Source organism: Sporosarcina sp. P18a (assembly GCF_002743135.1).
Classification (GTDB): Bacteria; Bacillota; Bacilli; order Bacillales_A; family Planococcaceae; genus Sporosarcina.
On the sequence record NZ_PDYQ01000001.1, the window covers coordinates 1 to 57,671 of the forward strand.

Consider the following 57,671-nt stretch of genomic DNA (forward strand, 5'->3'; position numbering starts at 1 on the left):
CGCAGGTTCAAATCCTGTCCCCGCAACCAAGGTCCCGTGGTGTAGCGGTTAACATGCCTGCCTGTCACGCAGGAGATCGCGGGTTCGATTCCCGTCGGGACCGCCATTTTATACTTACGCTTCAAAAAGCGTCTTTCTGGAAATAACAAATGTGGCTCAGTAGCTCAGTTGGTAGAGCAAAGGACTGAAAATCCTTGTGTCGGCGGTTCGATTCCGTCCTGAGCCACCATAAATGCGGGTATAGTTTAGTGGTAAAACCTCAGCCTTCCAAGCTGATGATGGGAGTTCGATTCTCCCTACCCGCTCCAATTAGGGGCCTATAGCTCAGCTGGTTAGAGCGCACGCCTGATAAGCGTGAGGTCGGTGGTTCGAGTCCACTTAGGCCCACCATTCCGCAGTAGCTCAGTGGTAGAGCAATCGGCTGTTAACCGATCGGTCGTAAGTTCGAGTCTTACCTGCGGAGCCATTTTTATGGGGAAGTACTCAAGTGGCTCAAGAGGCGCCCCTGCTAAGGGTGTAGATCGCGAAAGCGGTGCGAGGGTTCGAATCCCTCCTTCTCCGCCATAATTTTGGCCCCTTGGTCAAGCGGTTAAGACACCGCCCTTTCACGGCGGTATCACGGGTTCGAATCCCGTAGGGGTCATACATAAAAAAGGTATTGCACAATTGTGCAATACCTTTTTTCTATTTTCCAACATAAGTTATATAGAAGGCCGCTGAGAGTAATATAGGGGGCAAATAGTGTAGAGTTGTGCCGTCAATCTATGCGATGCTATTTATCTCCAACTGACAATCGATACTATCTAAATTCTAGTGAACTTATGGAACGAAAGCGCGTGCAAAATGAGTAAGTCCTACAAGAAGCGCTTGTAGGACTTACTCATTTTTGAATTACTTATCTTTCTGCGAATCAATGTAGCTATCACGTTCATGATAAGGAATGTCACCTAAAGGTGATTCGATACCTTCTTCATCCAACTCCTCTTCATACTCTATTACTTCTTCATTTCGTACAAAGCCAGCAGGTTCACCTGTAATATCGGACACGGCAAACTCTTCATATGCTTCTACGCTGTCTTCATTTTCTTCATCGTACAGATCTCCGTAGTCACGATTTTTATTACCTGAGAAGTCTGAAGGTGTTTCAGATGTTCCGGATTGCGCAATTTCTTGAAAGCTATCTTCGTAATCAATTGCGTCTCCATCTCTTCGTGCCGCAAATGAATTAGGATCTGCCATGATTAATAGATCTTCCTCAACCGGACGATCGGTCGGAACATCTTTTCTCGCGTCATCAATACATACAGTAGTGTAAGGGATTGCTTCTAGGCGCTCCAATTGTATTTCCTTGCCACAGACCTCACAAATGCCATACGTGCCCCCCTGGATAGCTTGTAGCGCGTTCTGAACTTTCTCTAGTTCGCCTTCTGCGTGTGTGTGGAGTGCCATGTCCTTTTCGCGCTCATATAATTCTGTTCCCATGTCAGCAGGGTGATTATCGTACATGGATAATTCGCCTACATCTTCTTGTGCATTTTTTACAATTTCCGTCTCGTTTTCGGTTTCAGTCAAACGTTCTTCCATAGCTCGTAATTCTTTTTCCAGTTGTTGAATTTGTTTAGTTGTTAACAATATAGTCACGACCCTTTCTATGTGGCTTTCCGAGTTGAACAATGAAGTCTGAGAAAGCTGTCTTATTTCAGTCTTTCCCTTTTTACAAGCTGAAGTAAACCTTTACAACAAAAAACGTCCACCTTTTTTAAGTGTGGACGTTGTGGATACAGTTTATTCAGATGAAGTGAGCGATGAGAATGCCGATACCGAGAAGTAGGCCGAACAGCGTATTGGTAACGCCTGTATCCTTCATAGCTGGCATGACTTGAATGGGTTGTTCACACTTGCGAAAGGTTTTCGTAGCATGTAATGGTTTGGGAATACTTAGTAGGACGAGTAAGGCCCATGCAGACACATGGCCTGTCACGACGAGTGCAATAATCCAACCATATGACACGATGAAAAACATTGCCAATACCGTTATAGCATTATTTCGGCCTATAAGAATCGCCATGGTTTTTCTGCCGCCCTTAGTATCCTGTACAATATCCCGAATGTTATTGGCTAACATAATGGCACCGACTAAAAGCATGCTTGGTACAGATAGCAATATTGCATTGCCAGTGACAGTTCCCGTTTGAATATAGAATGCAATCAAAATTAATAACATGCCCATAATGAAACCAGAAACGAGCTCGCCGAATGGAGTATACGCAATAGGGTAAGGTCCGCCTGTATACAAATAGCCAATCAGCATGGCAACGGAACCCACGGCAGCTAGCCACCAGGAAGTTTCCATGCAAATGTAAATACCAAGAACAACCGATAAGCCATACAAAATGAGTGCTAAATTTAACACGATTTTAGGTTTTACGCCGTTCCGGACGATCGTCCCGCCAATACCGATCGAGTGTTCATCGTCGAGTCCTCTTTTAAAATCATAGTATTCATTGAACATATTGGTAGCCATCTGTAAAAACAAACTGGCTACAAGCATTGCTAAAAATAGTGGGAAATGAAGTGGACCGTATTGCAGCGCAATCATGGTCCCTAAAAAAACAGGTGCAAAAGCAGCAGTCAACGTGTGAGGGCGCGTCAGTTGCCACCAAACTCGCCAGCCAGTATCGGTTTCTATTGTGTGTTGCACGGGTAATCTCTCCTTATGTATGTAATCATCATCTGATAGTATACAACAAAAACAAGCAGTTAGGTAAGAAGTGACGACTACAAAAGATAATTGTCGAATGCTCTTCTATACGGCGACAGCGAGACATTATATATTAAGTACAGCGTCCAATGTGCTAGAATAGAGGTACTTATCGTTCAGTGAAGTGATATCTGAGCGTAAATTGTCGAAAAACATATTGCATGATGAGAAGGAGAGAGTGGGATGATTCGGAAATTGACCGATCGAGAGAAGACGGTTCCGGCAACAGGCGCTGAATCTCGTTTTTTTACGGAAACATTAGAAGTAGAAACGCTAAGTCCGCTTGCTTTTTTTGAAGCAGGCCTATCACATTATGGTGAGCATCGTTTCTTCTGGCAAAATGCAGACAAGACAGTAAAACTTGTCGGTTTGGGTCAGGCTGCAGTTCTAACAGCGGAGAAGGATCGTTTTAAGTCGATATCTTCACAATGGGCAACATTATGTGAAGGTTTGATTAAGGAAGAAAAAGATGTTGATCCGGTGTTATTTGGAGGGTTTTCTTTTGATCCCCACACACGACAGGATGACGAGTGGAGCGCTTTTCCAGCCGCTTATTTTACTGTGCCTTTATTCCAACTGAAAATTGAAAAAGGTAAAACGTATGTATCGATTAATTATATTACGGATGAACCGCAAACAGCAGCAGACTTTGAAGCATTGCGTCAAGAACGTGATCGCTTGATCCATATTGCACAGGTTGACGAATTCACGTTCCAAGGTCATCCGAGCGTGATCAAACAGACAGAATTGGCTACGGACCGCTATATGGATGCTGTTGAGCACGTGACATCGCATATTAAAGCGCAAGAGGCAGAGAAAGTAGTCATTGCACGTAAAATTAAATTAACGTTCGAAGAAGAATTCCAAAAGGCTGCTGCGCTGCATACAATTTCGAATGAACAGTCTGCTAGTTATCATTTTGGACTTCAAATTGGGGATGAAATGTTCTTCGGTGCAACGCCAGAGAGATTGGTTGAAATTTATAAGGGACATGTGTACTCGGCATGTGTAGCAGGTTCTATTGAGCGTGGAAAAACGTCTCAAGAGGATCAGCGACTTGGGGAAGTGCTATTACGTGATAAGAAGAATCGTGAAGAGCATCAGTACGTAGTCGATATGATTACACAAGTCTTTTCGGAATTTTGCACATCATTGCAAGTAAACAAAACACCAAAGCTTTTGAAAGTGCGAGATATTCAGCATTTATTCACACCGGTTGAAGGAGAACTTGCGGAGGACATGGATATTTTCCATCTAGTAGAAGCGCTTCATCCAACGCCCGCTTTAGGTGGAGTTCCACGCCAGAAAGCGCTCGAAGTCATTCGTGAAGAAGAGCAAATGGACCGTGGCTACTATGCAGGCCCGATTGGCTGGGTGGATTCTGCGGGTAATGGAGAGTTTGCGGTGGCGATCCGTTCTGGACTGTTAACTGGCAATGATGCATATTTGTATGCTGGTGGGGGGATTGTAGCTGATTCTACGGCAACGGAAGAATACGCGGAAACATGGGTTAAATTCCGTCCCGTACTACGCGCGCTCGGAGGCCGCTTACATGAATGATCACGAAATAGGATTAACGAGTTATGTGCTCCGCTTAACAGATGCTCTTATACGCCAAGGCGCGAAAAAGGCAGTAATTAGTCCAGGCTCCAGATCGACACCACTTGCGTATGCGCTAACGAACTCTGAGGATATGCAAACCTATGTGCATACCGATGAGCGTTCTGCAGCTTTTTATGCGCTTGGATTAGTGAAGGCGACTGGGCAACCGGTTGTTTTACTATGTACATCAGGAACAGCCGCATCGAACTATCATCCTGCAGTTACAGAAGCTTTTTATGCAAGATTGCCGTTGATTGTCATCACAGCGGACCGTCCGCATGAATTACGTGAAGTCGGCGCTCCACAGGCGATTGATCAAATTCGCATGTTTGGGGAGCACGTCAAAGATAGCGTCGATTTCCCTGTACCAGAAAATCGTGAAGACATTTTACGATACATGGAACAACGTGCTGTTAGACTTCTTTCTGTAGCGAAAACTGCACCACAAGGACCAGTGCACTTAAATGTCCCGTTTCGGGAGCCATTACTGATTGATTTACAAGCAACTGCGCAAGTCAGTCGATTCCAGCAACAGTTGGTAGGGGAATTGACTGTAACGGATGAAATGAAAACTGTACTCGAAACGGCCATTACGCAATCGAAAAAAGGCATACTCGTTATGGGAGAGCAAACGACTACTCTAGATAAAGAACGTTTCTGGCAGTTTGCTAAAGCACTTCAGTGGCCCGTACTTTGCGATCCACTGTCTAATCTGCGCTCACAAGTGCCTGCAGATTGTGACGATCTTTGTATTGATCAGTATGATGCCTTGCTGAAAAGTGAAGTGTTTACCGACAAGGTGCGACCTGATTGCGTCATACGCTTCGGTCCGCAACCCATCTCTAAACCATTACTGTTATTTTTGAAGAAGACGTGTCCAGAAACTTTTATTGTGATCGATGATTCACCGAATTATCGTGATCCGATTGGTCTAACTACGCATCATTTGCAAGTAAGTGCAGAGAGCATTTGGCAGCAAGTACATATACGAAACGAGCGAACAGAGTATATGGAACAGTGGTCTGAAGCCAATCGAATTTCCTCAGATGTACTGAATGAAGATCAACATTTTAAGCAAGATGAAGGTCATTTCGTTCGTCAATTCATCGCCAATTTACCAGATGGCTCAGATGTAGTCTGCAGTAGCAGTATGCCGATTCGTGACTTGGATACTCATTTCCAAAAGACGAAACGCGATATTTCATTGTTTTGCAATAGAGGGACGAATGGGATCGACGGCGTAGTCTCGACTGCCCTTGGTATTCAGGAAGGTCGTCAACGAAAGACGTACTTATTGATTGGGGATTTAGCGTTTTTGCATGATATCAACGGATTGATAATTTCCCGTTTACAGCAAACCGATTTGACAATTGTACTAATTAATAACAATGGTGGCGGGATATTTTCCTATTTACCGCAAGCGTCTATTGAACACCATTATGAGCAATTATTCGGGACCCCAACAAATTTAACGTTCCATCACATAGCGGCGATGTATGAAGCGCAATATGATGCGGTAGACACGATACAAGCATTTGAACAAGCAATGCAAACAGATAAAATGACTAATCTCCGAATTATTGAAGTGACAACAGTACGTGAAGACAATGTGGAAGCTCACCGCTCTGTGTGGCGGGAAATCGCGAAGAGGGTGGAACGCATTGACGACTGAACTATTGACAATTAGAGGTATAGATACGCATGTTGCGCGCTACGGTAATAAACAGTTGCCGACAATCGTCATGTTGCATGGTTTCACAGGCTCGACAGCCACTTGGCAGCAAACCATTGAAGTACTTGCGGTGGATTATCATATCGTGGCAGTCGATTTAATCGGTCATGGCAAAACAGAAGCGCCTGAAACGAGTACTCGCTACAAGATGGAAGAGCAGGTAAAAGATTTATATGAAATCTTGCAGAAGCTTGAAATTAAGCAGCCCATCTTGCTTGGGTATTCGATGGGTGGGCGTGTTGCGCTAGGCTATACTGCAACGTATCCAGAAAAAGTAACGGGTCTTATACTTGAAAGCAGTTCGCCAGGTCTATGTACAACTGAACAACAAATCGCACGACGTACAGCTGATTCCAAGCTTGCGGATAGGATAGAACAACAAGGAATGATAGAATTCGTCGACTTCTGGCAAGAGATTCCGTTGTTTCACTCGCAAAAAAAACTGTCTGAATCACAACAACAAGCAGTGCGCAGTGAACGCCTCGATCAACGGCCAACCGGTCTAGCAAACAGTTTACGGGGGATTGGAACGGGCAGTCAGCCATCATACTGGCAGACGCTTGAGCAACTTTCATTACCTGTATTATTGATTACCGGTAGTGAAGACGAGAAATTCGAAACGATAGCGCAGGAAATGTTGAAAAGGCTGCCAAATGCCCGGCATGAAACGATAAAAGATGCAGGGCATGCAATTCACGTGGAAAAACCACAACAATTTGCTACAATGATAAAGAGCTTTCTGAAAACAGTGTAAAACTCGAGGAGGAATTTATTATGACCCGTCAATGGGAAACGCTTCGTACATATGATGATATCAAGTACGAAATGTACAATGGTATCGCAAAAATCACGATCAATCGTCCGGAAGTGCGCAATGCATTCCGTCCGAAAACAGTAATGGAACTGATCGATGCATTTTCACGTGCAAGAGATGATCAACGAATTGGAGTGATTGTGTTAACTGGTGAAGGCGAGAAAGCTTTCTGTTCAGGAGGCGATCAATCGGTTCGTGGTCACGGTGGATATGTTGGAGACGACGAAATTCCACGCTTGAACGTTTTAGATCTTCAACGCTTAATTCGCGTTATTCCAAAGCCAGTTGTCGCAATGGTGGCGGGATACGCAATCGGTGGCGGTCACGTGTTACATGTAGTATGTGACTTGACGATTGCTGCAGACAATGCACGTTTCGGACAAACAGGACCTACTGTCGGCTCGTTCGATGCGGGATACGGTTCAGGATATCTTGCACGCATTGTTGGCCACAAAAAAGCACGTGAAATCTGGTACCTATGCCGTCAATATGACGCGCAAGAAGCACTCGATATGGGCTTAGTCAACACAGTGGTTCCTTATGAACAGCTAGAAGACGAAACAGTACAATGGTGTGAAGAAATGCTAGGCAAGAGTCCAACTGCACTTCGCTTCTTGAAAGCGGCAATGAATGCAGATACAGACGGCTTGGCTGGACTTCAGCAATTAGCTGGAGACGCTACATTGCTTTATTACACAACGGATGAAGCGAAAGAAGGACGCGATGCGTTTAAAGAAAAGCGTAAACCAGACTTCGATCAATTCCCACGTTTCCCTTAAATAAATGAAAGCTGCCTATATTGGGCAGCTTTTTCATTATGTTAATTTTAATTGGAGGAGATAGCTATGATGATCCCAAATTGGCTTGCGCAACGGGCCAAATTGACACCTGGAGCGTCCGCTTTAGTTACCGAACAAGGACACTGGTCTTATCAGGAACTATATGAGCAATCCCTTGAAATCGCACAACAACTTCATCATCTCGGTGTTCAGTCAGAGAGTAGGGTGGCGCTGCTAAGCCGCTCCAATGAACAAACGGTACTCTTCATCCATGCATGCTGGTTATTAAGTGTGCAAGTAGTCTGTCTGAACAATCGGCTGACAGAACAAGAATTACACTGGCAAATACGCGATTCCGAAGCAAAACTTGTACTTGTTGATGATCACATACAGATCCATCCGAATGTAGATGATATCGAGAGCTTATCTTATTCAGCAGTTCGAAAGTCTGAACGAAAAGAGTTCGTCATGCTAGAACAGTGGACTGAAGATCAGACGCTATCGATTATGTATACTTCAGGCACTACGGGTGTACCTAAAGGAGTTCGACAGACAGCGGGCAATCATACGTCGAGCGCACTTGCTTCTGCGCTAAATCTTGGGTTGACCGATAACGATTCCTGGCTGTGCATGATGCCTTTATTCCACATCAGTGGACTTTCGATTGTCATTCGCGCAGTTATCTACGGAATGGAAATGCGTTTGTACGAAAAATTTGATGCAAAAGAAGCTGCTGCACACATTGTTGCGGGAAATGTAACAGCCATTTCGGTCGTTGCCTTGACGTTGGATCAAATTGTCCGTGTGATGGAAGCGGATCATAACAAAGCGCATCCTCAATTTCGTACTATGCTCGTTGGTGGCGGACCGGTGCCACTGGATTATTTGGAGCGCGCGACTGCATGTGGACTACCGATACTTCAGACATATGGTATGACTGAAACCTGTTCGCAAACGACGACACTTGGAAAAGCAGATGCAACGCGAAAGGTAGGTTCAGCGGGTAAACCGTTATTTTTTAATCAAGTTGCAATTAAAGATACCGTTCAACCAGGTGAAGTAGGAGAAGTGCTCATAAAAGGCCCTCATGTGACGCCGGGTTACATCGGAAGTCAAAGTACACGCAGTGCGCTGACCGAAGACGGTTGGCTTGCTACAGGGGATGCTGGCTATCTTGATGAGGAAGGCTATTTATTCATTGTGGATCGGCGTGCTGATTTAATTATTTCAGGTGGGGAGAATGTGTACCCTGCTGAAATTGAAAATGTGTTGCTAGCACATCCTGCTATAAGAGAAGCTGGCGTATGTGGTAAAGAAGATCCGCAGTGGGGGCAAGTACCCGTCGCATTTCTCGTTGGCTCAGCTGACACGGAAGAACTAGTAGAATTCTGTTCCCAGCGTCTAGCGCGTTATAAATTACCGAGAGAATTTCGCTTTGTGGAGCGACTGCCGCGTAATGCATCGAATAAACTAATGCGGTTCGAATTGAAAAAATGGTTATAAAAAAACAGTGGAGTATGCATCCACTGTTAGTCACCTAATGCTTTTTTTAGTACGTTCAGATTCTGTTCCATGAGAGTAAAGTACGTTTCTTCCTTCTGAATATCTTCTTCAGTAAGGACACTCAAATTATGCAGAGTAAGAGCTTCGGCATTCAGTTCTTTTTTGATGACTTCAGCTAATTTCGAGCTGACGTTTTGTTCAAATAAAATATACTGGATGTCTTGTTCTTTTGCATCTTTTACAAGTGAAGCTAGTTCTTTTTGTGAAGGTTCATTCTGAGAATCAAGACCAGATACAGCAAGTTGCTGTAACCCATAAGCTTCTGCTAAGTAGCCAAATGCTGCATGAGATACGAAGAAAGTTTTGTTTGGCGCTGCATCTGCCATTGTTTTAAATTCGCGATCCAATTCTTCTAGTTCATCATATAAAACATCAAAATTCTTCTTGAATGATTCTGCATGTTCAGGCAATTCATCAGATAACTCTTGCGTAATTTTTTCCGCGAGCTTCGTGCTGAGATAAGGAGATATCCAAACGTGTGGATCCACCGTGTCTTCATGTCCGTGCTCATCATGCGCATCTTCTCCGTGTTCATGGGAATGTCCCTCTTCCAACTCCTCGAAATCAATATAGTCAGCGATTGGAACAAATCGAACCTTTTCATTCTGCAATGTTTTCTCTGTTTTTTGCACAAAACCCTCAAGTCCAAGCCCAACATAGAAGAATAAATCCCCTTTTGCTAAGGTCATCATATCTTTTTGTGTAGGTTCAAACACGTGCTCATCTGTTCCAGGTGGATAGATGGATCTCACGTCAACATACTCTCCACCAATCCGTTCAGTGAAGTATTGTAATGGGTAAACAGTAGTGTAAACGAGTAATTGTTCGGATGACGTATCATCCGGTTCAGTAGTTGTACTATTGTTACAACCACTTAATACTAGCAGCAAAGCGGCTGCCAGCAGTAGTATACGATTTTTCATTCAAAAAGCCTCCGTGACGTAATCGGAATGATTACTATTTAGATTGTTTTCTCATCATACAAGATATGATGTATGTTTGCAACCTAGTACGGATTATTTAGTATCTGATTTTTTTGGAGGTACCGGATCAAATCCGCCTTTATGAAATGGATGACATTTTAAAATCCGCATTACCGCAAGCCAACTACCTTTTAGCGCACCATGTGTCTCAATTGCTTCCACCCCGTAATGTGAACAAGTGGGATGAAATCGGCAAGAGGGCGGTGATAAGGGGGAAATAAACTTCTGATAGAACCGGATTATTTGTATACATGCTTTCTTCAGTATCTCCATCACCTTCTGACGTAATAAGGTTTAGTTTACCTATATTTGTGGTAAATGAAAAGAGAGAAGCATAAAACGATTAGGAGAGTGTTTTTTTATGTCTAAGGAATTAATTCAAGAACTAAACAAACAAGTATCTACGTGGTCGGTGTTGTATGCAAAACTTCATAACTACCACTGGTATGTAAAAGGAAATCAATTCTTCACATTACACGCCAAATTTGAGGAATTATATAATGAAGCAACAGTGCATATGGACGAAATTGCGGAACGCGTACTGACTTTGGGCGGTGAACCAACTGCAACATTATCGCAGCATTTATCCGAATCTGTGATCGACGAAGCAAAAGGCACAGAAAAAGCGAATGAAATGGTGCAAACGTTAGTAGATGATTTTGACAAAGTAATGAAATCATTGAAAAAGGGTATGGAACTTGCATCGAAGGATTCAGATGATATGACAGAAGATATGTTAAATGCGGTTTATCAGAGCGTGGAGAAGCATCAGTGGATGTTAAACGCATTTCTCGGTGAAACAAACGAGTAAAACCTTCAATTATCAAAATAGTAACCGATAGTAGGAAGTGAATACCAAGAAGGAGTTGAACGATATGGATATCCATTCAATTATGTCCAGCCAGTTGAGAAGCTTGCAATCAACCGTTCAAATGAGCGTCATGAACAAGGCTCTTTCAATGGAGACTTCTGCTATGAATGATATGCTGAACGGCCTTGAAAACCAATCTGTAGCGCATCCAACAAAGGGCGTTTCAATTGATATTAAGGCTTGAATGAAGAGCACACATCTTGAATAAGTAGAGATGTGTGTTTTTTTATGGAAGTAGGCAGAAATACTGTAAAATATACTAAAACATAGTAGGGGGTATATTGAAGATGGCTCAAGGACAGTATTTGCGTAATTTAATTATCGAAACACCTTCTAAACCTGGGAATCTTGGCAAGGTAACTATGGCAATCGGTCAACTAAATGGAGATATTGGTGACATCCAGACGATTAAAGTAGGAACGCTTTCTACGATTAGAGAAATCGCGTTGCAATGTAATGATCAAGCGCATTTGGCTGAAATCGTGGTGGCGATTGAAAACTTAAAACAAGGTATTAAAGTTCAAGCGATTACAGATGATGTATTGCAAATGCATGAAGGCGGAAAAATTCATATGAAAGCCACTCATGAAATCCGTTCTCTGGCGGATTTACGGAGAGTGTATACACCGGGTGTGGCAAGTGTTTGCAAAACGATCCAAGAAGATCCCGAACAGGCGAATTATTTCACAGGTATTTCAAATACAGTGGCAATCGTGACGGATGGTACGGCTATTTTAGGGCTTGGAGATATTGGTCCTGTAGCGGGTATGCCTGTTATGGAAGGAAAAGCTGTCTTGTTTGATCAATTCGTCGGTATTAGTGGGATTCCCATTTTACTTGATACGAGCAATCCCGATGAAGTCGTAGAAACGATCAAACATATCCATCAAGGATTTGGTGCAATTTTACTAGAAGATATCGGGTCCCCGCATTGCTTTGAAATCGAAGAGCGTTTGAAAAAAGAATTACCCATCCCTGTTATGCATGATGATCAGCACGGTACAGCAGTCGTAGCATTGGCAGCAGCGCTCACAGCATGCAAGCATGTTGAAGTGGATTTGGCTAATGCTTCAGTCGGACAAATTGGTTTAGGCGCAGCCGGCCTTGCAATCAGTCGTATGTTTATGGCATATGGTGTAGCGGAAATGAAAGGAACAGATCCTAATCCTCATGCGAAAGAGATGTTAGCGAAGCACGGTGGGACCGTCGTTGAAACAATGGAAGAAATCATGGAGACATGCGATGTAGTCATTGCGACAACTGGTGTTGCTAATCTCATCAAGCCAGAATTGATTCGTAAAGGTCAAATCATTTTGGCTTTATCTAACCCCAACGCAGAAATCACTCCGGAAATCGCTTTGGAAGCAGGCGCAGCCTATGCGGCGGATGGTCGTCTAGTCAATAACGTCCTAGGCTTTCCGGGCATCTTTCGTGGCGCATTAAATGCAAATGCGAAAGCCATTACGTATCCCATGCTGATCGCTGCAGCTTTGGCCATTGTCGATAGCACTAAGCGTGACGATTTAGTCCCGCATCCATTAGATCCAAACGTACACATTAACGTGGCGTTGGCAGTTGAAAAAGTAGTGTATGAAGAACAAGATCAAGGAATTTAATTTTAAGGAGGCTGGGACACAACCTCAAAAGGTATGAAGGAGAAGACACTTTCATACCTTTTTTAATTCACTGAAACGTATTTATAAAGTTTAATTCGTTAGTAATCAAGAGTGTACCGAAGCGGAAAAAGGCCGACTCCTGCGGGATTCAGCGCGAATGTTGAGACCCCGCAGGTAGCGAGAGCCGTTACGAAGGACGGCTTTTGCGAGTAAAAGCGGAGCGTTAAGAGCATGTATTTGCACTTAGCGACGAGGAGGCTCAAGCGCGCCCCGCGGAAAGCGTGCCTTTTGTAGCGTAGGGGAACGGACTGTTTTTTTAAGTTTTGTCCCAGCCTCTTTGTTGCAGAATATTTTTTTCTTTATGAGGCATCCTACGTAAAAAAGAAAGTAGGATGATTATGATAGAAGAAAAATACCCGATGTATATATCACTTAATAACAAATTAGTACTCACAGATCCCCACTCTTCGACCTGGGAATACAAAGTAGAAGTAACAAGAGAAGTATATCCTATATTTGAAAAACTATTTTCTCAAATGGAACAACTGGAATTCCAAAACTTTCTCCGCTCACATGTACCGTATGCGCAATATCACTATGATAAAGACAATGATAAATTGGATGTCCGATTAAAAAAGGTCTTTGCTTTGATTCATGAATTTACCGATGACGAGTCAAAACGTTTTATCGAGAAACTGCCGCTATTTCGTTGATTCCTCGCTTACCTTTCCGCTACACTAAGGGAAAGGACGTGATTCATATTGCTAAAATTTGAAGATTTACAAGGAGCCCATGTTGAATTGACTTTTGGACCTAATCCACATCATATTGAATCCCGCCATGTGCTCATAATGATTAAGGACGACAATCGTTGGTTATTGACCAAACATAAAATACGTGGAATTGAGTTTCCCGGTGGAAAAGCGGAATCAGGAGAGACAATTGAACAAGCGGCTATTCGTGAAACGATGGAAGAAACAGGAGTCACTATAGAAAATATTCATTCATTTGCAGAGTATGTTGTCTTTACTGAACCACCTTTTTGCAAGGCCGTTTTCACAGGAGATATAACACATGTAGAAAAAGACTTTACATTAATGGAAACAGAAGGCGCAGTATGGATGACAGACGCTGAACTAGATGCTTGTACTGAACTCAGCTTTCACATGAAAGACCGCGGAATGGGTGAACTTAGGAAGTGGGTGGAAGTGAATGATAGAACAATCTGATGGTAAAATCATACGGAGGAAAGACTATCCCTCCCCAAACCCCCATGTTAGATTGGAAGAAATCACGTATAGTTCTGACAACTTGCTTGTAAAAGGACTTTTGGCAACACCAAAAGCAAAAGGACGGTATGATGGATTGCTTTATCTACGCGGCGGCATCCAACATGTAGGGATGGTTAGACCAGCGCGTATCGCACAATTTGCATCGCATGGACTGGTAGTATTCGCTCCTTATTATCGTGGCAATCGTGGCGGTGAAGGAAAGGATGAATTTGCTGGAGAGGATCGCAATGACGCAGTGACGGGAGTGGAAGTACTTAAACAGCAAAGTGCAGTCAATTCAGATCGCATTCATCTATTTTCATTTTCCAGAGGCGGTATTATGGCATTATGGACAGCTATAATCCGCGATGATTTAACTTCTATGGTGACATGGGCTGGAGTTTCAGACGTGGTCTTCACGTACAAAGAGCGACAGGATATGCGGCGTATGATGAAACGTGTCATCGGTGGCACGCCGAATAATCAACCGGATGCGTATCGTGAAAGGTCGGCACTATTCCAGATAGGGAATATCGATATTCCGACACTGATTATCCACGGGACTCTTGACACGAATGTGTCTTTCCAACAGGCAATATTGTTAGAGAATGCATTACGTGATACGGATAAAGAGTTTGAAACTTGGTACTTGGAAGGCTATACGCATTATATTCCTCCTGAAATGAATCGGCAGCTTGTGAAAGAAGCAGTGAATTGGATGAAGCGGCAATGATGAACATTTGCTAGCTTTTATGTGATTACAATAAAGACGCAAAAAGAGGCTGACCAGATTGGTCAGCCTCTTTCGTATGACATTATTTAATGACAGGTGGTCCGCCTTTGATCGCGATGTCTTCGGAAACATGAGAAAACTTCTTGAAGTTCTCACGGAAAGCATCAGCCAAACGGTTTGCTTCTTTATCGTATTCTTGTGGATCTTCCCAAGCATCACGAGGGTGTAGAACGTCGCTTGGCACACCTTCGATTTCAAGCGGCATATTTAATCCAAAGATTTCGTTCTTCTTTGTTTCTATATTATCCAACTTACCTGCGATTGCAGCGCGTACCATCGTACGTGTATAGCCTAAGTTCATACGTGAACCTACACCATAGATTCCGCCAGTCCATCCTGTATTCACGAGGAATACTTTTGAACCATGCTCATCTATTTTCTTTCCAAGCATCTCTGCATAGGTTGCTGCAGGGAGTGGAAGGAACGGTGAACCGAAGCAAGTAGAGAATGTTGGTTCAGGAGCAGTGATTCCACGCTCAGTTCCAGCAAGTTTGGAAGTGAAACCGCTCAAGAAGTGATACATTGCCTGTTCTTTTGAAAGAATAGAAATCGGAGGCAATACGCCAGAAGCATCAGCTGTAAGGAAGATGATGTTCTTCGGGTGACCAGCAACAGATGGTGTCACGATATTATCAATGTTTTCGATTGGATATGCAGCACGTGTGTTTTCTGTTAATGATTTATCATCATAATCAGGAATGCGTGTTTCTTCATCTAGTACTACGTTTTCTAAAACAGCACCGAAACGAATGGCTCCGAAAATTTCAGGTTCTTTTTCAGCAGAAAGGTTAATACATTTTGCGTAACATCCACCTTCAATGTTAAACACGCCATTATCAGACCAGCCGTGCTCATCGTCACCAATAAGTTTACGGTCAGCATCTGCCGAAAGCGTAGTTTTACCTGTTCCAGATAGACCAAAGAACAAAGCAACATCGCCTTCTTCTCCAACGTTTGCTGAACAGTGCATGGATAGGATATCTTGCTCGGGTAGTAAGTAGTTCATAACAGAGAAAATAGATTTCTTCATTTCCCCAGCGTACTCTGTTCCACCAATTAAGACAATTCGCTTTTCAAGCGATAAAATGATGAATGTTTCAGAGTTTGTGCCATCCACTTTTGGATCCGCTTTAAATGAAGGGGCTGCCAAAATGGTGAATTGCGATTCATGTGCTTTCAATTCTTCTTCAGTTGGACGGATGAATAGTTGGTGAACGAACTGATTTTGCCAAGCTAATTCATTAATAACCTGGATAGACAATTGGGAGTCTTTATCTGCTCCTGCAAATCCTTTAAAAACAAACAATTCGTCTTTTTTCTTCAAATGTTCGATGACTTTTGTGTATAATGAATCAAAGATCTCCTCTGAAATCGGACTGTTTGTGCTACCCCAATCTACTTTATCCTTAGACACTGCATCTTCAACGATGAATTTGTCCTTAGGTGAGCGTCCTGTATATTTACCTGTACGAGCAGTGATTGCACCGTCAGCAGAAAGTTTAGCTTCGCCTCTTGCCACTGCTTTTTCCGTTAGTTCTGCCACAGACGCTTGGATCGTCACGTTGCTTCCACTAAGAAGACTTTTTAAACTATCATCAATTTTTGCAGATATCATGTTTACATACCGTCCTTTGCGTAGTCGATTTATTTTTATCTTACTGAGAATATCCTAATTCGTAAATAGTATAACACATTAAGAATATTAATCTATACTAATGGAAAACTCAAGTGATTTGGAAGAAATAATTTGACAAAATCCAAACTTTTTAATACGATGTGACATGAACGGATACTCTTATCCCGAGTTGGTGGAGGGTACAGGCCCTGTGAAACCCGGCAACCTGCAATAGACGTAAGTCTAACGCGAAGGTGCCAAACCTGAAGCAAGGTTTAATTCCTTGGACGATAAGAGTGAAAGGTGCTGCGCGTGAAATTTTGCCTTTTACTCATGGATTGAATATGAGTGGAGGGCTTTTTATATTGTCTAGCCCTGAATCCTTATGGTATATGCTTGACGTCTAGGCGTGGAACTTTACCAGGGACTTATGAGAGTACCGTATCATGATGCTTAATATAGGGGGAAATAACATGACAAACCGTCGACTGTTTACATCAGAATCAGTTACAGAAGGCCATCCTGACAAGATGTGCGACCAAATTTCAGATGCAATTTTAGATGCGATCCTAACGGAAGATCCAAATGCGCGTGTGGCATGTGAAACGAGTATAACGACTGGACTCGTATTGGTAATGGGAGAAATCACTACGACAACGTATGTGGATATTCCAAAAGTCGTTCGCGACACTGTTAAGGAAATTGGGTATGTTCGTGCGAAATACGGCTTCGATTACGAAACGTCCGCTGTACTTACATCCATTGATGAGCAATCACCTGAAATCGCTGCAAGTGTCAATGTGGCACTCGAAGCACGTGAAGGCTCTATGTCTGATGAAGAATTAGAGGCAATCGGTGCAGGAGACCAAGGCCTGATGTTTGGATATGCATGTAATGAAACGCCAGAATTAATGCCTCTGCCAATCAGCCTGTCTCATAAATTGGCACAACGCCTGGCACAAGCTCGTAAAGAAGAACTTATTTCCTATTTACGTCCTGACGGTAAAACACAAGTAACGGTAGAATATGACCAAGATAATAATCCTGTGCGAATTGACACAATCGTTATTTCCACACAACATCACCCTGAAGCAACACTCGAGCAAATCGAGCAGGATATAAAGAATGTTGTTATTGATGCAGTCGTTCCAAAGAACTTATTGGACGAGCATACTAAATACTTCATTAATCCTACTGGCAGCTTTGTCGTTGGTGGCCCTCAAGGAGACTCTGGATTGACTGGACGTAAAATCATCGTTGATACGTATGGTGGATATGCCCGTCATGGTGGCGGTGCATTCTCGGGGAAAGATGCTACGAAAGTGGACCGTTCGGCTTCTTACGCAGCGCGTTATGTGGCAAAGAACATCGTTGCAGCTGGACTGGCTGAGCACTGTGAAGTTCAGTTGGCGTATGCTATTGGAGTAGCGAGCCCGGTTTCTATCTCGATCAATACATTTGATACCGGTATACTATCGGAGACTCAATTAGTAGAGTTCGTACGTGAATTATTTGACCTTCGACCGGCAGGAATTATTAAAATGCTTGACCTACGTCGTCCAATCTACAAACAAACGGCAGCATACGGTCACTTTGGCCGCACTGATATCGAATTGCCATGGGAGCAGACAGATAAAGTGGAAGCGTTGAAAGATCTTGCGAGTACAGTACGTGTGAAGCAATAAAGTAATGAGTGCAGAAAGAGGAATCATTTCCTTTTTTCTGCACTTTTTAATTCTTTGCCGGTGAAATACGAAAAGGAATCATTTCATAGTCTGCCTCTTCATAAGCCCTTTGCAATCCTTTATCCTCTATATCTTTTTTCAAGATTGTCTTCTGTTTTACTTCAACATCAAAAGAATAGCTAAATGGAAAACCCTCCACTTTAATAGTGTGCTGATCTGCAAAGTATATCCCAATTCGTCCTATCGGTAATGAAGGGAAAATACCAGTAGAAGGAATACCATCACGAAAGAATATATGTTCATTCGCTTTGTCGACACCTGGATCATTCACACAACAATATAAGGAAAAGTTGTCTCCAAGCTGAAGCAAAGCAAAATGCATTTCAAAAAGTTCCTTTTCAAAACCTTCGACTTCTTTACATAATCGTTCACGGCGATTCAGTTCATCCTCGATAAATTGCTTAGCTTCTTTTTTATCTTTACCCTGTATAAACTGTTCATAATGAAAACTACAAAGCATTGCTGCGTAGTGATCAAGCTTTTCTACTTCATCGATTCCTTGGCGATAAAGTACTGTTTTTGGAAGAAGTGGGTAATCTGTGAATCGAAATGGTGCCGATTTCGCATCATTCCAAAAAGGTTGTTTATCAAAAGGAGCCCAGCCGATGTCGTGGTTACGAATGGCAGTTAATACGGAATGACGCCATTGATCATCAGGAAACATATCCTTTTTCCAGTGTTCCATTAATTCTCCAGCAAGTTGTCCATGATGATGTTGTTGGACGAAGCTGAATGACTTCTCGTGTTCACGTACAATCATTTTACTTCATCCTTTCTTGTCAGGTGAGGAACTATCGTTTTGTATGATTTCTTCTTTAATTTCTTCTTTTACCTTTTCAATTTTATCCATTTCTTCTTGATACATTTCTTCCGCCTCTGTCGTGCCGAGAATAAAGGGGTCTTCATTGAAGTCAATTCGTTTGCCATATCGTAGAAGTTCATAAATAATCATACCGTTATTCGGTTTCCCATTTACGGTTTTCATGGGAATGGAGTCAAATAAAACGAAATAGAAGGCGTAGAATATAAAACGGCTCCAAAATGTTTTGGACTCTTCAAAAAAACCATTTGCAATGAGCGCATTTATTGTGAGCGCCACGACAACGTTAATCAAAATCGGCCCAGCATATATGCATATATAAGCAAAATTACTTTTTCTCTTGACTGAATCAAAAGTAAACCAGCTATTTATATGATAATATTTACGTATATCAAATACACCTAATTTAAATAGCCTGGGTCCAGAACCAATGGTCAGTCTGGCATTTTTTACACCGAATAGACCACTAATTATAAAATAACCAGCTTCTCTTATGAACGTAACGACAGGTAAAATGATGAAACAAGAAATTACCAAGCTAAGGAGATCTGCTAAACCGAACATATCACGTCGACTCCTTCTATAAATTCTTCTTTGTGTAATAATTCAATAGCTTTAACAGTAAAGTACCCACTTCCCTCAAAACAAATCGTTTTACTATTACTATTTTCTAAACATATCACAAGAAGCCATGTTTAATTTAAGTAAGAGCGGGAAATTATATAGTATTAACCGAGTACATGTAGTATTTAAGGAGGAATGGAATATGGCGAAAATAGCTGTAGAAGTACCGTTTGAAGATGTGAAACAAGCACTAGAGGAAAAAGGACATGAAGTGACGATGTTCGCAAGTGATGAACATCTAAGTGGCTATGACATGGGTGTAATCCGTGCCTTGAGCGACGTTAACATCGACCAATTCGACTTTCCCGTGGTGAGCATTGAAGGCAATTCTGTACAAGACATCGTAGACGATGTGGAAAAAAGATTACATCGCTAATAATTGAATACAATTTATTTAGGACTGAAGAGCAAGCCAATAAAGGGGGTTCTTCAGTTTTTCTATTTGCTAGGTAGTAGTGGCGGGGGTTTACCAATGCAAATGGGATTTTACTAGCTATTCTATTTGTTTAAAGTGTTTCTGTCAGTTAGAAAGCTCCGTTTAATGTGACACATAGCATTAACGAGCAAGAGTGTAAAGAATAGTAAAATACCATTGACTCTTTTTGGATAAGAGATTTTGTTCCTGATGATTAACGTTAAATCACACGCCACGGTGAATTCTCTTCACAATGACCGTGTGATCGCTAAACGAAAATGAAAAGGAGACATGCCATATTTGGCACGTCTTCTTTTCATTACATTTGAATGTCAGTTTGACCGAATGCTTCATATTCCTGCATTAATAATTGAAGCGGTAATTCGTACAGTTGTTTCCCATCAATTTTAAATACCCCATTTGAAACGAGCTCTTCAATCATTTTGTCTCGCTTTGATTCACTTACTTTTTTGTTTGTTTTCATCGTGCATTTCCTCCTTGATTCCCCCTCTAAATATAGCCGTTATGATCTCGAATTAAACCGTATAAATCATAGTTGGAACTTTCGAACTGTTCTACTAATTGTGTATATCATTTTGGCAGTGTAATAGGCACTTATGCTTTATAGTACATTCTTAATAACCTGATAGTGGAATGGCAAAAATGAAAAAGTGAATAGTTCTATTCGTAACGGCTTTTTTATAACCAATGATGCTTAGGGGTACCATTATGAGGTAAGAATAGATATAATCTAGTTCGTGCATTAAATTGTTATTTACCAGAGGAGGTCGCTATGTTTTTCATTGAAGCAAAACGAGTGACGGTAGTTATTTTTGGATCGCTACTTATGGCTCTATCATTAAATTTCTTTCTCATCAATGCAAATGTCTATGCGAGTGGATTTGCGGGTGCAGCCCAGTTAGTATCAAGTGTTCTAAAAGACCACTTAGGCATGAAAATTAGTACAGGTATTTTATTATTACTGTTCAACATACCGGTCTTCATTCTGGGTTGGTTTAAAGTAGGGAAAGGTTTCACTATTTACAGTATAGTATCCGTTGCGTTCACTACACTTTTCCTTGAATTATTGCCACTGCGTTCTATGTCAGGAGACATTATGCTCAATGCGGTATTTGGCGGGGTACTGGCAGGTGTTGGTGTAGGGATTTCCTTAAAGCTAGGTGCGTCTACTGGCGGAATGGACATCGTTGCGATGATCCTATCTCGCATGCAGGATAAACCAATCGGTGTATACTTTCTAGTGCTAAACGGTATTCTTATCGTATTTGCGGGAATTCTATATGAACCGGAAAATGCACTTTACACAATGGTTGCGTTATACGTTACTACGTCAGTGATTGACATGATTCATACGCGACATGAAAAAGTAACTGCGATGATCATCACGCACAAAGCAGACGATCTTCAACAAGCAATCCATCGTCAAATGGTACGTGGAATTACTATACTACCCGCTAAAGGTGCTTACTCTAAAGAAGATAAGAACATGCTTTATGTCGTGATCACAAGATATGAACTATACGACTTGGAACGGATTATCAATGAGACGGATCCGCAAGCATTTACCAATATCGTACAAACAGTAGGTATTTTCGGTTTCTTTAGAAAGGAAAATGAGAAACTGGCTTAGAGCAGAAAATCTGTCGTGTATTTTCATATGAAGACAAACTCCGTTAAAAGAGTTTGTCTTCATTTTTATATACGAAGTCTCACTGTAAACATATTCACTGTGTAATCCTACTCGATAATCATGTATTATTTTGGCGAACGTCAACAGTAAAGATTTGTTGAATTCTTGTGAAAACATTGGAATGTACAGAGAGTTTGTATATACTTGAGTGTGACTTATGTTATTTAAGTCATCATGAACGTACACCATAACCGCCATCGTGCGTAGTAAAGTTGGTATTATAGTATATGAAAACATCTATATGGCTAAGAGAGATTCGTCGTCGGGCAAATAGCTGGTTCATCATTACAATGCTTGGTGCACTCGTCATTATTATGCCGGTCGCCTATGTTGTACTAAGTTTCTTCCAGCCGACAGGCGAAAACTGGGAACATATTAAAGAATTTTTGCTTGCTGACTATGTAAAAGGGTCAGTGATTTTAGTTGGATCTGTCGGGTTCCTCTCGACGACCATCGGATTAGTACTGGCCTGGATTGTCGCGGCCTATGAATTTCCATTACGGAAACAGTTTAAATGGCTGTTGATTATACCTTTGGCTATACCGCCTTATATAGCGGCTTATACATACAGTACAATGACAAGCTATACTGGCGTCATTCAATCGTTGTTCCGTAATTATTTTGATTATCAATTCACACCGGGCACGATCGAGATCATGTCATTGCGTGGAGCGGTTTTTGTTCTCACATTATTCCTTTACCCGTATGTGTATATGATTGCGCTCAATTATTTTGAAAAACAAAGCGCATCGTATATTGAGAGTGCTAAAACTCTTGGATTGAATGGTTTCCAAATGTTCTTCCGTTTGGGATTACCTATTGCGCGACCTGCCATCATCGCAGGATCGATGCTCGTCATCTTTGAAGTGTTAAGTGATTATGGCGTAGCCAGTTTCTTTGGCGTACGTACGATTTCCACGGCGATTTTCCAGACGTGGTTCGGGATGTATGATATCAATGCGGCTATGCGTTTAGCTGCTTGGTTGCTCGTCATTATATTAGGGATTTTCATGCTCGAACGCTTTTTACGAAAAGGTCGGAAGTATGATACAAACGTGACACAAAGCAGACCACTCGCACGTAAAAAATTACGTGGATGGACTGCTTGGCTAGCATCCCTTTCTTGTTCTATTGTATTCTTCAGTGCCTTTTTAATTCCTTTTGTTCAACTGATCTATTGGTCACTAAAAACATATGAAAAAGTATGGCGCGCAGACTTCATCACCTTAATAACCAATAGTCTAGTGGCCGCTCTCATCGGTGCATTGATTATAAGCTTCTTTGCGATTTTGGCTGCCCGTACAATTAACTTGTATCCATCCGCTTCGTCAAATTTACTTGCGCGTATTATGACGTCCGGTTATGCGGTGCCAGGAGCAGTCGTCGCAATTGGCGTACTTGCTTTATTTATTACGCTAGATGAGAAACTGGCATTTATTTATCCGAAACTGTTAGATGTAGAATCGGGCTCACTCGTATTAAGTATGTCGATCGCTATGCTGATCACAGGATACGTTATTCGGTTTATGGCGCAAGGATTCAACTCGGTTGAGTCAGGTTATACAAAAGTACCACCATCTTATCGTGAAGCTTCATTCTTACTAGGACGAAGTATGACATACACATTTTGGAAAGTAGAGTTTCCATTATTACGCGGTTCGATCTTAATTGGATTTGCGTTAGCATTCCTCGAAATTATGAAGGAACTACCGCTGACCTTACTGTTGCGACCTTTTAACTTTGATACGCTCGCGACACGGACATATCAATATGCAATTGATGAAAGAATATATGAAGCTGCACCATCCTCTCTGTTATTAATTTGTCTAAGCATCTTGTCGGTGATTATAATTTTAAGATTTGAGGAGAAGTGAGAACAATGTTCGTAGACATTCAAAACTTATCATTTCGATATTCAAAAAAACAGCAGCCTGTCATTGATCGCTTTTCATTTGCGATTAAAAAAGGGGAAATCGTAGGGATTGTAGGTGCGAGTGGTAGTGGAAAAAGTACTTTGCTACGATTGCTTGCAGGTTTGGAAGATCCTACGGCAGGCAGTATCGAACTTGACGGCAGATTGATTGTAGGAGATAACACATATATCGAGGCCGAGAAGCGCGGTGTGGGTATGGTGTTTCAAAACTATGCACTATTTCCGCATCTGACAGTCAGCGAAAACATTTGCTTTGGCTTGCACAAGATGAAGCGTCCTGAGAAAAAGAAGCGTTTGGATGAAATGTTGGAACTTGTTCAATTGCAAGAGTTTGCCAAACGTTACCCCCATGAACTTAGCGGGGGACAACAGCAACGTGTGGCATTGGCAAGGGCTTTGGCGCCTTCACCTTCCATCCTGTTGATGGATGAGCCGTTTAGTAATCTGGATACGAATTTGAAGTCCTTGATTCGAATGGAAGTTCGAGATATCTTGCAAAAGGCAAATATTACATGTCTGTTTGTCTCGCATGACCAAGCTGATGTGGACGCAATTTGTGATCGAACGATCTATATTGATTGTGCAACGTATATTGGATCGGACAAAGAATCAATACCTGTTTAACGTTGTACTAGAGAGTATCGGATATATTTCCGATACTCTCCTTTTATTTATAGAAATAAAAGAAAATGAATACTAGACTTATACTCGATATTGTATTACAATTTCTTTAGTACTGAAAATGATTCTCATTACCGTTTGGAGATATGCAACGTATATGAGAAAACAAGGAGAGAAATCAATGTGAAGAAATTTTTATGGGCATTCGCTCTATTAATGCTTGCAGCAGTTCTAGGGGCATGTAACTCAAGTTCCGATAAAGTGGAACAAAAGGACAAACCAGTAAAAGAAGAGACTCCTGCTGAAGATACAACTGATGCAACAGAAGATAAGAAAACGGGTGGAGAAGTAAACGTCTATACGGCTAGACACTATGACGTGGATGCAGTTCTTTATGAAGAGTTCACAGAAAAGACAGGCATTAAAGTAAATGTGATTGAAGCGAAAGCGCCAGAATTAATTGAGCGTCTTAAGCGTGAAGGACAAAATACACCTGCTGATTTATTTATTACAGTGGATGGCGGGATCTTGAACACAGCAAAAGAAGAAGGTCTTTTGCAGCCCATTGAATCTGAAGAAATTGATAAGGCAGTACCAGCAGAGCTTCGCGACACAGACAACGAATGGATTGGATTATCTACTCGTGCGCGTGTGATTGTCTATTCAAAAGATCGCGTGAAGCCGGAAGAATTATCAACTTATGAAGACCTTGCAACAGACAAATGGAAAGATAAATTACTTGTTCGTTCATCTGATAGCTTGTATAACCAGTCATTGATGGCATCATTGATTGCAATTGATGGCGAAGACAAAGCGAAAGAATGGGCTCAAGGTATTGTAAATAACTTGGCGCGCGAACCTGAAGGTGGAGACCGCGACCAAGCGCGTGCAATCGTTGCAGGTGTTGGTGATGTTGCGATTATGAATAGTTACTATGTAGGTCACATGTCTGTTTCAGACGAAGCAGAAGATGTGAAAGTGTTCGACCAGATTGGTGTGTTTTTCCCGAACCAGGAAACTACAGGAACACATATTAATATTAGTGGTGCTGGCTTGATTAAACACAGTAAAAACAAAGAAAATGCAGTAAAATTGATTGAGTACTTAACGACTGTGGAAGCTCAAGAACAATTCACGGCAGAAAACTTTGAGTTCCCAGTTAATAAAGAAGCGAAATTACCAGAAGTGATGGCTGAATGGGGTACATTCAAACCACAAGAAGTGGACTTCGCAGATTACGGTAAGTATAATCCAAAAGCTGTAGAATTAATGAATGAAGTAGGCTGGAAATAAGTTCAACAAAGAGCAGCTCTCGGGCTGCTTTTTTGTTTCTATAAATAAACGCCAACTACCGATTTTATAAGTAGATGAAACATTTCTGGTCTATCATAAGTCATAAGTAGTGTGAAAAACTTTAACTGGTCAGAATAAAGATAGTAAAACTCTTATCCTTTATAAAAACAGTCCAAACGAAAAGACATTCAAAATATGATATGTTAGTGGAGTGTAGAATTTATGTATATAGTGGAGAAGTAGATGTATAAGCAACAACATTCGAAATATCCTCGAAAATTTAGACGATATTAAAATAAGCACCCGCTAATTACGGGTGCTTCAATTAATTCTCTTCTTGCAAGGCTTTATATAATTGACCTTTACGTGCATAATCATTGACGATTCTTGTCATATCTGCGCGATCTTCATCAGTCAACTCACGAACAACACGAGCTGGAGAACCGATTGCTAATGTGTTAGGCGGAATCTTCTTGCCTGGAGTTACCAAGCTACCAGCACCGATGAATGCCCCTTCACCAACCTCAGCCCCATCGAGAACGGTAGCGCCCATTCCGACAAGTGCACCGGTTTTAATTGTGCAACTATGGAGCATGACTTTGTGACCGATCGTCACATTATCTTCAAGAATTAATGGGTACTTTGGGCTTTGATGTAGACAGCAGAAATCCTGTATATTTACTCTTCGTCCTATAATAGTAGGAGATACATCCCCACGTATAACGGTATTGAACCATATAGACGATTCAGGACCTATAGTTACATCCCCTGAAATCGTTACATAGTCCGCAATATAGACGGATGGGTCAATCTCTGGTAATTTACCTTCGTATGGATAAATCAATCAAATCTCCTCATTTCTAAATAATCATGTATAATTTATCGTAACAAACATTTAGTATTTGTGAAACATAAGAATGAAATGGATAGAATAAGCTAGTCAAATAAGGAGTGGTAACTTTGTGGAAGTGGGAAGCAGAAGGTAAGGCGAAAGGTGTTATCGTTCTTGTACATAACGCATATGAACATCATAGAAGATATGTATGGCTCATACAAAAATTTCGAAGTGACGGCTTTCATGTCGTAGCAGGAGATTTACCTGGTCACGGCAAAGAAAATGTTGAAGTGCATGCTGAGGCATTTAGAGACTACCGTAGATTTATCAAAAAAATGATCCGTAGCGGTTTAGATGATAATTTGCCTGTGTTTTTATTTGGACATGGATTGGGTGCTACGTTCTTACTTCGTTTATTACAGATGGAACGAATTGATTGTGCAGGAGTCATTTGCACATCGCCTTGGCTACATCTAGAACATCATCCGCCGATCCGTGCGAAAATGTTTACAAAGTGGTCTCAAACGATGACATTGGATCATGAAATCACGCCTGAACTTCTATCACGCAATCCTGAATTCTTGGAGCAATATGCGGAAGATCCAATGTATGTATCCATTGTGACGGGCGGCTGGTACCGCGAGTTACAGACGCTTATGAAATCAGTTATGCAACCTGATCTAATTATCCAGGACGTACCATTATTACTGCATACGGGGGAAGCGGATCAAATCACCAATACCGATTACACACGCAAGTGGGCATTCGCACAAAATCTATCTGAACTGCAATGGAAACGATGGAAAGATGTTGAGCACGATGTCATCCAAGCACCTGAGCAAGAAGGGGTCTATTTATATACACTATCATTCATCCATAATGTACTTCACTCGCTAGGATATATTATCGAATGAAATAAGGTTGTGAACATATGAGAGAACGTCTGTACATAGGCGTGGCTGGGGCTTTTGGAGCGAGCACAAGGCTGCTGATCGGTCACCTGTTGATCGTCAGTGCTTCTTTTCCTATCGCTACATTCTTAGTGAATATGATGGGTACGTTTATACTTTGCTACATAGTGGAACGTGCCCGTCTTTTGGGTAGTCTTAGCTCTCTAGCAGTGACAGTGATAACTTCAGGATTCCTTGGTGCATTTACGACGTTTTCAGCGGTCAGTGTAGAAACAGTTGAATTGCTAAGTGATGGATTTTTTGGACTTGCTGTTGCCTACGTCTTTAGCAGTTTATTAGGTGGACTAGCTATGGCGGCGCTTGGCTTTTCATTTGCTAGGAGGTTAACGGTATGATCTGGCATTTCATAGCAGTTGGTTGTGGCGGATTTATAGGGGCGCTATTGCGTTTTGAGGTATCTTCCAAGCTCAATCGAAAACGTAAGCCATATGGAACGCTACTTGTTAATTCAATTGGAAGCTTCTTCATTGGTTGGATTATAGGTTCAAATCTTTCACTCAGTTGGACGTTGTTCTCTGCAACGGGTGTGGCTGGCGCTTTAACGACCTATTCTACGTTAATGAAAGAGATTTGGACGTTCTGGGCTGGAGGTCAAAAGCTCCAAGCCATTTGTTATACACTTGTAACGTTCATAGTGGGGATAGGCTTGGCCTTTTTAGGTTTTAGCTTATAGAAAAGAGGTTCTGATGAGTAAGAAAACGACATCCAAAGTGAAACAAAATAAACGCAAGAAAATGATTACATCATTCTTGATTGCTTTAGGGGTTGTGATAGTTGCAATATATTTCCCAGAACTATTTGAGGATGAGGAAAAAGAACCGAGTCGTCAAGGTCTTATACCTGTTGAATTAGTCAAAACAATTGACGGTGATACGATCAAGATTATGTATGAAGGTAAAGAAGAAAATGTACGGTATTTATTAATTGATACACCAGAAACGAACCATCCCCGTCTTGGCAAGCAACCTTACGGGCAGCAAGCTAAAGTGCGTAACCAAGAGCTACTGCAAAAAGGACGTCTTGAAATCGAGTTTGATGTAGGCGGAAAATACGATAAATACGGCAGATTATTAGCGTATATTTACATAGACGGCAAGAGTGTGCAAGAGCAGTTATTGAAAGAGGGATTAGCGAGAGTCGCTTATGTGTATCCACCTAACACACGGCATCTGGATGCATTTGAAAAAGCGGAGCAACAAGCCAAGAAATCTGGCATAGGGATCTGGACGTTGGAAGATTATACAACAGACCGAGGTTTTGATAGTGAGAAATATCCCGCTGATTCTGTGAAGATACCTGTCTATGGTGAAACACAGGATTTTAAGAATTGTACAGAACTGCGTAAAGTATATCCGAAGGGCGTTACGAAAGGACACCCTGCATATAAAGAACATCTAGATGGCAATAGTGATGGACAAGCTTGTTAAGTATAGAAATACGAAGTAAGTACGAGGAACGCATTAGCGAACGCTTTCCATTTACGGGTAACGGGCGTAGCATTTTTGTATATACATGTTAATAAAAAAGAATGAAGGCAAATCCTGTTTATTAAGGAATTGCCTTCATTCTTTTTTTATCAAAACACTTCATTATAATTCGTAAACTCCCGCAATGCACGTTCTTCAGTGGGAATGCGAACGGACAGCATCCAGATGTTTAGTATTAAAAATAGACCCGCTGTGAAGTATGCACTGAATAGTAAAGGTAAGACAATCAGTTCAGTTGTGACAATGACATAGTTCGGGTGGCGGATCCAGCGGTAAGGTCCTTTTTTCCGTACGTTCGCTCCTGGTAGTATGAGAATTTTAGTGTTCCAAAACTTCCCTAATGATAACAGACACCAGACACGCAGAACTTGCATCAATAGGAAGACTGCAACAAAGGCACCTGAGAATGGTGATAAGGGACGGTTGAATAACAGAACTTCGATTAGCAAGGAAATGAAAAATGCCGTATGCATCAGAACCATCCATTTATAATGGGATGCGCCGATTTCTATTGCGCCTTTACTGCGTATCCACTTCTCGTTACGATTAGCGACGACTAATTCTACTAATCGTTGCATAACGACGATGATAAAAACAAACAGGAAGAGCCTACCCATTTCACTGCCACTCCAACAACAGTAGTTCTCCACAGAAGCCTGGACCCAGTGCTGCCATTAACCCGTATTCCCCTTTAGCAGGCTGCTGCTCGATGAAATCTTTGAGTACGTAGAGCACAGTAGGAGACGACATATTCCCATGATATTGCAATACTTTTTTCGACGTAGCGGTTTGCTCTTGATTCATATCCAATGCTTTTTGATAAGCATCCAATACTTTTTTACCGCCTGGATGGGCAACGAAATGCTGTACGTCTTCCATTGACAGATCATGATCTTCTACGAATTGATGCACGAAGGGTCCTAACCAACTCTTGATAACGTTTGGAATACTCTTTGAAAAGACCACATGCAAGCCATCATTTTTAATGTCCCAGCCCATCACGTCCTCTGAATTGGGCATGAAACGTGAAGATGTTGCACGGATATGCGGCATCGGACGAGTGCTTTTAACGGTAGACTGTTCTCCAGAAACAAGTGCACAAGCAACACCATCGGAAAATAATGAAACACCGACCAAGTTACTTTTCGACACATCATCCCGTTGAAACGTTAAGCTGCAAAGCTCTATAGCCAGAACGAGAACATTCGATTCAGGATAAGCTTTACAGTAATCAAAAGCCCGACTCATACCCGAAGCCCCACCTGCGCAACCAAGACCCCAAATAGGGATACGTTTAATATCATGTCGAAATGGTAATTCATTAATAAGACGGGCATCGATACTTGGTGTGGCAATACCACTACTTGAAACAAAGAATATCGCGTCTATTTCAGCAGCATTCACCGGACGTTCAAGCGAAGTCGTATTGGTAAGACATTGTTCGACTGCCCGTTTACCAAGTGTCACGGCGTGCTGAATGTATAAGTTATTTTTTGTTTCAAAATCATGTGGCTCCGCATACCATTCCAACGGCATACATACTTGTCGTGAATCAATTTCACCGTTTTGGAAAACTTTCAACAAGCGATCGATATCTTTAAATGAATCCGAAAATAAAGAGCGGGCAAATGTCATAGCCTCTTCCTGTGGTAAATCAACAGGCGGCCTAACGGTACTGACAGATTGAATAATTGGCATAGGGTTACCTCCGATAAAATTAATAGCGTGCGCGAGCAGTAAATTATGGCGTAGCTTCTCGTTAACTATATGCAATGGAAGTGAAGGACTTGTCTTAAAGATAGAATTAAGTATAGTAGATTAATTTCCTATTCCATCTTGCAGTACTTCGACCATCCAAAATGGATCGGGCGTTGTCATCCTATCCCACTATTCCCCTTTTAAGGTAGCAGAAAACTATAAAGTGTTAGATGCGTTGTGCAACCACTAAGGAATCATGCCCGTTTCTATTACGTATCACTTTTATGGTAAACAAAAATCGTATAAACTGATAATGCAAGAAATTTTGAAAGGGGAGATAAGTTATGAATGTAATCGATACTAAGAATCAGCTAACTGAGAAGAAAAAACATATTGAAAAAGTGGCGGATGTCGACAATGCAATCTTGATGAATATTCAATTGCGTGCAGGTGAGGAAGTGGCAGAGCATGATGCGAATAAAGAAGTATTCATCATTGTGCGAAAAGGAAAAGTACGATTCACAGTGGAAGGCGAGCCGATTGATGTAACGCCAGATAATGTCTTGCATATGGTGCCGCTAGAAAGACATAGTTTGCATGCGGTAGAGGATTCAGACGTTTTAGTTATTCAAGTAAAGCCGTGAAGATAATAAACAGAGACCGCAAGTAGTACTTAAAGTCTCTGTTTATTATGTAGACTAATTTAATGCTGAATTGTTTTACATAATTCACGCAAACTGGAAACGAATCCTTCATTCTGTTCAGCAGTTCGTTTTTTGGGGCCGCGTAAACGACCTCCTGCTCGGCGGATTTTCTGTGCTTTATGACGTGCTGCAAGTAATTGATCAATATTGTCATTTGTATACCATCTACCGTTCTGATCAAGAGGCAAACCTTGTTTCGCCAACGCCATAGCAGCCAATCCATAGTCTTGAGTGACGACGATATCCCCCTTTTTTATACGGTTCACCAATACAAAATCGACTGCGTCGGCACCTTTGGAAACAGTAATCGTCTCAGCGCCTTCCCGATGCATTTCATGTGCAGTGTCACATATTAATACACAAGGTAGGCCGTATTCTTTTGCAATTCCGATCGTTTCATTAATTACCGGACAGCCATCTGCATCCACTAAAATCGTTGTCACGTTATCCCTCTCCTCCTACTTCTTCTAGTAGGTTTAGTATAGCAAATATCGGGAAAGATAAGTAAAAACATGAGGTTGAGGTGATGAAATGGCTGATTTATCAAAAGAACAACGAACTACTGCAGAACAACGTGAGCAATATGGACGCGAAATAGATGCAAAGAATGCTGCCATGGAGAACGTAGAAGTGCCACTTGAAAACAAAGCATTAGCAGATCACGAAATTCCACCACCGTTGACAGAAGAAGAAGTAAGAGCTAAAGTCGGTAATCAAAACTACCGAAATGCGACAGAGGATAATGCACCCACATCAATAGGTAGCTAATAAAATCATGCAAAAAAGGGACATCACAGATGTTCCTTTTTTGCGTTAACCGTTATTAATGAAACCAAGCTGCTTGGCAAATCGTATGTATACAATACAACAACATAACGGAGTGATGAAAAATGAATGAAGGATATTTCGTGGGATGGGGTACATTAGCTTTAATCAATGCAGTATTGGCACAGGGAAAAAATAGAAGCGGATTGAACTGGTTTATCATCTCTTTGTTTTTAGGACCGCTAGCAACGCTCTTCTTAGCGCTATCAGGTAAAAAGTGATAAACTATTTAGGAAACCGAAATAGTGGAGGGAGCTATTATAACTATGCAAATCAATGTAGAAATTTTATTTTCAACAGATGGACAAATAACGAAGAACCTGTTGGTGAAGCAATTTGTCGACAATCAAGCCGAGGAATTTTCCACGTTTGTACATGAGGGAAAACAGCTAGTCGTTATAAAAAATAAAGAATGGAAAACAGTAGATGCAATTCGCAGTATTGCAGGTGAAATCTCTCGCAAGCTCGCGGCACAAAAGGTACATTCTGCTTCGATTCAAGCAGATCAGCTAGCGCAAAAATGGTCGTCTGTAGACGAAGCAGTCACGGCTTTCGTCGAAGGATGGCACCTTGGCGCCTATAACTTTGACCGCTACCAATCTAAAAAGGCGAATCCTGTAACTACATTAGATGTAATTGGTGCAGATCAAGGAGCAGTCAAATCAGGAGAAATACGTGCTGCCGCTATGGCGTTTTCTCGGGATTTGATGAATGAGCTCTCTGATGTATTGAACCCAGAGACGTATCCAGAAGTATTAAAAGACCATTTTAAAGGAACAAAAGTGAAAATTAATGTACTAGGTAAAAAAGAAATCGAAGACCACGAAATGAACGGCGTATTAACAGTTTGCCGTGGCAGTAAGTATGAGCCTTCATTCGTTGAGATGACTCTGCAGACAGATGCATCAAAACCACTCGTGGCTCTTGTCGGAAAAGGCGTAACGTACGATTCAGGCGGTATTAGCTTGAAGGGCGGACGCGATGATAGTGACATGCGTATGGATATGGGCGGTTCAGCAGCCGTCAGCGGTGCATTATCACTACTAGCTCATTCAGATGCGAAAGTGAATGTAGTCGTGCTGATTCCAATGGTTGAAAATACACCTGGACCTGATGCTGTAATGCCGGGCGAAATTATTCAATATAAGAACGGCATCAGTGTACAAGTCGGTAATACAGATGCAGAAGGACGTTTGATTTTGGCTGATGGATTAATTCGAGCAGGAGAATTACATGCTGATTACACAGTCGATATTGCTACATTGACCGGAGCGGTTGTAGCTGCTCTAGGTACAGAAGTCGGTGGAGTCTTTGGTGATGAGGAGTTGTCTTATAAACTGAAGAAAATCGGCGATCAAAACGGCGACTTCGTTTGGCCACTTCCACTAGTGGATGAATATGAGGAATCACTTGACAGCACCTATGCTGATTGCAATAATATTAGTTCTTTAACTGTGGCAGGTTCGATCACGGCTGGTCTCTTCTTGCGTAAGTTCGCTCCGAAGAATAACTGGTTGCATGTGGACATGGCAGGTGTCATGGATAAGCAGAAATCGAAGGGGTATTACACAAAATCTGCAACAGGTTACGGAGCACGTTTGCTTGCGGATTATGCAGTGTCGTTGACTAAATAATATCAAAAGAATGTCCTAGAAGTAACGATACTTCAAGGGACATTCTTTTTTGTATGTTTGATTACAGGGAGTTAGCATTGAAGGGTTACTACTATTTGTAATTGAATTGATGCTCTAACTGGAAATACCTTCCTGGGGGCGCGACTTGAGCCTTCTCATCATAAGTGCAACGAAATGCTCTGCCGCTTTGACTTCGATTTAATCTCTCATAAAAACAACGAAGGGGAGGCGAGTCCTGCTAGAATGATTAACAAAGATACCGATGCGATAATTGCAGGTTTCATAAATGCTGGTTCTTCCTTCACTAGCTCCTTGATTGCATAAATTATTGATATAACAAAAACGAATGGCCATACGAACCATGTCCATAGATAGAGAATACTTAAAAGCTTCATGATGCTAATAAACATAGATATCACTCCTTACTTAAGAATAATTGTTCACTGGAAAAAACGAATAGTGTAAAAGATAATATGCTCATTACTTCTGTTTCCCCTAATTTACAAAATTCACACTTCTTGTAATGAAACACATAACAATTATTACGATTTATCAAGTTAACAAATAAAGGGAAGTATGTACTTGTGAATAAAATTGCTGCTGCCCCAAAATGGAAAAAAGACGCGTGAGGAAAAAATCCCCACGCATCTTTCATTATTTACATAGAACTACTTCACGCGAAAAAGTACCTTTGCGAGCAAGACAACGATCTACTATCTCAAATCCAGCAATTTCGAGCATTTCGTCCATATTCTCAATTGTGATGATTAAACAGCTTTTTGAAAAACGACGAGCTTCTTTCAAAATCTCGAGTTGACCTTCTGCAGTAATATGTGTAAATAAATTATACGGCATATCAATGATCGCCACATCGTATTCTTCGTCGACATCGGCAATTGGACCTATTGTGACATTGCCTTTCAGACCGAAGTAGTCGATGTTTTTTCGCGAACCATAGACGACGAGTGGATTAATATCACGACCTTCAATAGGTATCCCCATAGATAGTGCTTCGACAAGGACAGTTCCGATTCCACAGCAAGGATCGATGACGCGTTTTCCTTCAGGGTGTGGCACTGCGATATTGACGGCGGCTCTAGCTAAACGGGTACCCAGCGCAGTAGAGTACATATGCGGCTTCTGTTGGTGCACATGCCAGTCAGAAGAACTATAAAGTAATTTCCCTGCGTACCAGCGATTATCCAATTTCATAATGCCAATGAACACTTCCGGATGATCGAGTTCTGGTTCACCGTTGATCTGTAAACCTATGGTGCGCTCAATGTCACGACGAGTATCATGACCAATTTTAGCTGTTTCCGCAAGCGTTATATCGTTCAAGCAGACTGTTTTAAATAATTGATCGACCTCCAATTCAGAAGCTTTGTCGGCCAGCAATTCCAAGCTGTCCGCATCCAGTAAGACTTCGAGTCGTGTTTGTATGAACGGACTTCGTGACGGATCAACCGCAATATCACTTACGATCACGTTATCCTCTGCATCCTGTCCGAAAAAAGCCCGCATCTCCATCCGACATAATTCTTTCTCATCACGGTGTCGAATATACGTGTAGATAAACTGCAATGCCATCAGCTATTTGCTCTCATTTTATGCAAATCATCCAGTACTACATATAGAAGTTGTAATGCATCTTTTATGGACATCGCCTCATCAAATCCATTAAGAGAATCAAACGGAACATTCAATTCCCAGAAACCTTCGTTATCCGAAAACGAAATACTAAAACCATTTAAGTTGTGCTGAAGTTTTTCCTCAATAAATGTACGAATTAGTTCGCCTTCTTTTTTCTTGCCTTGTAAACCAAATAACGCCATATACGTTTTGAAAATATCGTCCACTTCAAGTGCTAGCGAATCAACTTGGATTTCATCAAATTCAGGTGACTCGACAAAAAGAAACTCAGCTATATTGGATTTCAAATACGAGATGGGTTCGTGTAAAAAACGTTCATCCGCAGTGCGTACTGCTTCCTCCGTTTCTTTTACACATACTTCTATTGTTTTAATTGTTAATGTACTCATTTTTTCACTCCTCGTTAGTAAGTATACCGGATTGCTTTTCGGGATACCACGGATTTAAGTGAATTAACACTTCGTCGACATCTTCATTTTTTGCCATGATCAAATTACGTAATCTACTCGAAATAACATGACCTTCTTGTATAGTTAAATCACCACTGACACCGATACGAATATCCACCAATACGTAATGACCATGTTCTCTTGCACGCAAGCGATCAATTCGTTTCACTTCTGGAATGGAGTGAATCAATTCTTCAAAAGCGACTAATCGTTCATCGCCTACACTTTTCTCCATTAATATATCAATACTTTCCTTACCGATATCAATAGCAATTTTTAAGACAAGAATCGAGACGATAATACCTGCAATGGGATCACCGTATGTGAGTAGCGGCAATGCGTAAGCATCTCCAACTAAAGCAAGTCCAATTCCTACCACTGCGGCAAGTGAGGCATAGACATCTGCCAAGTGATCATAGGCCGTTGCGATCAGGCCTTTACTGTTCTCCGCGGTACCGATTCGAATGGTGTAGACATAGAGTATATATTTCCAAATTAGAGACACAATCGCAGTGATTAAGGCAATTTTACTCGCTTTAGCAGGATCTTCGAATAAAGCCATTATAGCTTCGAAAGCAATATAGATTGCGGCTAACCCCAAAATAATAGCGACTATGCTTGAACCGATGACTTCCGCTTTGCCGTGTCCATACGGATGATCTTCATCAGCAGGACGTTTTGAAATTTGCATGGATGTCAGTGCAGCGGCAGAAGCTACCACATCACCTGCGTTGTGGAAACCGTCTGCGAGTAAAACAGGACTTCTGAAAATGAATCCGACTACCAGTTTTAATACAGTCAAGATGATATTACTTAATAAACTAATCCAGATAGCTAAAATGGCAGAAGTAGAATGTTCGCGTACATGAATTGTCATAAAAGTTTCCCTCCTCTAAGAGTGTTTCCTATAAGCAACAAAAAAACCTCGCTTAGCTTAGGCGAGGTCATACGTAATTTTAATTGTTGGATTGGGACAAAGTTTCTCATTGTCATCACTCATTCATTTATAGTTCAATTATTATCCCATAAATATACGGTTTATGCAAGCAGACACAACATTACTCAAAGTAGAAAAAATTCGTCCACTGTGTCAAAATAAAAGAATAGATCTGATGCAAGTTGGCAATAGGGATAATCAGTATACAGAAATACGAATAAAAATACACGTTGAGAGGAATGATGAATAATGAAACTTTGGGGCGGTCGTTTTAGTAGCAAAGCAGATAAGATTATGGAGAAATTCAACAGCTCTTTGCCTGTTGATTATCGTCTATTCAGAGAAGACATCGCAGGTAGTATTGCACACGTAACGATGCAAGTACATTCAGATTTACTGTCACCCGAGGAAGGCGAATTACTTGTAAACGGCTTACAGTCGATTTTGGCAGATATCGAATCGGGCGAATTACAAATTGAAGGTAATTATGAAGATATTCATTCATTCGTTGAAATGAATCTAACAGAGCGAGTAGGAGAGACAGGCAAGAAATTACATACAGCGCGTAGTCGAAACGATCAAGTAGCTGTCGATATGAGGCAATATGCGAGAAATCAAACTTCTGTCGTCATAGACGCGCTTCAGGTCCTAATCGATTCACTTGAGTCAAAGGGAAAAGCAAACAATGTTATTATGCCAGGTTACACACATTTGCAACGCGCACAAGTTGTCACGTTTGGACATCATTTGGGAGCTTATGCACAAATGTTCAAACGCGATAAGAAACGTGTGCAAAATGCTGCCGAGATTTTGAATGAAAATCCACTTGGCTGTGGCGCATTAGCTGGGACGACACATGATATTGATCGTCAAGTGACGACTGCATTACTAGGGTTCGATAAACCGGTTGATAACTTCCTTGACGGGGTCAGTGATCGCGACTACTTAGTAGAATTGATGTCCGATTTCTCCATCATAATGATGCATATGAGTCGTTTAAGTGAAGAACTGATTCTTTGGAGCAGCCAAGAGTTCCGTTTCATCACAATCTCAGATGCCTATTCAACAGGAAGTAGCATCATGCCACAGAAGAAAAATCCGGATGCAGCAGAACTGATCCGTGGAAAAACAGGACGTGTATATGGCTCTCTATTCGCTTTACTCACGACGTTGAAAGGATTGCCATTAACCTATAATAAAGACATGCAAGAAGACAAAGAACAATTCTTTGACGCACTTGATACAGTTCTGGATTGTTTGGAAATCATGTCTAAAATGATCGATACTCTACAGGTAAATGCGGATCAAATGAAAGCAGCGATTAAAGGTGGTTTCCTAAATGCAACAGAAGTGGCAGACTATTTAGTCGCAAAAGGTATGCCATTCCGTGATGCTCATGAAGTGGTCGGAAAAATTATTCTTTATTGTGAACAGGAAAACAAAGCGATTGAAGATCTAACATTGGGGGAACTCAAAAAGTACAGCGATCATATCGATGAGGATATCTACGAATACATCGATTATGAAGCAATTATTTCAAAAGGTAACAAAGGATTGATGATAGAACAGTAATTCTAGCAAGGAAGCCATTTTTTTACTAACACTAGAGAGTACTTCCTAAGTAAAACTAAACAATAATTAGCATGTAAAAAGCCTACGGAATATCCGCAGGCTTTTTATTATTCAACACGGGGCTTGCCTTGAGCAGAAGCGACTATAAATCCTACCGCGCCAAACACGATTGCAGGCAAAATCCAGCCAATACCTTGTTCATATAATGGTAGGAAATCCAAAATATATGTAACCGGTACCAGATTGACATTGAATGCACGTAACACATCGAAGAATCCAATAAGACCAGCCGCTAGTAAACCGTAATTATACACTTCATGATAGCCCTTAAATAACGGATGTAACAATCTGAAAGTTATGAGGACAATGGCTAGAGGATACACTCCGACTAGTACAGGAATGGACACTGCAAGCAATTGCGTGAGGCCGACATTCGCAAGTATCATAGAAAACGAACAAATAATAAACACGAATGCTTGATAGGAAATCCTAGGTACGACTTTGGAGAGGTATGTAGCACTAGCGGTTGTCAATCCAACAGATGTTGTTAAGCAAGCTAGTGTTACTGCAAGTCCAAGTAGGTATAATCCGTTATTACCCATCAAAGCATATGCAAGTTTTGCTAAAATATCTCCACCGTTCGTTGCACCTTCTGCTACAGAGCGGCTCGTCATCCCTAAATATGCTAATCCGGCATAGACAAAACTCAGCCCGAGTACTGCGATGGATCCTGCTTTCATCGTAATGGAAGTGATTGCTTTTCTGTCGGTAATACCTTTTGCCTTCACGGCATTAATTACGATAATAGCGAAGACGAGCGCTGCCATTGCGTCCATTGTTCCGTAACCTTCAATAAATCCTTTGTAAAAGTAATCTTCTACATAAGATCCTTGTGGCGCGCCTGCTTCACCCACTGGGTTGATGATTCCAATCACGACAATAATCGTTACGATAGCTAGCAATATTGGAGTTAAAATACTTCCGAATCGATCGACAATTTTATTCGGCTTACAGGAGAGCCAAATCGTCACTGCAAAAAATAAAATGGAAAAGAGCGCCAATGCCAACTTAGAATACGAATCCGGCATAAATGGGGAAACCGCAATTTCAAATGAAACAGTCGCTGTACGAGGAACTCCGAAGAACGGTCCAAGTGCCAAATATATAACGAATGGAAAAAACATGGCGAATAAAGGCGACGCTCTTTTGGCTAAATCATTTAATTGATTGCCGCTCATAGTTACTGCAATTATGCCTAGATAGGGAAGACCGACTCCCGTTATTAAAAAACCAGCTAGTGTAATCCATGTTTGCGTTCCAGCTAGTTGACCGAGTAACGGTGGAAAAATCATATTTCCTGCACCGAAAAAGAGAGCAAACATCGTCAGCCCCAGTTTCAACGTATCGAATTTTGTAAATCTATTCATTTGGAATTCCTCCTGAGGTACTTTGAAAAGTGTATGTATTTCGATTATTAATGGCATTTTAATGAAAAGTGCCCATAAAAAAGGATTCTCCTAAGAGAATCCTTTATAAGATTACCCCATAATGTGGTAGCCAGCATCTACATAGATGACTTCACCTGTCACACCACTCGATAAATTACTTAGCATCGCCACGGTCATATCCGAAACTTCTTCAGGTTTAACGTTACGTTTTAATGGCGCACGTTCCTCAATTTGACTGAGGATTGTATTAAAGGAAGGAACACCTTTTGCGGACAATGTACGAACCGCTCCGGCAGAGATCGCATTTACACGAATGTCTTGTTCACCTAGCTCGGATGCTAAATAGCGTACTGAAGCTTCAAGTGCGGCTTTTGCAACACCCATTACATTATAGCCTTCAAGAACGCGTTCTGCGCCTAAATAACTCATCGTAATGATCGCTCCACCTTCTGTCATATAATGACGGGCTTCACGTGCTGTTGCCACCAATGAATAGGCACTGGAATCTTGCGCGAACGCATATCCATCACGGGTCGTTTCCACGAATGGATTATGCAAATCTTGTTGATGTGCAAATGCAATGGAGTGAACTACCCCGTGGATCACACCAACTTGTTCGCCAATCGTTTTGAAAGCCTGCTCTATACTTTCATCACTATTCACATCACATTGAACAATTTGCGTGGCTGTAAATTCGCTTTTAGCCAATGCTTTTTCTAATTTATCACGAGAGCGATCTTTACGGTATGTGAAAATGACATTCGCACCAACTGAGAATAATGCTTTTGCTACTCCCCAACCAATACTACGTTCATTCGCAACACCCATAATCACAATGTTTTTACCGGATAATTTTAATAAATCTACCATAATAGCCTCCTGAAATCTTATTATTCATTTGATCATATTATACTCTCCATAATAATAACATATAGTGAGGAAGAAGTTATAGATTTTCTAAAAGAACGGAAATAGAATCGGTAAATTAACTGTTAATAAATAAAAATACAGTTGACTTTATAATTATACATACGTATACTTGTCTGTAATGAATAAAGAGGTGATGACGTTGAAGGTTGGAATCGTAGGAGCGTCTGGATACGGTGGCCTAGAGTTAATACGGTTACTACAAAACCATCCGGAAATTGAACAAATTGATTTATTCACTTCCTCAGAAGTGGGGACAGTCTTTTCCCAAAAATATCCACATCTCGTGAATATTCACGATCAATCGATGAAAGCTATAGAACCTGAACATATTAGCAAGTTAGATACGGTGTTTTTCAGTACACCAGCTGGCGTAACAACTAAGTTACTTCCACCATTGGTGGGTGCAGGTGCTAAATTAATTGACCTATCGGGAGATTTTAGACTGAAAGATCAAGCGGCTTTTGAGCAATGGTATCAAAAAGATGCACCGCCACTTGAACACTTGGAGAAAAGTGTATATGGACTTCCTGAATGGAATAAACATCATATTGCCGATGCGGAAATCATTGCGAATCCAGGGTGTTACCCGACAGCAGTTCTACTATCTTTACTTCCTTTATTGAAAAATAAACTAATTGATGGTAGCCGATTAATAATCGATGCGAAAAGTGGCGTATCTGGCGCGGGGAATAAGCCTAGCCAAGCGACACATTTCAGTGAAACGAATGAAAATTTCTCTATATATAAGATTCATCAGCATCAGCATATACCAGAAATTGAGCAAGCAATGAATACATTTGCTGATCAGCCGGAACCCATTATGTTCACTACGCATCTAGTTCCCATGACAAGAGGTATCATGACGACGAGCTATGCGAAAGTAAATGGACAAGTAACGCAAGAACAGCTTATAAATTGCTTGCAAGAGACATATAAAGATAGTCCGTTTGTTCGGATTTTGACAGATGTGCAAAAGGTTAGCACAAAACAGGTATATGGCTCCAATTATTGCGATATACATGTCAAAGTAGATCCACGCACAAATCAAGCAACGATTATAGCAGTCATTGATAATGTGGTGAAAGGCGCCGCGGGACAAGCTATACAAAATATGAATATCCAATATGGTTTAAATGAAAAAACAGGAATCGATCTCATTCCATTATGGATTTAAACAAGTAATTTGAACACAAGAATTGAGGGGAGCACGATTATGGAAACTATCGAAGGTATGAAGCGCATCTCGCGTAAAAATATTATCTCACCAAAAGGGTTCAAGGCAGTCGGCATTCACTGTGGGCTAAAGCATAAGAAAAATGATTTAGCACTATTAGTCAGCGAAGTGCCAGCGAGTGTTGCGGGTGTCTTCACAACGAATGTAATCCAGGCAGCTCCACTTCAAGTGACAAAGAAAGTTGTCTACGAAACTCAAAAAATGCAAGCGATTGTTATTAATTCTGGTAACGCAAATGCATGTACTGGAAAGCAAGGCATGCGAGACGCAGTGAGTATGCAACGTAAAACTGCAGATCACCTAGGTATTGACCAGAATCTTGTAGGGATTGCGTCAACAGGTGTTATAGGTGAACAAATGAATATGGCGCCTTTACTCTCTGGTATTGAAAAACTTCAACCGTTGGATACATTAGAAGGTTCCATTCAATTTTCCCAAGCAATTTTAACTACAGATACCGTAACGAAAAACACTGCATATGCAACGGTGATTGATGATCGTGAAGTAGTAGTTGCGGGTGTTGCAAAAGGTTCGGGAATGATTGAACCGAATATGGCGACGATGCTAGGTTTCATTACAACCGATGCCCATATCGAGTCAGAACATTTACAAACAGCATTAAAAGAAATTACGGATGTAACTTTCAACTCCATTACAGTAGACGGTGATACATCAACGAATGATATGGTACTCGTTATGGCAAACGGACTTGCGGGTAATCATTCATTAACTCCAGATCATCCCGAATGGCAATCTTTCGTCGATGCATTGCATGCCGTATCACGTGATTTGGCAAAAATGATTGCTAAAGATGGAGAAGGTGCTACCAAATTAATCGAAGCAAAAGTGACGGGTGCAGTTTCCGATGAACAAGCGCGTCAAATTGCAAAATCTGTTGTAGGCTCACCACTTGTCAAGACGGCAGTATTTGGCTGTGACGCCAACTGGGGGAGAATCATTGCGGCAGTCGGATATAGCGGTGCGACAATAGATCCTGAAGATATCAAAATCTATATCGGTGACACTGTAGTAGTAGAAAGCGGGGAACCTATTCCGTTTTCAGAAGAAGAACTGTTGATTTATCTTAAACAACACGAAGTAAAATTTGCAATAGAACTAAACCAGGGAGCTGGTCAGGGAATGGCATGGGGGTGCGATCTTACTTATGACTACGTCCAAATCAACGCAACATACCGCACGTAAACGACAGGTTATTAAACTAGGTGGCAGTATGCTAGACGAGTTAAGTGACGATTTTTTTCAGGGTGTGAAAAAATTACAGCAAGATGGTGTTCAAGTGATTATTGTTCATGGTGGAGGACCGAATATTAATCAAGAGCTTGAAAATCGTGGAGTCACTTCGACTGTAGTTAAAGGATTCCGTGTTACGTCAGCTGAAGCGATTGGTATCGTCCAGTCAACCATGATAGGTCAAGTAAATCCAGCGCTCGTACACCGCTTCAATCACGCGGGAATCAAAGCGATTGGATTAAGCGGGTTCGATACGAACTTATTTACATGTGATGTCCTTGATTTTGAAACGTATGGTTATGTGGGAGAAATAAAAACAGTTGAAACGGAAGTCTTGGATGCGCTACTAGATGCAGAAATTATTCCCGTTATTTCTTGTATCGGTGCAACGATTTCTGGAGAACCACTAAATGTTAACGCGGATACAGTCGCGAGTCGAATTGCATTAGCTGTCGAGGCAGAAAGTTTATTATTAGTTACGGATACATCGGGAATCCGCATTCAAGATCGTCCTCAAGCAGAAGTGGGACCCCAAGCTATTTATGGCTGGATTGAAACAGAAGATATTTACGGAGGAATGATCCCGAAAGTTATGGCGGCTATCGATTGTCTAGAAGCGGGTATTCCATCTGTACAAATTGTCTGTCAAAAATTAAAAGGCACGGTCATTACCAATGAGGGGGCAATCGTGTGACGTATTTATTCAATAACTATGCAAGACGCGCGGTACATCTCGTAAAGGGGAAAGGTACTGTAGTAACAGACGATAAAGGGAAAGACTATTTAGACTTTACTAGCGGTATCGCAGTCGTTAGTTTAGGTCATGCTCATCCTGCGATTGTTAAAGCATTACAAGAACAAAGTGAAAAGCTTTGGCATATATCCAATTTATTCGAAAGTCCAGAGCAAGAAAAACTTGCTGAATCATTGACAAGAAATACAGATCTGTCATATGCGTTATTTTGTAACAGTGGGGCCGAAGCGAATGAAGCTGCGATTAAACTAGCACGCAAACATACAGGCAAGCATCATATCTTATCGTTCAAACAGTCATTCCACGGGAGAACCTTTGGCGCAATGGCGGCTACCGGTCAAGATAAAATCCAAAAAGGATTCGGTCCGATGCTTGAAAGTTTTGAGGCATTGCCGTTTAATGACATCGAGGCTTTGAAACAAGCGACGAACGATAACGTGGCTGCCATTATGCTAGAAGTCATCCAAGCGGAAGGTGGAGTGAACTCTATCGAACCGGCTTTCGCTGAAGCGATTACGGCTGCTTGTAAAGAACATAGTATTCTCCTCATTATCGATGAAGTGCAGACAGGAATTGGACGCACAGGAACTCGCTATGCCTACGAGCAAACCGCATTAAAACCTAATATTGTGTCACTTGCTAAAGGACTTGGTGGCGGGTTCCCTATTGGTGCAATGCTAGCTAGTGAAGAGCTGTTCCATACATTCGGACCTGGCACACACGGTACAACCTTTGGGGGTAATCCATTAGCGATCTCAGTTGCCCAAACAGTAGTCGATCATGTATTTGATCCAGCATTCTTAAAGGACGTTCAAGAAAAGTCTGCATATCTGAAGCAACAACTCCAATCAGAACTACCAAATAATAAATATTCGATTCGCGGTAATGGCTTATTAGTTGGTATTCATTCAAATAATGAAATCGGTTCATACATCCAAGAAGCCGAAAAACAAGGCTTGCTCCTTGTACCTGCTGGAACGAATGTCATTCGTCTATTACCACCATTGACGGTTTCAAAAGAAGAAATCGACCAGGCAGTGGCGATATTAAAGAATATATTGGTTTAAGAAATATTTGAATTAAAGTAGTCTGTGAACTGCTATTCAGTAAACAAAAGATCTCCCTTGAAGTCTAAATGCTTCAAGAGAGATCTTTTTTGCGTGGGTGTAAGTTCAGGTCAGATGTAAACTAATTACAATTCAAACATCGATGAATAGCAACCAGTAATAACTACGTCCTTGCTAACTATACTAATCCATTACACTTATTCCTTTAAAAGTTTTTCGAGAGAAAATCATATCCATTTTTCGAATTCTTTCTATACAAAGAATTATTGCTCAGGTATAGTTAAGGCAAAACTACCTAAGAGAATGGAAGTGTCCTAGAATTGAAAAAGATAAGTGCAATAGTGCTAACGATGATGCTAGCCCTATTGGCAATCCCAACGAATTCACTTGCTACCGTCTTCCAAGACGTACGTCCTCAGCACTCAGCAGCTGAAGAAATACAATACCTAGTTGAAAATGATATTATCATAGAAAAACCGAACACCAAATACCGTGTAAACGAACCAATTACACGTCTCGAAGCCTCTGGAATGATCCAACGCGCACTAAAAATCTCTGTACATAATAGACCCGAAGTAAAACTGTCAGACGTAAAGCAGTCTCACCCACATTACGCACTGATCGCCACAATGGTCGATGAAGGTATTTTTATGGGTAATGAGAAAAATGAATTTCAACCGTATGGCAATTTGAAACGTGGACAGATGGCAGCGGTATTCGTTCGGGCATTCAACTTGACGGGTAATACGACATATCGATTCCGTGATGTACCTGCAACATACTGGGGGTTATCCGATATACAAAAATTATCTGTAAATGCCATTACGACAGGCTATTTAGATAACACTTATAAGCCGAATCAAACATTAACACGTGGGCACTTTGCAGTATTTCTTGCGCGAATTCTTGAACCAGACTTCAGAGAACAATCTGCTTGTTATAAGCCGAGTAATACGCCAGTGCAAACAGTAAATGTTCCTGTTACAACACTTTGGAAAGAGCCAGGAAAATCACGAACAGTTGATGCGTATGCCACAAACAAATCGCCTGATATTACGAAATGGGTTGCCCAGATGAGTGTGCGCGAAAAACAATGGCTAGTAGGTAAATTAGAAACTCAAGCACTATATGGTCAAACAGTAAAAGTCCTGCAGACAAAAGGTGACTGGGTTCAAGTGGCAGTAGTAGACCAAAAGTCTCCTAAAAACGCAGCGGGTTACCCGGGGTGGATGCTGAAAAATCATTTGACAACAGTATATCCTAACTATGCAACATGCGACACAGCCATGGTGACAACTAAATCAACCACACTTACAATGAATGAAAATAGTCAGCAGCATTTTCGTTCAATTAGCTTCAATACAACATTGCCTATAGTAAACGTCCTGGATAATAAACTCGCTGTTCAGACACCTGCTGACGGAGTGAAGTATATTGATAGAAGTGCGGTGAAGATCATAGGAGCGGATGGTGTCATGCCAAAGCCAACAACACAGCAAATCATGGAAACAGCCAAGCTTTTTGACGAATTAACGTATCTATGGGCAGGAACTTCGGGATTTGGTTTGGATTGCTCTGGATTCACGTACTCTGTCTATCGGCAGCATGGTATTGATATACCACGTGATGCATCCGTGCAAGCACTGAATGGAACTTTGGTACAGAAGAAAGATTTACAACCCGGTGACCTACTGTTCTTTGCCTATAATAAAGGAAAAGGAATCATTCATCATGTAGGGATGTACGCGGGGAACGGACAAATGATCCATGCTCCAAATCCCAAACGGACTGTAGAGATCATTCCAATGACTGCGGAACCGTATAAATCAGAATATGTTTCAGCTAGAAGATATGTAAAATGAGGAAAACGTACAGACAATGATGTCTGTACGTTTTTAGTGTCTCGTACTTTAATGAAAGGCATATACACGAAAAGCTAATGTAAAAATAGAATGAGTAAAGTAGTACATCCATGAGGAAGTAATATGTTACCAAACAAGATAGGATATACTTTTTGATATCCAAATATTACGAATGATCACATTTCAAAAAGAATCATTAAGACCTTTCTCATAATTTATGATATAGTAATTATATAGTATAAAAGGACCTAAAGAGGTGACGTGATTGGAAAAGCTTTTAAGAACATCTTCTGCACGTAATGCGCTTAAAAAAGTAGAACGGGTCACAAAACGCATTCAGCCATTAATAGAAAACGAACAATCATTTACTTTGAATTATCAAGTACTTCATCAATTATTGGATGAACAGCTGGAAGAAGATGAATACTTTGTCATTGTGGATGAAATGGGTCGAAGCTATATTCATACTAATCGGTTATGGGAAGGTACAGTATTTTCCGATGCCATTGGCTTGCGTGCTGCAAATACAACCAAGCCGTTACTGCAAGTGTATGATAGAAAATCCGGTGAGCGACTTATCGATGCGGCTATGCCGATTATTCAAGTAGGAAACAGGCAATTCACACTGCGATTAGGCAGAATAAATCATCAGAGATTTATTCTATATGGAGCGACTTTAGCTGTTGTATTGCCGGCTTTAGCCATGGGGACACTTGCGAATATATTTAATCTATCTATCCTACAGGTCATTGCATTTGTTAGTATGTCTTTACTTCTTTCGGGCATTTTCACATCTGTTCTCTATATGATGGTCATGAAAGGTGTACGGTCTTGGCGTAAAGTCACAAGAAAAATCTCATCTGGTGATCTAACAGCCGAAGTGACTGAAAGATCTCGATCTGAATTTAATCAAATTGGTTTTGAAATTAATAAAATTGTTATCGGTACAAAAAATATCGTCACAGAACTTGATCGCTCCTCTGAAATCGTGGATCAAATTAGTAAAGTGCAGGCTTCGGAAGCGGGTCGATTATCAAATGTCTTCACTTCATATGGAGAAACTATGCAAAACTTCCAAGGTGGAACAGAGCAACAACTATCTTCACTGCAATCCGCCAATGCGATGGTTCAAACGATGATGGCAGGAATTCGGGAAATGGAATTGCGCATACAGCAAACACTTTCCAAGTCTGAAAATGCGTCGATTGCTGCATCAGAAGGTAGTCAAGCAATTGAAGAAACAGAGGAAAAGATGCGGCAAATCAATGAAGCCGTTCACGTATCTTCACGAAAAATTATGCAGGTCGCTGAGGATATCAATCAAGTCATTCAAAAAGTTTCTCTTATTACGAAAATCGCTGAACAAACGAACTTATTAGCACTCAATGCCTCCATCGAAGCAGCGCGGGCAGGAGAAGCGGGGAGTGGATTCTCAGTCGTAGCAAACGAAGTTCGTAAACTGGCAGAAGAAACGAATGCATTCGCAAACGATGTTGTGCGAACGTTAGAACAAACAAATAACGAAGTGAAAATCGCCGTTCAACATGTTGAATCGAATGCGGATACTATTGAGGAAGGTGTCGAAATCGTCAAAGTAGCCGGTCAATCCATCCACTTGATGAATGACGCCGTGATAGATACTAAATCAGCTGTCACAAGCAATAGCCTTCACGCGGAAGAATTAATTAAAGACGGTGAGCAAATCGAAAAAATCATTGAGCAAATTACTAAGATCTCTGAACAATTCACGGAAAGTGTCATTCAAACAGTAGCGGGTATGGATGAACAAGTAGAGGGAATCCAGCAGTTGGCAAGTGATGCCGGCAAACTAACAGACGAAGCAACAGCGTTAAGTCGTATCGTCCACCGCTTCACGTTTTAATCTTTCATCTATAGTGCAAATGGAAAATCAGCAAATTAAAAACAAAGACCCAATCCAAGAATTTGGAATGTGTCTTTGTTTTTTGGTTCAATTAATTATAGTAGATCTCTCACTTTGAATTAAACACTAGGCTGCATACTATGTTTTTTATATTGACGCGCCTCATCTTTGCGCTTCTGCTGTATACGGAGGAATATATTATTTCCTAACAGCGCTGCAATAATACATACCGTACCAATGTAATCGAAAATAGTTAACTGATAGCCTTGTATATATGAAATGACCAGCGTGGTCACCGGCACAAAATTAATAAACAATAATCCATTCAATGGAGACAAGATGCGGACTCCAACATTCCAACCTACTAATGCAATAACACCTGGAAATACAATCATAAACAACATATGTGGTGTTACCACTTGCAATGTTTCCACAGTGGGGACAGAAATATAACCTGTCAACGTTACGAAGAATACCACTATACAAGCAGTTACTGTACCAAGTAAACAGCTTAACGTAGAATAACGTAATGCGGACCATTCACTAAATCGATTTCCACCCATCGTATAAATCACCCAGCCGATTACCGCGATGAAGATTAGCAATGAAGGCACAATGTCATCTGTTGCTGTCAAAAACGTACGTAAGTCACCTTTTGTGATGACAAGCATGACACCGACAAATGCAGTAAACACACAAGTGAGCGTGAAGCCATGTGGTTTATGTCTACTAATTACCCATACAATGACAATAGAAATCATTGGCATCATGGCCTCTGAAATAGAAGCCACCATAGTCCCGGGTTGTCCCATTAGATCTTGTCCCCAGAAGATAAAGAGGTTATAGACAACGAATGCCATCGTGCCGAAGAACCAAAGGGATAATCCCCTCTTTTCAAAGCGGAAAGCTTGTGTTCCTTCTCTAAACCAGAGTATTACGACAAGCAAGAATGTTACTGAAATATAACGAATTAATGTGAAATAAAACGGGTCGATATTTTTGAATGCACTATTGGCAACTGGGAACATTGCTCCCCAGGACACACTGGCTATAAAGCACAGAAACGCTCCCCAGATAATTTTGTTTTTCAACTGCTTAACCTCCTTGAAGTACTACCTCTAGTAAACACTATATTAGACATCACGTAAAACGAATAATAATGATGACTACTATCAATTTTATTGATATCATATGAATAAGAGAATGTTACTAGGAGGGTATCTATGGAATTTAAAGACTTGGAGATATTTCAGATGGTCGCAGAAAAAGGAACAATCACAGCGGCTGCTAAAGAATTACGCTATGTACAGTCAAATATCACGTCCCGAATACAAAAGCTCGAATCGGAACTAAAGACCCCATTATTTAACCGACACAACCGAGGAATGATCTTGACGCCTGAGGGGAAACGACTTCTCATTTATAGCGAGAAAATATTATCACTGACCAATGAAATGAGAAAAGTCGTGCAAAATGACAAAGAGCCCTCAGGAAAGCTTGAGCTGGGATCGGTAGAAACTGTCATAAAATTACCAATTATTTTATCGAGATATAATAAAATGTATAACCAAGTCGATATTTCACTATTGACAGGTGTAACAGAAGGATTGCAGTATAAAGTTCTAAACCATCAACTTGACGGAGCTTTTATTTCGGAAGGAACGACGCATCCCGACCTAGCTGTACACGATGTTCTTGAAGAAGAACTCGTGTTACTTTCGAGTAAACCGTTTCAATCCATAGAAGATATTAAAGATGAGCCGATACTTTGTTTTGGAAAGGGTTGTGGTTATCGGGCGCGTCTAGAGTTGTGGCTTGAAGATGAGCGGTTTAAGCCAACGAAAATGATGGAGTTCGGAACACTGGAGACGATTCTTGGAAGTGTGGCAGCAGGATTAGGTGTAACATTCGTGCCGAAATCAACTGTTTCTCATCTTCTAGATCAAGGTTCAGTCTATTGTTATCATCTGCCACCAAAATACAGCCAAATTAAAACAGTTTTTGTACGACGTGCTGATTCCTATTTGACACCGACTATTGCTAAGTTTATAAAAGTTATTGATGAATTCAGAGAAAAGTCAGATGAGCAATTTCAAAAGTCGACACAAATTTGACCTGCATAGCGTGTTACGTATGGTAGGATATAGGGTAGTTATGAATATAGAATTAGGGGTGTCACTAGATGGACTATACGAATCAAGAAACACCGCACGCAAATTTTAAAAAACGGAATTACCGTCCGGCAATTATTATTATCTCGGTCATTCTTATCGGTGCGATTGGCATCTTAGCAGGTATGCCAGGTGTAGAGAATTTCACAGCATTCGATATTACGATTTTACCTTTATTGAATGCCATATTTAACAGTTTCACTTTTATGTTTCTCGTATGTGCATTAGTTGCGATCTTGAAGAAAAATGTCAAACTGCATGAACGCTTTATCTATGCAGCATTTGGCACAACCGCTTTATTTTTAGTAACGTATGTCGCCTATCATTTTTTATCGGAGTCTACACCATTTGGCGGCAGTGGTTTCTTGGCTGGGTTCTATTACTTCATCCTGTTTTCACACATCGTGTTAGCTGCTGCAATCGTTCCGTTAGCACTAACAAGTGTAGCAAGAGCATGGAATATGGAGATCCCACGTCACCGCAAAATTGCACGTTGGACGATGCCTATTTGGTTATATGTTAGTTTCACCGGGGTACTTGTGTATATCTTGATTTCACCTTATTATTAAGTAACCAGATAAATAGCGTAGGGCATCAGTCAAAAGTGGATGAATGACTGATGCTCTTTTTTACAATAGGGAAATCTGAATAGTCAAACTAAGTGAAGGGACGTGCTGTAATGAAAACTCCAAATTTTATGTCAGATGAATCATTTGACGAAGTGTTTAAACAAGAATCTGATCTTATCAATGAGCAATTAAATAAAGAAATTCTACTAGCAATGGTGGGCGACGTTAATGCAGGAAAGTCATCTACACTAAATCGTCTTATGCAAAAAGATGTTGCGGAAGTGGGTGCGCAACCCGGTGAAACGAAGGAAGTTAAAAAGTTTTATTACACGGACAATATATTATTTGTTGATACACCCGGTCTTGATGATATCTATCAAGAACATTCAAATGAGACACTGAAATTTTATAATCAAGCAGATGTGATTTTATTCTTCTTGAATGCAGCAGGTACTGTATTGTCAGATACGGAACTTAAATCATTGAATAAGATTGCTACGCTCAACAAGAAAATCATTCTTGTGCTCAATAAAATAGATGCAGCTGATGATGTTCCGAGTTTAGTGAACTATGTTTTGGAGCATACTGGGTTTGCTTATCCGGTCATTCCAATCTCATCGAAGACAGGAGAACAAATGGAATTCCTGCAAAAAGAGATCCTTCAGCAATTAAAAGATGCAAATAAAGATCTATTACTCGCAGCAAATATGGCAGATAAGTCATCGATTGCCAAACGATGGATTCTTGCAGCTGGTGCATCAGCTGCTACGATTGGAGCAGTTCCTATACCGGGAGCTGACTTTATCCCATTGACGACATTGCAAGTGGGCCTCATGTTGAAGCTGTCGACATTGTATGGAAAACCGATTACGAAAGACCATGCGAAAGAGTTGATCATTGCAACGATTGTAGGAAATATCGGGAAAACAGCATTCCGACAAATTGTTAAAGTGATTCCCGGCGCAGGAATGGTCGTTGCTGCGAGTGTTGCAGGTTCTATGACAGTTGCGCTAGGATATGCAGTGAAATACATGTATGAAAATAATATGGAACTCACACCAGACACATTGAAAAAAGTATATGAACTATTTTTGAAAAAACAAAAGTAAAAAGGGGCGGGATGTATGGAGTGGTTTAACTACGCAACATTTGTGGTCGCTTTACTAGCTGGTTTGTATTCGATGGAAAGTATGAAAAGAAATAAGGAATTGGAAGATCGGGTAGAAGAGTTAGAGAAGAAAAATACAGCTGAGCTGGACAAGCATCGGTTATAGGAAGAGGATTATATGAAAAATGAATGTCCGATTTGCCTGGGGAATAATTTATGTGGTACTTCAACCGAGAGTAATGAGCACTGCTGGTGTACAAAGAAGATTTTCCCGGAAGAAGTGTTTCGGCAAATACCAGAAGAATATCTTTATAAACAGTGTATATGTGAAATGTGTTTGATCCGTATTACTAAAATAGAACAGGCAAGCAAAAGGTCTATGAACCTCTAGCTTGCCTGTTTTTTATTCGGCTTCAAACGAACGTGTGGAAAGCTCCTTCTCGTAAATGAACAATGCGTTCTTATCTTCACGGATACGTTTCAGATACTCGATATGTCTATCGAAGGTTGCTTCTTCTTCGACTTGCTCGTCTAGGAACCAATTCAGGAAAGAAATCGTTGCGTGCTCTTTTTCTTCCCAGGCTATATCCATGATTTGATAGAATGATTTTGTTACTTCTTTTTCTTGTACTAATGCCACTTCAAACGTGTGTACCAAGTTATCAAAAGAAGTAGCTGGTGCAGGTGTTTCTGTAATAATCGCTCGGATCCCACGGTCATTTAAATAAGAATAGATTTTCATTGCGTGATGTCGCTCTTCTTCTACTTGTTGTAGAAAGAAGTGAGCAAATCCGCTGTAATTTCGATATTCACAGTAAGATGCCATGGATAAATAGGTTTGTGCTGCAGCAAATTCGTTATTCATTTGTTCATTCAAAGCTTGTGCTAATTTTTCGCTAATCATGTGTATCGCCCCTTTTCTGATGGTAACGTAACTAGCGTAATGTATGTCATGTCCGCTAGTTACAGTATATCCTTAAATGACATGATTTGCATGTTAGATATTTAATTGGATACTCATTATCGTCTACTGATATACTTATAAGAGAAACTTGATGAATATTTGTTCATAAAGAGAAAGAAGGTCATCTTTTGAAAGATTATACTATCCCTGCATTGGACGTATCTGCAGGAGTGGAAGCGAAGGCGTATGTAGACACATTGACGAAACCTATCGGGAGTTTAGGAAAGCTTGAAGAAATCGTGGTCACATTAGCCGAGATACAAGGTCGAAAACTGCCTAGCCTAAACCAACTAGGTGTACTGGTATTTGCAGCAGATCATGGAATTGTGGAAGAGGGGATTTCGGCATTTCCTCAACTAGTTACTCGTCAAATGGTACAGAATATGGCAGTAGGTGGTGCGGCAATTAATGTATTCAGCAGACAGCAGCGAGCCGAATTTTCATTGGTTGATGTGGGTGTAATAGGGGATGTATTTGCAGAACCCGTGAAAGACCGGAAGATTCGACAAGGGTCGGAGAACTTTCTACATACCGAGGCAATGACTCGAGAAGAAGTAGAAAAAGCACTGGAGATCGGTTATGAAGAAGCGATTGCGCTATTTGAAAAAGGTGTGGATTTCCTAGTAGTAGGGGAAGTGGGTATTGGTAATACTACGACAAGCAGTGCTGTAGTGGCGGCTATTACAGGGCTAGATCCGGCAGAGTTGGTTGGTTACGGAACTGGAATATCATCTGATCAACATCTTCATAAAATTAAAGTAGTACGGGAGGCACTAGCTCTTCATCAGCCAAATCCTTCAGATGGCTTTGACGTGCTTCGTAAGGTGGGGGGTCTAGAATTGGCCGCGATGGTAGGTGCAATGCTCGCGGCAGCATCTAAACGCATCCCGATTATCTTAGACGGCTTTATCTCGACTGCTGCAGCTTGCGTAGCGGAGACCATAAGCAAAGGCGCAGCTGGATATATGTTGCTCGGTCATCTATCGATGGAACCAGGGCATCAAAAGGCATTTCAATACTTAGAAAAAGAACCTATTTTGTCCTTGTCCATGCGTTTAGGGGAAGGTACAGGCGCAGCAGTTGCATGTAGTATCATTCAATCCGCTGTTTTGATGGTCAATGAAATGGCTACATTTGAAAGTGCCGGTGTTTCAGGGAAAAGTTAATGAAAAAGGGAAGAGTGAGTAGCGATGCTCATTCTTCCCTTTTTATTATTCAGTTATCTCAACTGTTTCAACGGATGGACCGAGTATTTCCTCGCCGTCCTCTTCATCATCAGCAGAGTGGCTAATAATGCTGGAAAGTACATGAACCCGTAAAATTATCCCTTCAATTCGGTTCGTTTCATCTACGACAACAAGTGGATATTTAGAAACTAGTACACGCGGAATAATATCTTGAACATATTCCTCCGGATTTGCTGTCAAGACATCGGTTGTCATAACTTCCTCTAACGTTTTCTTCTTTTTCACGCCTTCGATCGCGCCATCTATTGTTACCAATCCAAGCAACTGTCGTTCTCGATTCGTAATGAAGACACTGGAAATACCGTGCTCCTCCATATTCTTAATCGCCACATGCAAGCCATCTTTGCCGTTCATGACACTTAATGGTTTAGACATAATATTCATTGCTTGTAACACTTTTGAGCGATCAATTTCACGGGTGAAGTCAATGATATAATCGTTTGCGGGTGTTTCCAATAACTCTTCCGGTGTGCCGATTTGCTCTACGTGACCATCTTTCATAACTGCCACACGATCACCGATACGGAATGCTTCGTTGACATCATGCGTGATAAAGATGATCGTTTTTTGAAGACGTGTCTGGATATCTAGAAGTTCCATTTGCATCTCTCTTCGTATGAGTGGGTCAAGAGCACTGAACGGCTCATCCATCAACAGAATATCCGGATCATTCGTCAAGGCGCGGGCAATACCCACACGTTGACGCATCCCACCTGATAATTCATCAGGATATTGATTTTCATACCCTTTCAGGCCAACCGTATTGATATGCTTTTGTGCGATATCGCGACGCTCGCTTTTCGATAAACCGCGAATTTCCAGACCGTATTCAATGTTCTCAATAACCGTTCTATGACTAAATAAACCAAAGTGCTGGAAGACCATTGCGATTTTCTTCTGACGGAAAAATTTTAACTGCTCTTTATTATAATTGACAATATTCTCACCATCTACATAAATCGCACCTGATGTAGGTTTGTTCAATAAATTGAAGCAACGGATAAGTGTTGATTTACCACTGCCGGATAGCCCCATAATTACGAAAGTTTCACCTTCCATGATTTCCATGTTGGCGTTATAAACACCTACTGTATGTCCAGTCTTTTCGAGGATATCGCGCTTAGAAGCTCCTTTTTCAATCATAGGAATGACTTTTTTAGGGCGAGGACCAAAGATCTTGGTGACATTTTCTACTTTAATTTTAACGGTCATGCTGATCTCCTCCCTGTACTTTGTAGGCGGTCTGCTACTCCATTGGTCAAACGGTCAATAATTATCGCTAAGAACACGATACTGATACCTGCTTCAAATCCTAATGATATATTGATTTGATTGATCGAGAATAGTACACGTTCACCTAATCCGTGAGCACCAACCATTGAACCAACAACAGCCATTGATAAAGCCATCATCGTAGTTTGGTTGATACCTGCCATCATAGTAGGTAATGCTTGAGGTAATTGTACTTTTACTAACATTTGGTTACGAGAAGATCCGAATGATTCTGCAGACTCAATCACTTCAGAATCAACGTTTCGGATGCCGAGTTCTGTTAGACGAATAACTGGTGGTAATGCGTAAATGATGGTCGCAATAATTGCGGGAACATTCCCAAGAGGGAAGAAGAATATTACAGGTATTAAGTAGACAAATGTAGGCATTGTCTGCATAGCATCTAATAGAGGACGAATGATGACGGAAAATGTTTTGCTAAAAGCCATCAAGATGCCTACTGGAATGCCGATCGCCAGGGATAGTACAACAGATATGACAATAATAGCGACTGTTGTCATCGTATCTTCCCATAAATTGAAGGAACCAATCAAAAAGATAAAGGCGGCAAACATTATGCCGTTCAAAATGGAATTTAAATACCAACCAAGCAGGAATACCACAATCATGATAGCCCACCAAGGTGTAGCGAGTAGTGCTGTTTCAATAGTTCGGATTGTAGTGGAGGCAATCGTGAAGATAAAATCAAATAGCCAGCCAAAATTCATTGCAAGAAAATCAATAAACTTTTCTACATAATCTCCTATAGGTATTCTGACGTTAGGGAATTCATTCATAGGCAGTAAGCTAGGACGTACTAGCTTGTCCCTCTCTTTCTCTATGTTTAGTAATAATACAAAAGAAAAGGGGTGGAGCGGAAAGCGCCCACCCCGGCAAATCCAAAAATGTATTACAGTGCTGCTTTAACTTTCTCAGCAATATCTTCGGGTACCCATGAAGTCCAAAGATCTTCATGTTCTTTCATAAACCATTTTGCGGTATCTTCTGGACTCGCTTCATTTTCACCCATATACTCTAACGCTTCTTCTGTTAGTGCACTGCTAGTTTCGTAATGGCTCAAGAACTCTACTACTTCAGGAGCTTGTGTTTTCAAATCTTTATGCACACTGACGTAGACATCATTAGGAGGAAATTCACCAGACTTATCTTTATCCCAAGCCTCTTGATCAAAAGGCTCGTCCTCTAATAGTGTTAAGTCATATGTTGCAGTCACCCAAGTAGGAGACCAGTAATAACCAACCCATGGCTCACCTTTTTTATATGCACTAGCTAAGTCAGCTACGATGGATGAGTCAGAGCCAGGAGCTAAGTACGTATACTTTTCATCTAAACCATACGTAGTTAATTTTTCATCCAAGTGTTTACTGACCAACCAGCTAGATGGTGCACCGATGATACGTCCCTTATCTTTGTTTTCAGGATCTCGGAATAATTCAGGGTACTTTTCTAAGTCTTTTATTGTTTTCAAATCAGGAGCTACCGCTTCGATGTTACGCTCTGGATCGCCTTTAATTACGTATGTAGGAACATACAGGCCTTGAGAGTTATCGTCGAAGTTTGTTGA

Annotated in this window: 61 protein-coding genes, 7 tRNA genes and 1 riboswitch (1 of these 69 running past the window's edge); of the genes, 45 read left to right on the forward strand and 23 right to left on the reverse strand. The window is 41.1% G+C overall.

What is annotated here, in order from left to right; all coding sequences use genetic code 11:
- Positions 1-30 precede the first annotated feature (30 nt).
- From CSV75_RS00005 to CSV75_RS00035, 7 genes are all read left to right on the forward strand, one after another.
- A tRNA-Asp gene (locus tag CSV75_RS00005) sits at positions 31-106 on the forward strand.
- A gap of 47 nt (positions 107-153) precedes the next feature.
- A tRNA-Phe gene (locus tag CSV75_RS00010) sits at positions 154-229 on the forward strand.
- A gap of 5 nt (positions 230-234) precedes the next feature.
- A tRNA-Gly gene (locus CSV75_RS00015) sits at positions 235-308 on the forward strand.
- A gap of 5 nt (positions 309-313) precedes the next feature.
- Positions 314-390, forward strand: a tRNA-Ile gene (locus tag CSV75_RS00020).
- A gap of 1 nt (position 391) precedes the next feature.
- Positions 392-466: transfer RNA gene (locus CSV75_RS00025), tRNA-Asn, on the forward strand.
- A 7-nt stretch (positions 467-473) separates the two neighbouring features.
- A tRNA-Ser gene (locus tag CSV75_RS00030) sits at positions 474-564 on the forward strand.
- Between the two features lie 7 nt (positions 565-571).
- Positions 572-643 (forward strand) — tRNA-Glu (locus tag CSV75_RS00035).
- Positions 644-891: 248 nt separating this feature from the next.
- On the opposite strand, the gene CSV75_RS00040 is transcribed toward CSV75_RS00035, so the two are convergent.
- Together CSV75_RS00040 and CSV75_RS00045 are read right to left on the reverse strand one after the other, a co-directional pair.
- Positions 892-1,641, reverse strand: a complete 750-nt coding sequence (locus tag CSV75_RS00040) for a TraR/DksA C4-type zinc finger protein (protein ID WP_233191556.1) — start codon at positions 1,639-1,641, stop codon at positions 892-894.
- Positions 1,642-1,789: 148 nt separating this feature from the next.
- Positions 1,790-2,701, reverse strand: coding sequence for a 1,4-dihydroxy-2-naphthoate polyprenyltransferase (locus CSV75_RS00045; RefSeq protein WP_099674263.1), 912 nt, complete (start codon positions 2,699-2,701; stop codon positions 1,790-1,792).
- Between the two features lie 243 nt (positions 2,702-2,944).
- On the opposite strand from CSV75_RS00045, the gene CSV75_RS00050 reads away from it, so the two are divergent.
- The 5 genes from CSV75_RS00050 to CSV75_RS00070 all read left to right on the forward strand — a co-directional run bounded on the left by CSV75_RS00050 (position 2,945) and on the right by CSV75_RS00070 (position 9,191).
- Positions 2,945-4,321: an isochorismate synthase gene (locus CSV75_RS00050; protein ID WP_099674264.1), complete on the forward strand. Its 1,377-nt coding sequence runs from the start codon at positions 2,945-2,947 to the stop codon at positions 4,319-4,321.
- Positions 4,314-6,035 (forward strand): 2-succinyl-5-enolpyruvyl-6-hydroxy-3-cyclohexene-1-carboxylic-acid synthase, encoded by a 1,722-nt coding sequence (menD, locus tag CSV75_RS00055; RefSeq protein WP_099674265.1) that lies wholly within the window; start codon positions 4,314-4,316, stop codon positions 6,033-6,035. The genes CSV75_RS00050 and menD overlap by 8 nt, the downstream gene beginning before the upstream one ends.
- The gene (menH, locus tag CSV75_RS00060) at positions 6,025-6,849 is read left to right on the forward strand and encodes a 2-succinyl-6-hydroxy-2,4-cyclohexadiene-1-carboxylate synthase (protein ID WP_233191557.1); all 825 of its coding nucleotides are present in this window, start codon (positions 6,025-6,027) and stop codon (positions 6,847-6,849) included. Before menD ends, menH begins: the two co-directional genes overlap by 11 nt.
- A gap of 20 nt (positions 6,850-6,869) precedes the next feature.
- Positions 6,870-7,688, forward strand: coding sequence for a 1,4-dihydroxy-2-naphthoyl-CoA synthase (gene menB, locus CSV75_RS00065; protein ID WP_029055123.1), 819 nt, complete (start codon positions 6,870-6,872; stop codon positions 7,686-7,688).
- A gap of 66 nt (positions 7,689-7,754) precedes the next feature.
- On the forward strand, positions 7,755-9,191 hold the full coding sequence (locus CSV75_RS00070; protein WP_099674266.1) for an o-succinylbenzoate--CoA ligase: 1,437 nt from the start codon (positions 7,755-7,757) through the stop codon (positions 9,189-9,191).
- A gap of 26 nt (positions 9,192-9,217) precedes the next feature.
- On the opposite strand, the gene CSV75_RS00075 is transcribed toward CSV75_RS00070, so the two are convergent.
- Entirely contained in the window at positions 9,218-10,174 is a 957-nt protein-coding gene (locus CSV75_RS00075; RefSeq protein WP_099674267.1) for a metal ABC transporter solute-binding protein, Zn/Mn family, read from the reverse strand.
- A gap of 93 nt (positions 10,175-10,267) precedes the next feature.
- The gene (gene yidD, locus CSV75_RS00080; RefSeq protein ID WP_099635713.1) at positions 10,268-10,507 is read right to left on the reverse strand and encodes a membrane protein insertion efficiency factor YidD; all 240 of its coding nucleotides are present in this window, start codon (positions 10,505-10,507) and stop codon (positions 10,268-10,270) included.
- An 88-nt stretch (positions 10,508-10,595) separates the two neighbouring features.
- On the opposite strand from yidD, the gene CSV75_RS00085 reads away from it, so the two are divergent.
- From CSV75_RS00085 to CSV75_RS00110, 6 genes are all read left to right on the forward strand, one after another.
- Complete coding sequence (locus CSV75_RS00085; protein WP_099631367.1) at positions 10,596-11,045, forward strand: Dps family protein; 450 nt, start codon at positions 10,596-10,598, stop codon at positions 11,043-11,045.
- 64 nt (positions 11,046-11,109) lie between these two features.
- Positions 11,110-11,289 (forward strand): putative motility protein, encoded by a 180-nt coding sequence (locus CSV75_RS00090; RefSeq protein ID WP_099631368.1) that lies wholly within the window; start codon positions 11,110-11,112, stop codon positions 11,287-11,289.
- A 103-nt stretch (positions 11,290-11,392) separates the two neighbouring features.
- Complete coding sequence (locus CSV75_RS00095; protein ID WP_099674268.1) at positions 11,393-12,721, forward strand: NAD-dependent malic enzyme; 1,329 nt, start codon at positions 11,393-11,395, stop codon at positions 12,719-12,721.
- A gap of 398 nt (positions 12,722-13,119) precedes the next feature.
- Complete coding sequence (locus CSV75_RS00100) at positions 13,120-13,434, forward strand: transposase (RefSeq protein WP_233189588.1); 315 nt, start codon at positions 13,120-13,122, stop codon at positions 13,432-13,434.
- Between the two features lie 48 nt (positions 13,435-13,482).
- Positions 13,483-13,950, forward strand: coding sequence for an NUDIX hydrolase (locus CSV75_RS00105; protein WP_099674269.1), 468 nt, complete (start codon positions 13,483-13,485; stop codon positions 13,948-13,950).
- Positions 13,934-14,725, forward strand: coding sequence for an alpha/beta hydrolase family protein (locus tag CSV75_RS00110; protein ID WP_099674270.1), 792 nt, complete (start codon positions 13,934-13,936; stop codon positions 14,723-14,725). Before CSV75_RS00105 ends, CSV75_RS00110 begins: the two co-directional genes overlap by 17 nt.
- An 82-nt stretch (positions 14,726-14,807) precedes the next feature.
- Here the strand turns inward: CSV75_RS00110 and pckA are convergent, their stop codons facing one another.
- A complete protein-coding gene (pckA, locus tag CSV75_RS00115) occupies positions 14,808-16,400 on the reverse strand; it encodes a phosphoenolpyruvate carboxykinase (ATP) (protein ID WP_099631373.1) in 1,593 nt (530 codons plus the stop codon).
- A 177-nt stretch (positions 16,401-16,577) separates the two neighbouring features.
- A riboswitch (SAM riboswitch) is annotated at positions 16,578-16,697 on the forward strand.
- A 176-nt stretch (positions 16,698-16,873) separates the two neighbouring features.
- Between pckA and metK the strand changes: the two genes are divergently transcribed.
- Positions 16,874-18,085, forward strand: a complete 1,212-nt coding sequence (metK, locus tag CSV75_RS00120) for a methionine adenosyltransferase (RefSeq protein ID WP_099631374.1) — start codon at positions 16,874-16,876, stop codon at positions 18,083-18,085.
- Positions 18,086-18,131: 46 nt separating this feature from the next.
- Here metK and CSV75_RS00125 read toward each other — a convergent pair whose 3' ends face one another.
- Both CSV75_RS00125 and CSV75_RS00130 read right to left on the reverse strand, forming a co-directional pair.
- Positions 18,132-18,905, reverse strand: coding sequence for a DUF3891 family protein (locus tag CSV75_RS00125; protein WP_099674271.1), 774 nt, complete (start codon positions 18,903-18,905; stop codon positions 18,132-18,134).
- Between the two features lie 6 nt (positions 18,906-18,911).
- Positions 18,912-19,529, reverse strand: a complete 618-nt coding sequence (locus CSV75_RS00130) for a hypothetical protein (RefSeq protein ID WP_099674272.1) — start codon at positions 19,527-19,529, stop codon at positions 18,912-18,914.
- A 202-nt stretch (positions 19,530-19,731) separates the two neighbouring features.
- Here CSV75_RS00130 and CSV75_RS00135 point away from each other — a divergent pair, with 202 nt between their 5' ends.
- Positions 19,732-19,965, forward strand: coding sequence for a YkuS family protein (locus CSV75_RS00135; protein ID WP_099674273.1), 234 nt, complete (start codon positions 19,732-19,734; stop codon positions 19,963-19,965).
- A gap of 358 nt (positions 19,966-20,323) precedes the next feature.
- Here the strand turns inward: CSV75_RS00135 and CSV75_RS00140 are convergent, their stop codons facing one another.
- The gene (locus tag CSV75_RS00140; RefSeq protein ID WP_099631378.1) at positions 20,324-20,488 is read right to left on the reverse strand and encodes a Fur-regulated basic protein FbpA; all 165 of its coding nucleotides are present in this window, start codon (positions 20,486-20,488) and stop codon (positions 20,324-20,326) included.
- A gap of 309 nt (positions 20,489-20,797) precedes the next feature.
- Here CSV75_RS00140 and CSV75_RS00145 point away from each other — a divergent pair, with 309 nt between their 5' ends.
- From CSV75_RS00145 to CSV75_RS00160, 4 genes are all read left to right on the forward strand, one after another.
- Positions 20,798-21,655, forward strand: coding sequence for a YitT family protein (locus tag CSV75_RS00145; RefSeq protein ID WP_099674274.1), 858 nt, complete (start codon positions 20,798-20,800; stop codon positions 21,653-21,655).
- A gap of 287 nt (positions 21,656-21,942) precedes the next feature.
- Complete coding sequence (locus CSV75_RS00150) at positions 21,943-23,589, forward strand: ABC transporter permease (RefSeq protein ID WP_099631380.1); 1,647 nt, start codon at positions 21,943-21,945, stop codon at positions 23,587-23,589.
- A gap of 5 nt (positions 23,590-23,594) precedes the next feature.
- Complete coding sequence (locus tag CSV75_RS00155) at positions 23,595-24,272, forward strand: ABC transporter ATP-binding protein (RefSeq protein ID WP_099674275.1); 678 nt, start codon at positions 23,595-23,597, stop codon at positions 24,270-24,272.
- A gap of 180 nt (positions 24,273-24,452) precedes the next feature.
- Positions 24,453-25,562, forward strand: a complete 1,110-nt coding sequence (locus CSV75_RS00160; RefSeq protein ID WP_233189589.1) for a Fe(3+) ABC transporter substrate-binding protein — start codon at positions 24,453-24,455, stop codon at positions 25,560-25,562.
- Positions 25,563-25,887: 325 nt separating this feature from the next.
- On the opposite strand, the gene CSV75_RS00165 is transcribed toward CSV75_RS00160, so the two are convergent.
- Positions 25,888-26,406: a gamma carbonic anhydrase gene (locus CSV75_RS00165; RefSeq protein WP_099631383.1), complete on the reverse strand. Its 519-nt coding sequence runs from the start codon at positions 26,404-26,406 to the stop codon at positions 25,888-25,890.
- A gap of 107 nt (positions 26,407-26,513) precedes the next feature.
- On the opposite strand from CSV75_RS00165, the gene CSV75_RS00170 reads away from it, so the two are divergent.
- From CSV75_RS00170 to CSV75_RS00185, 4 genes are read left to right on the forward strand one after another with little or no spacing between them, the layout of a single operon-like run.
- Positions 26,514-27,311 (forward strand): alpha/beta hydrolase, encoded by a 798-nt coding sequence (locus tag CSV75_RS00170; RefSeq protein WP_099674276.1) that lies wholly within the window; start codon positions 26,514-26,516, stop codon positions 27,309-27,311.
- A 17-nt stretch (positions 27,312-27,328) separates the two neighbouring features.
- A complete protein-coding gene (locus tag CSV75_RS00175) occupies positions 27,329-27,703 on the forward strand; it encodes a fluoride efflux transporter FluC (protein WP_099674277.1) in 375 nt (124 codons plus the stop codon).
- Positions 27,700-28,041 (forward strand): fluoride efflux transporter FluC, encoded by a 342-nt coding sequence (locus CSV75_RS00180; protein ID WP_099674278.1) that lies wholly within the window; start codon positions 27,700-27,702, stop codon positions 28,039-28,041. The genes CSV75_RS00175 and CSV75_RS00180 overlap by 4 nt, the downstream gene beginning before the upstream one ends.
- A 13-nt stretch (positions 28,042-28,054) precedes the next feature.
- A complete protein-coding gene (locus CSV75_RS00185; RefSeq protein ID WP_099674279.1) occupies positions 28,055-28,795 on the forward strand; it encodes a thermonuclease family protein in 741 nt (246 codons plus the stop codon).
- A gap of 149 nt (positions 28,796-28,944) precedes the next feature.
- On the opposite strand, the gene CSV75_RS00190 is transcribed toward CSV75_RS00185, so the two are convergent.
- Together CSV75_RS00190 and CSV75_RS00195 are read right to left on the reverse strand one after the other, a co-directional pair.
- The gene (locus CSV75_RS00190; protein WP_099674280.1) at positions 28,945-29,472 is read right to left on the reverse strand and encodes an isoprenylcysteine carboxyl methyltransferase family protein; all 528 of its coding nucleotides are present in this window, start codon (positions 29,470-29,472) and stop codon (positions 28,945-28,947) included.
- A 1-nt stretch (position 29,473) separates the two neighbouring features.
- Positions 29,474-30,553 (reverse strand): type III polyketide synthase, encoded by a 1,080-nt coding sequence (locus CSV75_RS00195; protein ID WP_099674281.1) that lies wholly within the window; start codon positions 30,551-30,553, stop codon positions 29,474-29,476.
- A 344-nt stretch (positions 30,554-30,897) separates the two neighbouring features.
- Here CSV75_RS00195 and CSV75_RS00205 point away from each other — a divergent pair, with 344 nt between their 5' ends.
- Positions 30,898-31,197, forward strand: coding sequence for a cupin domain-containing protein (locus CSV75_RS00205; RefSeq protein WP_099674282.1), 300 nt, complete (start codon positions 30,898-30,900; stop codon positions 31,195-31,197).
- Between the two features lie 59 nt (positions 31,198-31,256).
- Here CSV75_RS00205 and CSV75_RS00210 read toward each other — a convergent pair whose 3' ends face one another.
- Positions 31,257-31,700, reverse strand: coding sequence for a YaiI/YqxD family protein (locus tag CSV75_RS00210; RefSeq protein ID WP_099674283.1), 444 nt, complete (start codon positions 31,698-31,700; stop codon positions 31,257-31,259).
- Between the two features lie 88 nt (positions 31,701-31,788).
- Here CSV75_RS00210 and CSV75_RS00215 point away from each other — a divergent pair, with 88 nt between their 5' ends.
- The 3 genes from CSV75_RS00215 (at position 31,789) to CSV75_RS00220 (ending at position 33,716) form a co-directional block, all read left to right on the forward strand.
- A complete protein-coding gene (locus CSV75_RS00215) occupies positions 31,789-32,025 on the forward strand; it encodes a hypothetical protein (RefSeq protein WP_099674284.1) in 237 nt (78 codons plus the stop codon).
- Between the two features lie 122 nt (positions 32,026-32,147).
- Positions 32,148-32,303 carry a hypothetical protein gene (locus CSV75_RS16380; RefSeq protein WP_199171269.1) on the forward strand — a complete coding sequence of 52 codons (156 nt, stop codon included), beginning with the start codon at positions 32,148-32,150 and terminating at the stop codon, positions 32,301-32,303.
- Between the two features lie 45 nt (positions 32,304-32,348).
- Entirely contained in the window at positions 32,349-33,716 is a 1,368-nt protein-coding gene (locus CSV75_RS00220; RefSeq protein WP_099674285.1) for a leucyl aminopeptidase family protein, read from the forward strand.
- Between the two features lie 206 nt (positions 33,717-33,922).
- Here the strand turns inward: CSV75_RS00220 and CSV75_RS00225 are convergent, their stop codons facing one another.
- The 4 genes from CSV75_RS00225 to CSV75_RS00240 form a co-directional block, all read right to left on the reverse strand.
- Entirely contained in the window at positions 33,923-34,126 is a 204-nt protein-coding gene (locus tag CSV75_RS00225; protein ID WP_099636775.1) for a hypothetical protein, read from the reverse strand.
- A 244-nt stretch (positions 34,127-34,370) separates the two neighbouring features.
- Entirely contained in the window at positions 34,371-35,306 is a 936-nt protein-coding gene (locus tag CSV75_RS00230) for a TRM11 family SAM-dependent methyltransferase (RefSeq protein ID WP_099674286.1), read from the reverse strand.
- Entirely contained in the window at positions 35,306-35,758 is a 453-nt protein-coding gene (locus CSV75_RS00235; RefSeq protein ID WP_099674287.1) for a protoporphyrinogen oxidase, read from the reverse strand. Before CSV75_RS00235 ends, CSV75_RS00230 begins: the two co-directional genes overlap by 1 nt.
- 4 nt (positions 35,759-35,762) lie before the next feature.
- A complete protein-coding gene (locus CSV75_RS00240) occupies positions 35,763-36,695 on the reverse strand; it encodes a cation diffusion facilitator family transporter (RefSeq protein ID WP_099674288.1) in 933 nt (310 codons plus the stop codon).
- Positions 36,696-37,004: 309 nt separating this feature from the next.
- Between CSV75_RS00240 and argH the strand changes: the two genes are divergently transcribed.
- Complete coding sequence (argH, locus tag CSV75_RS00245; protein ID WP_099674289.1) at positions 37,005-38,327, forward strand: argininosuccinate lyase; 1,323 nt, start codon at positions 37,005-37,007, stop codon at positions 38,325-38,327.
- A gap of 107 nt (positions 38,328-38,434) precedes the next feature.
- Here the strand turns inward: argH and brnQ are convergent, their stop codons facing one another.
- Positions 38,435-39,754: a branched-chain amino acid transport system II carrier protein gene (gene brnQ, locus CSV75_RS00250; protein WP_099674290.1), complete on the reverse strand. Its 1,320-nt coding sequence runs from the start codon at positions 39,752-39,754 to the stop codon at positions 38,435-38,437.
- Between the two features lie 111 nt (positions 39,755-39,865).
- Positions 39,866-40,645, reverse strand: coding sequence for an enoyl-ACP reductase FabI (locus tag CSV75_RS00255; RefSeq protein WP_099636781.1), 780 nt, complete (start codon positions 40,643-40,645; stop codon positions 39,866-39,868).
- A 193-nt stretch (positions 40,646-40,838) separates the two neighbouring features.
- On the opposite strand from CSV75_RS00255, the gene argC reads away from it, so the two are divergent.
- From argC to CSV75_RS00285, 6 genes are all read left to right on the forward strand, one after another.
- On the forward strand, positions 40,839-41,879 hold the full coding sequence (gene argC / locus CSV75_RS00260) for an N-acetyl-gamma-glutamyl-phosphate reductase (RefSeq protein ID WP_233189590.1): 1,041 nt from the start codon (positions 40,839-40,841) through the stop codon (positions 41,877-41,879).
- A gap of 39 nt (positions 41,880-41,918) precedes the next feature.
- Positions 41,919-43,142 (forward strand): bifunctional ornithine acetyltransferase/N-acetylglutamate synthase, encoded by a 1,224-nt coding sequence (gene argJ, locus CSV75_RS00265; RefSeq protein ID WP_199171270.1) that lies wholly within the window; start codon positions 41,919-41,921, stop codon positions 43,140-43,142.
- Positions 43,105-43,884 (forward strand): acetylglutamate kinase, encoded by a 780-nt coding sequence (gene argB / locus CSV75_RS00270; protein WP_099674291.1) that lies wholly within the window; start codon positions 43,105-43,107, stop codon positions 43,882-43,884. Before argJ ends, argB begins: the two co-directional genes overlap by 38 nt.
- A complete protein-coding gene (locus CSV75_RS00275) occupies positions 43,881-45,011 on the forward strand; it encodes an acetylornithine transaminase (RefSeq protein WP_099674292.1) in 1,131 nt (376 codons plus the stop codon). The genes argB and CSV75_RS00275 overlap by 4 nt, the downstream gene beginning before the upstream one ends.
- A gap of 320 nt (positions 45,012-45,331) precedes the next feature.
- Complete coding sequence (locus CSV75_RS00280) at positions 45,332-46,873, forward strand: NlpC/P60 family protein (RefSeq protein WP_099674293.1); 1,542 nt, start codon at positions 45,332-45,334, stop codon at positions 46,871-46,873.
- Between the two features lie 265 nt (positions 46,874-47,138).
- Positions 47,139-48,755 (forward strand): methyl-accepting chemotaxis protein, encoded by a 1,617-nt coding sequence (locus tag CSV75_RS00285; RefSeq protein ID WP_099674294.1) that lies wholly within the window; start codon positions 47,139-47,141, stop codon positions 48,753-48,755.
- 119 nt (positions 48,756-48,874) lie between these two features.
- Here the strand turns inward: CSV75_RS00285 and CSV75_RS00290 are convergent, their stop codons facing one another.
- Positions 48,875-49,846 carry a DMT family transporter gene (locus tag CSV75_RS00290; RefSeq protein ID WP_099674295.1) on the reverse strand — a complete coding sequence of 324 codons (972 nt, stop codon included), beginning with the start codon at positions 49,844-49,846 and terminating at the stop codon, positions 48,875-48,877.
- A 132-nt stretch (positions 49,847-49,978) separates the two neighbouring features.
- On the opposite strand from CSV75_RS00290, the gene CSV75_RS00295 reads away from it, so the two are divergent.
- The 5 genes from CSV75_RS00295 (at position 49,979) to CSV75_RS00310 (ending at position 52,994) form a co-directional block, all read left to right on the forward strand.
- Positions 49,979-50,869, forward strand: a complete 891-nt coding sequence (locus CSV75_RS00295) for a LysR family transcriptional regulator (RefSeq protein WP_099674296.1) — start codon at positions 49,979-49,981, stop codon at positions 50,867-50,869.
- A gap of 68 nt (positions 50,870-50,937) precedes the next feature.
- Positions 50,938-51,495, forward strand: a complete 558-nt coding sequence (locus CSV75_RS00300; RefSeq protein ID WP_099674297.1) for a DUF420 domain-containing protein — start codon at positions 50,938-50,940, stop codon at positions 51,493-51,495.
- 110 nt (positions 51,496-51,605) lie between these two features.
- On the forward strand, positions 51,606-52,604 hold the full coding sequence (locus CSV75_RS00305) for a YcjF family protein (protein ID WP_099674298.1): 999 nt from the start codon (positions 51,606-51,608) through the stop codon (positions 52,602-52,604).
- A gap of 15 nt (positions 52,605-52,619) precedes the next feature.
- Positions 52,620-52,769 carry a hypothetical protein gene (locus CSV75_RS16160; RefSeq protein WP_158231548.1) on the forward strand — a complete coding sequence of 50 codons (150 nt, stop codon included), beginning with the start codon at positions 52,620-52,622 and terminating at the stop codon, positions 52,767-52,769.
- A 12-nt stretch (positions 52,770-52,781) separates the two neighbouring features.
- Complete coding sequence (locus tag CSV75_RS00310; protein WP_099674299.1) at positions 52,782-52,994, forward strand: cysteine-rich CWC family protein; 213 nt, start codon at positions 52,782-52,784, stop codon at positions 52,992-52,994.
- A gap of 12 nt (positions 52,995-53,006) precedes the next feature.
- Here CSV75_RS00310 and CSV75_RS00315 read toward each other — a convergent pair whose 3' ends face one another.
- Positions 53,007-53,507, reverse strand: a complete 501-nt coding sequence (locus CSV75_RS00315) for a ferritin (RefSeq protein WP_099674300.1) — start codon at positions 53,505-53,507, stop codon at positions 53,007-53,009.
- Positions 53,508-53,695: 188 nt separating this feature from the next.
- On the opposite strand from CSV75_RS00315, the gene cobT reads away from it, so the two are divergent.
- Positions 53,696-54,733: a nicotinate-nucleotide--dimethylbenzimidazole phosphoribosyltransferase gene (cobT, locus tag CSV75_RS00320; RefSeq protein ID WP_099674301.1), complete on the forward strand. Its 1,038-nt coding sequence runs from the start codon at positions 53,696-53,698 to the stop codon at positions 54,731-54,733.
- A gap of 45 nt (positions 54,734-54,778) precedes the next feature.
- Here the strand turns inward: cobT and CSV75_RS00325 are convergent, their stop codons facing one another.
- The 3 genes from CSV75_RS00325 to CSV75_RS00335 form a co-directional block, all read right to left on the reverse strand.
- Positions 54,779-56,026: a quaternary amine ABC transporter ATP-binding protein gene (locus CSV75_RS00325; RefSeq protein WP_099674302.1), complete on the reverse strand. Its 1,248-nt coding sequence runs from the start codon at positions 56,024-56,026 to the stop codon at positions 54,779-54,781.
- On the reverse strand, positions 56,023-56,883 hold the full coding sequence (locus CSV75_RS00330) for an ABC transporter permease (protein ID WP_099636793.1): 861 nt from the start codon (positions 56,881-56,883) through the stop codon (positions 56,023-56,025). The genes CSV75_RS00325 and CSV75_RS00330 overlap by 4 nt, the downstream gene beginning before the upstream one ends.
- Before the next feature lie 113 nt (positions 56,884-56,996).
- A protein-coding gene (locus CSV75_RS00335) for an ABC transporter substrate-binding protein (RefSeq protein ID WP_099672608.1) crosses the window boundary here: on the reverse strand, positions 56,997-57,671 show its 3' portion. It continues 318 nt past the right edge of the window; only the last 675 of its 993 coding nucleotides appear in the window; its start codon lies off the right edge, out of view; its stop codon occupies positions 56,997-56,999.

Excerpts from the sequence above, each read along its gene's own strand:
- CSV75_RS00050 (WP_099674264.1), top strand. The coding sequence starts at position 2,945 with ATGATTCGGAAATTGACCGATCGAGAGAAGACGGTTCCGGCAACAGGC.
- menD (WP_099674265.1), top strand. The coding sequence starts at position 4,314 with ATGAATGATCACGAAATAGGATTAACGAGTTATGTGCTCCGCTTAACA.
- menB (WP_029055123.1), top strand. The coding sequence starts at position 6,870 with ATGACCCGTCAATGGGAAACGCTTCGTACATATGATGATATCAAGTAC.
- CSV75_RS00070 (WP_099674266.1), top strand. The coding sequence starts at position 7,755 with ATGATGATCCCAAATTGGCTTGCGCAACGGGCCAAATTGACACCTGGA.
- CSV75_RS00075 (WP_099674267.1), bottom strand. The coding sequence starts at position 10,174 with ATGAAAAATCGTATACTACTGCTGGCAGCCGCTTTGCTGCTAGTATTA.
- yidD (WP_099635713.1), bottom strand. The coding sequence starts at position 10,507 with ATGGAGATACTGAAGAAAGCATGTATACAAATAATCCGGTTCTATCAG.
- CSV75_RS00085 (WP_099631367.1), top strand. The coding sequence starts at position 10,596 with ATGTCTAAGGAATTAATTCAAGAACTAAACAAACAAGTATCTACGTGG.
- CSV75_RS00090 (WP_099631368.1), top strand. The coding sequence starts at position 11,110 with ATGGATATCCATTCAATTATGTCCAGCCAGTTGAGAAGCTTGCAATCA.
- CSV75_RS00095 (WP_099674268.1), top strand. The coding sequence starts at position 11,393 with ATGGCTCAAGGACAGTATTTGCGTAATTTAATTATCGAAACACCTTCT.
- CSV75_RS00100 (WP_233189588.1), top strand. The coding sequence starts at position 13,120 with ATGATAGAAGAAAAATACCCGATGTATATATCACTTAATAACAAATTA.
- CSV75_RS00110 (WP_099674270.1), top strand. The coding sequence starts at position 13,934 with ATGATAGAACAATCTGATGGTAAAATCATACGGAGGAAAGACTATCCC.
- pckA (WP_099631373.1), bottom strand. The coding sequence starts at position 16,400 with ATGATATCTGCAAAAATTGATGATAGTTTAAAAAGTCTTCTTAGTGGA.
- metK (WP_099631374.1), top strand. The coding sequence starts at position 16,874 with ATGACAAACCGTCGACTGTTTACATCAGAATCAGTTACAGAAGGCCAT.
- CSV75_RS00125 (WP_099674271.1), bottom strand. The coding sequence starts at position 18,905 with ATGATTGTACGTGAACACGAGAAGTCATTCAGCTTCGTCCAACAACAT.
- CSV75_RS00130 (WP_099674272.1), bottom strand. The coding sequence starts at position 19,529 with ATGTTCGGTTTAGCAGATCTCCTTAGCTTGGTAATTTCTTGTTTCATC.
- CSV75_RS00135 (WP_099674273.1), top strand. The coding sequence starts at position 19,732 with ATGGCGAAAATAGCTGTAGAAGTACCGTTTGAAGATGTGAAACAAGCA.
- CSV75_RS00140 (WP_099631378.1), bottom strand. The coding sequence starts at position 20,488 with ATGAAAACAAACAAAAAAGTAAGTGAATCAAAGCGAGACAAAATGATT.
- CSV75_RS00145 (WP_099674274.1), top strand. The coding sequence starts at position 20,798 with ATGTTTTTCATTGAAGCAAAACGAGTGACGGTAGTTATTTTTGGATCG.
- CSV75_RS00150 (WP_099631380.1), top strand. The coding sequence starts at position 21,943 with ATGAAAACATCTATATGGCTAAGAGAGATTCGTCGTCGGGCAAATAGC.
- CSV75_RS00155 (WP_099674275.1), top strand. The coding sequence starts at position 23,595 with ATGTTCGTAGACATTCAAAACTTATCATTTCGATATTCAAAAAAACAG.
- CSV75_RS00175 (WP_099674277.1), top strand. The coding sequence starts at position 27,329 with ATGAGAGAACGTCTGTACATAGGCGTGGCTGGGGCTTTTGGAGCGAGC.
- CSV75_RS00180 (WP_099674278.1), top strand. The coding sequence starts at position 27,700 with ATGATCTGGCATTTCATAGCAGTTGGTTGTGGCGGATTTATAGGGGCG.
- CSV75_RS00185 (WP_099674279.1), top strand. The coding sequence starts at position 28,055 with ATGAGTAAGAAAACGACATCCAAAGTGAAACAAAATAAACGCAAGAAA.
- CSV75_RS00190 (WP_099674280.1), bottom strand. The coding sequence starts at position 29,472 with ATGGGTAGGCTCTTCCTGTTTGTTTTTATCATCGTCGTTATGCAACGA.
- CSV75_RS00195 (WP_099674281.1), bottom strand. The coding sequence starts at position 30,553 with ATGCCAATTATTCAATCTGTCAGTACCGTTAGGCCGCCTGTTGATTTA.
- CSV75_RS00205 (WP_099674282.1), top strand. The coding sequence starts at position 30,898 with ATGAATGTAATCGATACTAAGAATCAGCTAACTGAGAAGAAAAAACAT.
- CSV75_RS00215 (WP_099674284.1), top strand. The coding sequence starts at position 31,789 with ATGGCTGATTTATCAAAAGAACAACGAACTACTGCAGAACAACGTGAG.
- CSV75_RS16380 (WP_199171269.1), top strand. The coding sequence starts at position 32,148 with ATGAATGAAGGATATTTCGTGGGATGGGGTACATTAGCTTTAATCAAT.
- CSV75_RS00220 (WP_099674285.1), top strand. The coding sequence starts at position 32,349 with ATGCAAATCAATGTAGAAATTTTATTTTCAACAGATGGACAAATAACG.
- CSV75_RS00225 (WP_099636775.1), bottom strand. The coding sequence starts at position 34,126 with ATGTTTATTAGCATCATGAAGCTTTTAAGTATTCTCTATCTATGGACA.
- CSV75_RS00230 (WP_099674286.1), bottom strand. The coding sequence starts at position 35,306 with ATGGCATTGCAGTTTATCTACACGTATATTCGACACCGTGATGAGAAA.
- CSV75_RS00235 (WP_099674287.1), bottom strand. The coding sequence starts at position 35,758 with ATGAGTACATTAACAATTAAAACAATAGAAGTATGTGTAAAAGAAACG.
- CSV75_RS00240 (WP_099674288.1), bottom strand. The coding sequence starts at position 36,695 with ATGACAATTCATGTACGCGAACATTCTACTTCTGCCATTTTAGCTATC.
- argH (WP_099674289.1), top strand. The coding sequence starts at position 37,005 with ATGAAACTTTGGGGCGGTCGTTTTAGTAGCAAAGCAGATAAGATTATG.
- brnQ (WP_099674290.1), bottom strand. The coding sequence starts at position 39,754 with ATGAATAGATTTACAAAATTCGATACGTTGAAACTGGGGCTGACGATG.
- CSV75_RS00255 (WP_099636781.1), bottom strand. The coding sequence starts at position 40,645 with ATGGTAGATTTATTAAAATTATCCGGTAAAAACATTGTGATTATGGGT.
- argC (WP_233189590.1), top strand. The coding sequence starts at position 40,839 with ATGACGTTGAAGGTTGGAATCGTAGGAGCGTCTGGATACGGTGGCCTA.
- argJ (WP_199171270.1), top strand. The coding sequence starts at position 41,919 with ATGGAAACTATCGAAGGTATGAAGCGCATCTCGCGTAAAAATATTATC.
- argB (WP_099674291.1), top strand. The coding sequence starts at position 43,105 with ATGACTACGTCCAAATCAACGCAACATACCGCACGTAAACGACAGGTT.
- CSV75_RS00295 (WP_099674296.1), top strand. The coding sequence starts at position 49,979 with ATGGAATTTAAAGACTTGGAGATATTTCAGATGGTCGCAGAAAAAGGA.
- CSV75_RS00300 (WP_099674297.1), top strand. The coding sequence starts at position 50,938 with ATGGACTATACGAATCAAGAAACACCGCACGCAAATTTTAAAAAACGG.
- CSV75_RS00305 (WP_099674298.1), top strand. The coding sequence starts at position 51,606 with ATGAAAACTCCAAATTTTATGTCAGATGAATCATTTGACGAAGTGTTT.
- CSV75_RS16160 (WP_158231548.1), top strand. The coding sequence starts at position 52,620 with ATGGAGTGGTTTAACTACGCAACATTTGTGGTCGCTTTACTAGCTGGT.
- CSV75_RS00310 (WP_099674299.1), top strand. The coding sequence starts at position 52,782 with ATGAAAAATGAATGTCCGATTTGCCTGGGGAATAATTTATGTGGTACT.
- CSV75_RS00315 (WP_099674300.1), bottom strand. The coding sequence starts at position 53,507 with ATGATTAGCGAAAAATTAGCACAAGCTTTGAATGAACAAATGAATAAC.
- CSV75_RS00325 (WP_099674302.1), bottom strand. The coding sequence starts at position 56,026 with ATGACCGTTAAAATTAAAGTAGAAAATGTCACCAAGATCTTTGGTCCT.
- CSV75_RS00330 (WP_099636793.1), bottom strand. The coding sequence starts at position 56,883 with ATGAATGAATTCCCTAACGTCAGAATACCTATAGGAGATTATGTAGAA.